53 protein-coding genes and 1 pseudogene (2 of these 54 only partly in view) are annotated in these 56,246 nt (G+C 67.0%); 33 read left to right on the top strand and 21 right to left on the bottom strand.

The window, feature by feature from the left end; all coding sequences use genetic code 11:
* The 12 genes and pseudogenes from uppS to ABB30_RS07660 all read left to right on the top strand — a co-directional run.
* On the top strand, positions 1-471 hold the 3' portion of the coding sequence (gene uppS / locus ABB30_RS07715) for a polyprenyl diphosphate synthase (protein WP_057637727.1). 276 nt of this gene lie to the left of the window's left edge; 471 of the gene's 747 nt are visible here — the last part of the coding sequence; its start codon lies beyond the left edge, outside the window; it ends in the stop codon at positions 469-471.
* Entirely contained in the window at positions 468-1,289 is an 822-nt protein-coding gene (locus tag ABB30_RS07710; protein WP_057637726.1) for a phosphatidate cytidylyltransferase, read from the top strand. The genes uppS and ABB30_RS07710 overlap by 4 nt, the downstream gene beginning before the upstream one ends.
* A 1-nt stretch (position 1,290) precedes the next feature.
* Entirely contained in the window at positions 1,291-2,484 is a 1,194-nt protein-coding gene (locus ABB30_RS07705) for a 1-deoxy-D-xylulose-5-phosphate reductoisomerase (RefSeq protein WP_057637725.1), read from the top strand.
* Positions 2,485-2,511: 27 nt separating this feature from the next.
* The gene (rseP, locus tag ABB30_RS07700) at positions 2,512-3,864 is read left to right on the top strand and encodes an RIP metalloprotease RseP (RefSeq protein WP_057637724.1); all 1,353 of its coding nucleotides are present in this window, start codon (positions 2,512-2,514) and stop codon (positions 3,862-3,864) included.
* An 80-nt stretch (positions 3,865-3,944) separates the two neighbouring features.
* Positions 3,945-6,371, top strand: a complete 2,427-nt coding sequence (gene bamA / locus ABB30_RS07695; protein WP_057637723.1) for an outer membrane protein assembly factor BamA — start codon at positions 3,945-3,947, stop codon at positions 6,369-6,371.
* Positions 6,372-6,480: 109 nt separating this feature from the next.
* Positions 6,481-7,503 carry a UDP-3-O-(3-hydroxymyristoyl)glucosamine N-acyltransferase gene (lpxD, locus tag ABB30_RS07690; protein WP_057637722.1) on the top strand — a complete coding sequence of 341 codons (1,023 nt, stop codon included), beginning with the start codon at positions 6,481-6,483 and terminating at the stop codon, positions 7,501-7,503.
* Between the two features lie 3 nt (positions 7,504-7,506).
* Positions 7,507-7,965 carry a 3-hydroxyacyl-ACP dehydratase FabZ gene (fabZ, locus tag ABB30_RS07685; protein WP_057637721.1) on the top strand — a complete coding sequence of 153 codons (459 nt, stop codon included), beginning with the start codon at positions 7,507-7,509 and terminating at the stop codon, positions 7,963-7,965.
* A 24-nt stretch (positions 7,966-7,989) separates the two neighbouring features.
* The gene (gene lpxA, locus ABB30_RS07680; RefSeq protein WP_057637720.1) at positions 7,990-8,781 is read left to right on the top strand and encodes an acyl-ACP--UDP-N-acetylglucosamine O-acyltransferase; all 792 of its coding nucleotides are present in this window, start codon (positions 7,990-7,992) and stop codon (positions 8,779-8,781) included.
* 5 nt (positions 8,782-8,786) lie between these two features.
* Positions 8,787-9,941, top strand: a pseudogene (lpxB, locus tag ABB30_RS07675) (lipid-A-disaccharide synthase); the annotation flags it as partial.
* Complete coding sequence (locus tag ABB30_RS07670; RefSeq protein ID WP_057637718.1) at positions 9,941-10,594, top strand: ribonuclease HII; 654 nt, start codon at positions 9,941-9,943, stop codon at positions 10,592-10,594. The pseudogene lpxB and the gene ABB30_RS07670, both read left to right, overlap by 1 nt.
* Before the next feature lie 114 nt (positions 10,595-10,708).
* A complete protein-coding gene (dnaE, locus tag ABB30_RS07665; RefSeq protein ID WP_057637717.1) occupies positions 10,709-14,302 on the top strand; it encodes a DNA polymerase III subunit alpha in 3,594 nt (1,197 codons plus the stop codon).
* Between the two features lie 78 nt (positions 14,303-14,380).
* Positions 14,381-15,340, top strand: coding sequence for an acetyl-CoA carboxylase carboxyltransferase subunit alpha (locus ABB30_RS07660; RefSeq protein WP_057637716.1), 960 nt, complete (start codon positions 14,381-14,383; stop codon positions 15,338-15,340).
* Between the two features lie 81 nt (positions 15,341-15,421).
* On the opposite strand, the gene ABB30_RS07655 is transcribed toward ABB30_RS07660, so the two are convergent.
* Complete coding sequence (locus ABB30_RS07655) at positions 15,422-15,877, bottom strand: CopD family protein (RefSeq protein WP_057637715.1); 456 nt, start codon at positions 15,875-15,877, stop codon at positions 15,422-15,424.
* Positions 15,878-15,941: 64 nt separating this feature from the next.
* On the opposite strand from ABB30_RS07655, the gene ABB30_RS07650 reads away from it, so the two are divergent.
* Together ABB30_RS07650 and ABB30_RS07645 are read left to right on the top strand one after the other, a co-directional pair.
* The gene (locus ABB30_RS07650; RefSeq protein WP_057637714.1) at positions 15,942-16,538 is read left to right on the top strand and encodes a class I SAM-dependent DNA methyltransferase; all 597 of its coding nucleotides are present in this window, start codon (positions 15,942-15,944) and stop codon (positions 16,536-16,538) included.
* Between the two features lie 66 nt (positions 16,539-16,604).
* On the top strand, positions 16,605-17,918 hold the full coding sequence (locus ABB30_RS07645; RefSeq protein WP_057637713.1) for a polyhydroxyalkanoate depolymerase: 1,314 nt from the start codon (positions 16,605-16,607) through the stop codon (positions 17,916-17,918).
* A gap of 70 nt (positions 17,919-17,988) precedes the next feature.
* Here the strand turns inward: ABB30_RS07645 and ABB30_RS07640 are convergent, their stop codons facing one another.
* Positions 17,989-18,987 (bottom strand): sensor domain-containing protein, encoded by a 999-nt coding sequence (locus ABB30_RS07640; RefSeq protein ID WP_057637712.1) that lies wholly within the window; start codon positions 18,985-18,987, stop codon positions 17,989-17,991.
* Position 18,988: 1 nt separating this feature from the next.
* Positions 18,989-19,351 (bottom strand): PadR family transcriptional regulator, encoded by a 363-nt coding sequence (locus ABB30_RS07635; RefSeq protein ID WP_057637711.1) that lies wholly within the window; start codon positions 19,349-19,351, stop codon positions 18,989-18,991.
* Between the two features lie 142 nt (positions 19,352-19,493).
* Between ABB30_RS07635 and ABB30_RS07630 the strand changes: the two genes are divergently transcribed.
* The 7 genes from ABB30_RS07630 to ABB30_RS07600 all read left to right on the top strand — a co-directional run bounded on the left by ABB30_RS07630 (position 19,494) and on the right by ABB30_RS07600 (position 24,988).
* A complete protein-coding gene (locus ABB30_RS07630; RefSeq protein ID WP_057637710.1) occupies positions 19,494-20,423 on the top strand; it encodes a peptidylprolyl isomerase in 930 nt (309 codons plus the stop codon).
* Positions 20,424-20,495: 72 nt separating this feature from the next.
* Entirely contained in the window at positions 20,496-20,789 is a 294-nt protein-coding gene (locus ABB30_RS07625; RefSeq protein WP_057637709.1) for a hypothetical protein, read from the top strand.
* Positions 20,790-20,866: 77 nt separating this feature from the next.
* Complete coding sequence (locus ABB30_RS07620; protein WP_057637708.1) at positions 20,867-22,666, top strand: DUF885 domain-containing protein; 1,800 nt, start codon at positions 20,867-20,869, stop codon at positions 22,664-22,666.
* A gap of 262 nt (positions 22,667-22,928) precedes the next feature.
* Positions 22,929-23,462, top strand: a complete 534-nt coding sequence (locus ABB30_RS07615) for a hypothetical protein (protein ID WP_152980630.1) — start codon at positions 22,929-22,931, stop codon at positions 23,460-23,462.
* Positions 23,463-23,471: 9 nt separating this feature from the next.
* The gene (locus ABB30_RS07610; protein ID WP_057637706.1) at positions 23,472-23,978 is read left to right on the top strand and encodes a hypothetical protein; all 507 of its coding nucleotides are present in this window, start codon (positions 23,472-23,474) and stop codon (positions 23,976-23,978) included.
* Between the two features lie 90 nt (positions 23,979-24,068).
* The gene (locus tag ABB30_RS07605; protein ID WP_152980629.1) at positions 24,069-24,476 is read left to right on the top strand and encodes an integron; all 408 of its coding nucleotides are present in this window, start codon (positions 24,069-24,071) and stop codon (positions 24,474-24,476) included.
* A gap of 134 nt (positions 24,477-24,610) precedes the next feature.
* Complete coding sequence (locus ABB30_RS07600) at positions 24,611-24,988, top strand: hypothetical protein (RefSeq protein WP_152980628.1); 378 nt, start codon at positions 24,611-24,613, stop codon at positions 24,986-24,988.
* A 21-nt stretch (positions 24,989-25,009) separates the two neighbouring features.
* On the opposite strand, the gene ABB30_RS07595 is transcribed toward ABB30_RS07600, so the two are convergent.
* Together ABB30_RS07595 and rraA are read right to left on the bottom strand one after the other, a co-directional pair.
* A complete protein-coding gene (locus tag ABB30_RS07595; protein WP_083489761.1) occupies positions 25,010-26,545 on the bottom strand; it encodes a serine hydrolase in 1,536 nt (511 codons plus the stop codon).
* Between the two features lie 54 nt (positions 26,546-26,599).
* Positions 26,600-27,094 carry a ribonuclease E activity regulator RraA gene (gene rraA, locus ABB30_RS07590; RefSeq protein ID WP_057637703.1) on the bottom strand — a complete coding sequence of 165 codons (495 nt, stop codon included), beginning with the start codon at positions 27,092-27,094 and terminating at the stop codon, positions 26,600-26,602.
* Positions 27,095-27,212: 118 nt separating this feature from the next.
* Between rraA and ABB30_RS07585 the strand changes: the two genes are divergently transcribed.
* Positions 27,213-28,109 carry a DMT family transporter gene (locus ABB30_RS07585; protein ID WP_245626451.1) on the top strand — a complete coding sequence of 299 codons (897 nt, stop codon included), beginning with the start codon at positions 27,213-27,215 and terminating at the stop codon, positions 28,107-28,109.
* A gap of 80 nt (positions 28,110-28,189) precedes the next feature.
* Here the strand turns inward: ABB30_RS07585 and ABB30_RS07580 are convergent, their stop codons facing one another.
* From ABB30_RS07580 to ABB30_RS07570, 3 genes are all read right to left on the bottom strand, one after another.
* Positions 28,190-28,912 carry a pseudouridine synthase gene (locus ABB30_RS07580; protein ID WP_057637701.1) on the bottom strand — a complete coding sequence of 241 codons (723 nt, stop codon included), beginning with the start codon at positions 28,910-28,912 and terminating at the stop codon, positions 28,190-28,192.
* A gap of 53 nt (positions 28,913-28,965) precedes the next feature.
* Positions 28,966-30,612 carry a sensor domain-containing diguanylate cyclase gene (locus tag ABB30_RS07575; RefSeq protein WP_083489755.1) on the bottom strand — a complete coding sequence of 549 codons (1,647 nt, stop codon included), beginning with the start codon at positions 30,610-30,612 and terminating at the stop codon, positions 28,966-28,968.
* 183 nt (positions 30,613-30,795) lie between these two features.
* A complete protein-coding gene (locus tag ABB30_RS07570) occupies positions 30,796-32,865 on the bottom strand; it encodes a DEAD/DEAH box helicase (protein ID WP_057637700.1) in 2,070 nt (689 codons plus the stop codon).
* A 201-nt stretch (positions 32,866-33,066) separates the two neighbouring features.
* Here ABB30_RS07570 and ABB30_RS07565 point away from each other — a divergent pair, with 201 nt between their 5' ends.
* Positions 33,067-33,285: an RNA-binding S4 domain-containing protein gene (locus tag ABB30_RS07565; protein ID WP_057637699.1), complete on the top strand. Its 219-nt coding sequence runs from the start codon at positions 33,067-33,069 to the stop codon at positions 33,283-33,285.
* Positions 33,286-33,331: 46 nt separating this feature from the next.
* Here ABB30_RS07565 and ubiM read toward each other — a convergent pair whose 3' ends face one another.
* Positions 33,332-34,495, bottom strand: coding sequence for a 5-demethoxyubiquinol-8 5-hydroxylase UbiM (gene ubiM, locus ABB30_RS07560; RefSeq protein ID WP_057637698.1), 1,164 nt, complete (start codon positions 34,493-34,495; stop codon positions 33,332-33,334).
* Between the two features lie 91 nt (positions 34,496-34,586).
* Positions 34,587-35,129 carry a DUF4019 domain-containing protein gene (locus ABB30_RS07555; RefSeq protein ID WP_057637784.1) on the bottom strand — a complete coding sequence of 181 codons (543 nt, stop codon included), beginning with the start codon at positions 35,127-35,129 and terminating at the stop codon, positions 34,587-34,589.
* 163 nt (positions 35,130-35,292) lie between these two features.
* On the opposite strand from ABB30_RS07555, the gene ABB30_RS07550 reads away from it, so the two are divergent.
* Positions 35,293-36,759, top strand: coding sequence for a DNA-3-methyladenine glycosylase 2 family protein (locus tag ABB30_RS07550; RefSeq protein WP_057637697.1), 1,467 nt, complete (start codon positions 35,293-35,295; stop codon positions 36,757-36,759).
* Entirely contained in the window at positions 36,756-37,265 is a 510-nt protein-coding gene (locus ABB30_RS07545) for a methylated-DNA--[protein]-cysteine S-methyltransferase (protein ID WP_057637696.1), read from the top strand. The genes ABB30_RS07550 and ABB30_RS07545 overlap by 4 nt, the downstream gene beginning before the upstream one ends.
* On the opposite strand, the gene ABB30_RS07540 is transcribed toward ABB30_RS07545, so the two are convergent.
* Positions 37,259-38,464, bottom strand: a complete 1,206-nt coding sequence (locus tag ABB30_RS07540) for a COG3904 family protein (RefSeq protein WP_425477383.1) — start codon at positions 38,462-38,464, stop codon at positions 37,259-37,261. The genes ABB30_RS07545 and ABB30_RS07540 overlap by 7 nt on opposite strands.
* Positions 38,465-38,581: 117 nt before the next feature.
* Between ABB30_RS07540 and ABB30_RS07535 the strand changes: the two genes are divergently transcribed.
* On the top strand, positions 38,582-39,808 hold the full coding sequence (locus tag ABB30_RS07535) for an alkaline phosphatase family protein (protein WP_057637694.1): 1,227 nt from the start codon (positions 38,582-38,584) through the stop codon (positions 39,806-39,808).
* 67 nt (positions 39,809-39,875) lie between these two features.
* Here ABB30_RS07535 and ABB30_RS07530 read toward each other — a convergent pair whose 3' ends face one another.
* Entirely contained in the window at positions 39,876-40,091 is a 216-nt protein-coding gene (locus ABB30_RS07530) for a 30S ribosomal protein THX (RefSeq protein WP_057637693.1), read from the bottom strand.
* Positions 40,092-40,190: 99 nt separating this feature from the next.
* Positions 40,191-40,604, bottom strand: a complete 414-nt coding sequence (locus ABB30_RS07525; RefSeq protein ID WP_057637692.1) for a MerC domain-containing protein — start codon at positions 40,602-40,604, stop codon at positions 40,191-40,193.
* Positions 40,605-40,717: 113 nt separating this feature from the next.
* On the opposite strand from ABB30_RS07525, the gene ABB30_RS07520 reads away from it, so the two are divergent.
* From ABB30_RS07520 to ABB30_RS07495, 6 genes are all read left to right on the top strand, one after another.
* The gene (locus tag ABB30_RS07520) at positions 40,718-42,934 is read left to right on the top strand and encodes a TonB-dependent receptor (RefSeq protein WP_057637691.1); all 2,217 of its coding nucleotides are present in this window, start codon (positions 40,718-40,720) and stop codon (positions 42,932-42,934) included.
* 154 nt (positions 42,935-43,088) lie between these two features.
* Positions 43,089-43,655 (top strand): TetR/AcrR family transcriptional regulator, encoded by a 567-nt coding sequence (locus ABB30_RS07515; RefSeq protein ID WP_057637690.1) that lies wholly within the window; start codon positions 43,089-43,091, stop codon positions 43,653-43,655.
* Positions 43,648-45,288: an MFS transporter gene (locus ABB30_RS07510; RefSeq protein ID WP_152980627.1), complete on the top strand. Its 1,641-nt coding sequence runs from the start codon at positions 43,648-43,650 to the stop codon at positions 45,286-45,288. The genes ABB30_RS07515 and ABB30_RS07510 overlap by 8 nt, the downstream gene beginning before the upstream one ends.
* A gap of 16 nt (positions 45,289-45,304) precedes the next feature.
* On the top strand, positions 45,305-46,411 hold the full coding sequence (locus ABB30_RS07505) for an HlyD family secretion protein (protein ID WP_057637689.1): 1,107 nt from the start codon (positions 45,305-45,307) through the stop codon (positions 46,409-46,411).
* A 345-nt stretch (positions 46,412-46,756) separates the two neighbouring features.
* A complete protein-coding gene (locus ABB30_RS07500; RefSeq protein ID WP_057637688.1) occupies positions 46,757-47,269 on the top strand; it encodes a DUF1993 domain-containing protein in 513 nt (170 codons plus the stop codon).
* Positions 47,270-47,533: 264 nt separating this feature from the next.
* Positions 47,534-48,766: an IS4 family transposase gene (locus ABB30_RS07495; RefSeq protein ID WP_057637687.1), complete on the top strand. Its 1,233-nt coding sequence runs from the start codon at positions 47,534-47,536 to the stop codon at positions 48,764-48,766.
* Here the strand turns inward: ABB30_RS07495 and ABB30_RS16180 are convergent.
* Both ABB30_RS16180 and ABB30_RS07490 read right to left on the bottom strand, forming a co-directional pair.
* Positions 48,699-49,460, bottom strand: a complete 762-nt coding sequence (locus tag ABB30_RS16180; protein ID WP_152980626.1) for a hypothetical protein — start codon at positions 49,458-49,460, stop codon at positions 48,699-48,701. The genes ABB30_RS07495 and ABB30_RS16180 overlap by 68 nt on opposite strands.
* A gap of 45 nt (positions 49,461-49,505) precedes the next feature.
* Positions 49,506-50,249: a hypothetical protein gene (locus tag ABB30_RS07490; protein WP_152980625.1), complete on the bottom strand. Its 744-nt coding sequence runs from the start codon at positions 50,247-50,249 to the stop codon at positions 49,506-49,508.
* 315 nt (positions 50,250-50,564) lie between these two features.
* Between ABB30_RS07490 and ABB30_RS16495 the strand changes: the two genes are divergently transcribed.
* Entirely contained in the window at positions 50,565-50,729 is a 165-nt protein-coding gene (locus ABB30_RS16495; RefSeq protein ID WP_161808845.1) for a hypothetical protein, read from the top strand.
* 17 nt (positions 50,730-50,746) lie between these two features.
* Here the strand turns inward: ABB30_RS16495 and ABB30_RS07485 are convergent, their stop codons facing one another.
* The 6 genes from ABB30_RS07485 to ABB30_RS07460 form a co-directional block, all read right to left on the bottom strand.
* Positions 50,747-51,232, bottom strand: coding sequence for a Fur family transcriptional regulator (locus tag ABB30_RS07485; protein WP_057637685.1), 486 nt, complete (start codon positions 51,230-51,232; stop codon positions 50,747-50,749).
* A gap of 17 nt (positions 51,233-51,249) precedes the next feature.
* A complete protein-coding gene (gltX, locus tag ABB30_RS07480; RefSeq protein WP_057637684.1) occupies positions 51,250-52,653 on the bottom strand; it encodes a glutamate--tRNA ligase in 1,404 nt (467 codons plus the stop codon).
* Positions 52,654-52,809: 156 nt separating this feature from the next.
* Positions 52,810-54,390: a M20/M25/M40 family metallo-hydrolase gene (locus ABB30_RS07475; protein ID WP_245626456.1), complete on the bottom strand. Its 1,581-nt coding sequence runs from the start codon at positions 54,388-54,390 to the stop codon at positions 52,810-52,812.
* 132 nt (positions 54,391-54,522) lie between these two features.
* Positions 54,523-55,401 carry a carbon-nitrogen hydrolase family protein gene (locus tag ABB30_RS07470; RefSeq protein ID WP_057637683.1) on the bottom strand — a complete coding sequence of 293 codons (879 nt, stop codon included), beginning with the start codon at positions 55,399-55,401 and terminating at the stop codon, positions 54,523-54,525.
* A gap of 3 nt (positions 55,402-55,404) precedes the next feature.
* The gene (locus ABB30_RS07465; RefSeq protein ID WP_057637682.1) at positions 55,405-56,037 is read right to left on the bottom strand and encodes a GNAT family acetyltransferase; all 633 of its coding nucleotides are present in this window, start codon (positions 56,035-56,037) and stop codon (positions 55,405-55,407) included.
* A 21-nt stretch (positions 56,038-56,058) separates the two neighbouring features.
* A protein-coding gene (locus ABB30_RS07460) for a hypothetical protein (protein ID WP_057637681.1) crosses the window boundary here: on the bottom strand, positions 56,059-56,246 show its 3' portion. Its footprint extends 85 nt past the window's final position; only the last 188 of its 273 coding nucleotides appear in the window; its start codon lies beyond the right edge, outside the window; it ends in the stop codon at positions 56,059-56,061.

The following is a 56,246-nucleotide window of genomic DNA, read 5'->3' as shown; positions in this document are numbered from 1 at the left end:
GTGTGCATCCGCTTCATCGGCGAGCGCGAGCGCTTTTCCCCGGCCATCGCCCAGCGCATGCACAATGCCGAGACCCTGACCGCCGGCAACCAGGTGCTGCAGCTGTCCATTGCCGCCAGTTATGGCGGGCGCCAGGACATCGCCATGGCCGCCCGCGCCCTGGCACGCGAAGTGGCCGCCGGCCGCCTGGACCCGGAAGCGATCGATGAAACCCTGCTCGGCGCCCACACCGCACTGAACGAACTACCCGCCCCGGACCTGTTCATCCGTACCGGTGGCGATGTCCGCATCAGCAATTTCCTGCTCTGGCAGCTGGCCTATACCGAGCTCTGGTTCACCGATGCCCTGTGGCCGGATTTTGACCGGGCAATGTTCCAGCAGGCGCTCGATGCCTATGCCCAGCGCGAACGCCGCTACGGCCTGACCAGCGCCCAGATCGCTGCCGGCCAACACGAGACCAACACACCATGACCAAGACCCGCGTCATCGCCGCCCTGATCATGGCGCCGGCGGCCATCGCCGCCATTTTGCTGCTGCCCACCAACTGGCTGGCCGCGGCCGCCGCACTGGTGTTCCTGATCGGCCTGTGGGAATGGCTGCGCCTGGCCGGTATCGATGGCCTGCCGCGCACCGTGCTGCTGACCCTGAACCTGCTGCTGATGGTGCTGCTGGTCTGGGCCGATGCCGGCAATGGCGCGCTGTATCCGCTGACTGCCCTGATCGGCGTGGCCGGCTGGGTGCTGGCGCTGGCCTGGCTGCGCTTTCCCAAGGCCGGCAGCGCCAACCAGAGCGCTGGCCGCATGGGCAAACTGCTGGCCGGCAGCTGGGCGGTGATTCCCGCCTGGGCGGCGCTGGTGTTGCTGCACATGCACGCCGACAACGGCCCGTTGTGGCTGCTCACTGCCTTGGCCACGGTCTGGGCCGCCGACTCCGGCGCCTATTTCGCCGGCCGCGCCCTGGGCAAGCACAAGCTGGCCCCGAGCATCAGCCCGAACAAGACCTGGGAAGGCCTGGCCGGCGGCGTCATCGCCGGCATCGTGGTCGCCGTGGGTTTTGGCCTGATCGCCGGTACCGGCGTGACCCAGTTGCCCGGCCTGGTGGCCGTGGCTCTGGTCACCACCCTGTTCTCGGTGGAGGGCGACCTGATTGAAAGCCTGCTCAAGCGTCAGGCCGGGGCCAAGGACTCGGGCACCCTGATCCCGGGCCACGGCGGTGTACTGGATCGTATCGATGGCGTGCTGGCAGCCCTGCCGGTGTTTGCCATCGGCAAGGAAATTGCAGGCTTCTGACATGCAACATGATCACTTCCAGCAAGTAGCGGTACTGGGCGCGACCGGTTCGATCGGCACCTCGGCACTGGATGTCATCGCCCGCCACCCGCAGCTGATGCGGGCCAGCGTGCTGGCCGCCGGCAACAATGTGGACGCGCTGGTGGCCCTGTGCGTGGCCCACCGCCCGGATCATGCGGTGATTGCCAACCCGGCCCAGTACGCCAACCTGCGCGACGGCCTGGCCGCCGCCGGCCTGGCCACCCAGGCCCATGCCGGTGATGCCGCCATTGCCGAGCTGGCCGCCTCCGATGCCTGTGACACCGTGGTGGCGGCGATCGTCGGTGCGGCCGGCCTGGCCTCGACCCTGGCCGCGGCCACGGCGGGCAAGCGCCTGCTGCTGGCCAACAAGGAATCGCTGGTGATGGCCGGCGACCTGGTGATGGCCGCCGCGCGCAGGGCCGGCTGCGAGATCATCCCGATCGACAGCGAACACAACGCCATCTTCCAATGCCTGCGCTCGCGTGACGCTTCGGCTGCGGCTGGCGTGCGCAAGATCATCCTGACCGCCTCCGGCGGCCCGTTCCGCGGCTGGAGCCCGGCCCAGCTGGCCGATGTGACCCCGGCCCAGGCCGTGGCCCACCCCAAATGGAGCATGGGCCCGAAGATTTCGGTGGACTCGGCCAGCCTGATGAACAAGGGCCTGGAAGTGATCGAGGCCCACCACCTGTTCGACATCCCCGGCAGCCAGATCGACGTGGTCGTGCATCCGCAGAGCCTGGTGCATTCGCTGGTGGAATTCGTTGATGGCTCGATGCTGGCCCAGCTCGGTCTGCCGGACATGCGCACCAGCCTGGCCGTCGGCCTGGGCTGGCCGCAGCGGATCGAATCGGGCGTCTCCGGCCTGGACCTGATCCAACACGGCCGCCTGGACTTCGAAGCGCCTGACCGCAGCGCCTTCCCCTGCCTGGACCTGGCCTGGCGCGCGATGGAGCGCGGCGGCATTGCACCGGCCGTGCTCAACGCCGCCAATGAAGTGGCCGTGGCCGCCTTCCTCGGCGGCAACATCGGCTTTGCCGGCATTCCGGCGGTGGTCGAGAACGCCCTGGCCGCGGTCAGCGATGGCCAGAGTGACAGCATCGAAGCCCTGCTCGATGCCGACCTGCGTGCCCGCCAGGCCGCCAGCAGCGCCATTTCCTGCCTGTACAACGACTGATCCCACGGCCACGAGGAACGCAGCCCAATGATCGACCTGATCGGTTCAATCTGGTGGATGGTGGTCAGCCTCGGCATCCTGGTCAGCTTCCATGAGTACGGCCATTATTGGGTCGCCCGCCGTTGCGGGGTGCATGTGCTGCGTTTTTCGGTGGGTTTCGGCAAGCCGCTGTGGATGCGCCGCAATGCCATCGGCACCGAGTTCGCCCTGGCCGCGATTCCGCTCGGCGGTTACGTCAAGATGCTCGACGAGCGCGAATATGACGTGCCCGCCGGCCAGCGCCAGATGGCCTTCAACAACAAGAGCGTGTGGCAGCGCATTGCCATCACCGCGGCCGGGCCGGCCGCCAACCTGCTGCTGTGCGTCGTGCTGTTGTGGGCGGTGTTCCTGATCGGACGCCAGGACTACTCGGCCACCCTGGGCGCCAGCACCGGCATGGCCGCCGAAGCCGGCCTGACTGCCGGCAGCCGGATCGAAAAGATCGACGGCCGCCAGATCAACACCTGGGCCGAAGCCACCATGGCTCTGACCATGGCCGCGATGGATGGCCGCGATGCCGAACTGGAGCTGCGTCAGGCCAATGGCCAGAGCAGCCGCCGCGACCTGCCGCTGTCCAACCTGCCGGCAGGCTTTGACGAACGCCAGGTCAGTGCCCTGGCCGGGCTGAACTGGGCCTTCATGGCCGTGCCGGCGCGGATTGGCGAGGTACCGCCCGGCGGCGCGGCCGAAGGCATCCTGCTGCCCGGCGACCTGATCCTGGCCGTGGACGGCCAGCGTGTGGACGATGCCAACCAGGTGCCCGGCCTGATCGAGCGCCTGGGCCAGGCAGGCCATCCCGGTCTGATCGAGGTGCAGCGCAACGGTGAACGCCTGGCCCTGGAACTGAGCCCGCGCCTGGACAGCAGCGATACGGCCGACCCGCGCTGGCTGCTGGGGGTGAAGTTTGCGCCGATGCAGATGCCCGCCCCGGATGCCAGCCAGCGTTATGGACTGCTGGCCGCTTTCCCGGCCGCGCTGCGCGAAACCGGCAAACTGACCGCCGACACCCTGGGCATGATGCGTCGTCTGGTCACCGGCAACGCCTCGCTGCAGAACATTTCCGGCCCGGTCACCATTGCTCGCGTGGCCAATGCCTCGGCCAAACGCGGGGCTGACTGGTTCCTGTATTTCCTGGCCCTGATGTCGCTGAGCCTGTGCATCATCAACCTGCTGCCGATTCCAGTCTTGGACGGCGGGCATTTGCTGTATTACCTTATTGAATTGGTCAAGGGCAGCCCGCTGAGCGAGAAGTCCATGGCCATGGGCCAAAGCATCGGTCTGGCGCTGTTGGCCGGGTTGATGGGACTGGCGTTCTACAACGACATCCTTGGCCTGTTCTGAACCCAGAACTTTTCCGGCGTGGCATGGTCTCAAGCCGTGGCAAGCCTGTACTACCGATAACGACTCCAACCGGACGTGACATGACGCGACTTCCTCATCGCCGCCTGCTAGCCCTCGCCCTCGCCGCCGGCCTGAGCGCCCCGGCACTGGCCTTGGCCGCCGAGCCCTTTACCGCGAGCGACATCCGCGTCGACGGCCTGCAGCGTATTGCTGCCGGTACCGTTTTCACCTATCTGCCGGTGGAGCGTGGCGACCGCATCGATGATGCCAAGATCGCCGACACCATCCGTGCGCTGTACCGCACCGGTTTCTTCGAGGACGTGCAGCTGGACCGCCAGGGCGACATCCTGGTGGTGACCGTGCGTGAGCGCCCGTCGATCAACAAGCTCACGGTGACCGGCAACAAGGACATCAAGACCGAGCAGCTGATGGCCGGCCTGAAGGACATCGGCCTGAGCGAGGGCGGCACCTTTGACCGCCTGAGTCTGGACCGCGTGACCCAGGAACTGCAGCGCCAGTACAACGACCGCGGCAAGTACACCGTCTCGATCACCCCGACCGCCAGCCCGCTGGACCGCAACCGCGTCGATGTGACCCTGGCCATCGAGGAAGGCAAGGCGGCCAAGATCCGCCACATCAACCTGGTTGGCGCGGAGAAGTTCGACTCCGCCGACATCCTGGAAAGGTGGGAATCCAAGCCCAGCAACTGGGCCTCGTGGTACCGCCGCGATGACCAGTACTCCAAGGAAAAGCTGTCCGGCGACCTGGAAAAGCTGAACTCGTGGTACCTGGACCGTGGTTATGTCGACTTCAATGTCGAGTCCACCCAGGTGGCGATCAGCCCGAACAAGCGCGACATGTTCATCTCCACCAGCGTCAGCGAAGGTGAGCAGTACAAGATTTCCGACATCCGCGTCACCGGCGACACCGTGCTGCCGCAGGAGGATGTCGAGCGCATGGTGATCCAGAAGAGCGATGACGTATTCTCGCGCGGCCTGCTGGAATGGAGCGCCGACGCGATCACCAACTCGCTGTCCAACATCGGCTATGCCTTTGCCAAGGTCAACCCGATCCCGACCCCGAACCGTGCCGAGCAGACCGTTGCGGTGAACATGCAGGTCGTGCCGGGCCCGCGCGTGCAGGTGCGCCGGATCGAGTTCCGTGGCAATTCGCGCACCTCCGATGAAGTGCTGCGCCGTGAAATGCGTCAGTTCGAAAACGCCTGGTATTCGCAGGCCGCGATCGACCGCTCCAAGATCCGCCTGCAGCGTCTGGGCTACTTCGAGTCGGTGGAAGTGGAAACCCCGGCCGTACCGGGCTCGGCCGACCAGGTCGACGTGGTCTATACGGTCAAGGAAACCACCTCCGGCCAGTTCACCTTCGGCCTGGGCTATTCCCAGTCCTACGGCATGACCACCTCGATCCAGCTGTCGCAGAACAACTTCCTGGGCGGCGGCAACCGGGTCAGCGTGGATGCTTCCAGCTCCAGCTACCAGAAGCGCTACGGCTTCTCCTACACCAACCCGTACTTCACCGACGACGGTGTCTCGCTGGGCTACAACCTGTCCTGGCGCGAGCTGGATTACTCGGACTTCAACACCGCCCAGTACAACAGCACCAACGGTGCGGCACAGGTCGTGTTCGGCGTACCGATCACCGAAAACGACACCGTCTCGGTGATGTTCGGCATCGACTCCAACCAGATCACCACCTACCAGGGTTCGACCCCGCAAAGCATCATCGATTACATCGATGCGGTGGGCAAACGCACCTTCAAGAGCTGGCGTGCCGAAGCCGGCTGGGCCCGCGACACCCGCAACGACTACTTCATGCCGACCCGCGGTACCTACCAGCGCATCGGCCTGGAAGCGACCCTGCCCGGCTCCACCGCCGAATACTTCAAGCTCAACTACCAGTTCTCCAAGTACTGGCACGTGCACCGTGCCCTGGTCCTGAACACCCGCGTGGACCTGGGTTACGGCGACAGCTATGGCAAGGACATCAGCCGCACCATCTGCTGGAACGATGTGGCGGCCACCAGCACCAGCTACGCCTATTCGGACGTGGTGGACTGCAGCCAGCCGCACGCCAACACCAAGACCGTGACCGCTACCGGCCTGCCGTTCTTCGAGAACTTCTACGCCGGCGGCACCAACTCGGTGCGCGGTTTCGAGGACAACACCCTGGGCCCGCGTTCGGAACCGACGGCCTACTACTACCAAGGCCAGCCGCTGGGTGGTTCGGTGAAGACGGTCGGCTCGATCGAAGCCTACTTCCCGACCCTGTTCGACAGCCCGTCGGCCCGCGTGTCGGCCTTCATCGACGTGGGCAACGTGTTCAATTCCACCAACGAAGCCAAGGCCAAGGAACTGCGCGCCTCGGCCGGCGTGGCCCTGCTCTGGCGCGCGCCGGTGGGCCCGATCTCGATCAGCTATGCCTTCCCGCTGAAGAAGGAAGACGGCGACGAAGTGGAACGCCTGCAGTTCAATTTCGGTGGCCAGTTCTGATCGGCAAACGCTGATCCGTACACCAACGCATTGATATGTAAGGCTTGCAAGGCCCGGCTCGTCCGGGCCTTGCCATGACTGCGGCCCCCTATCCGGCTACACTAACCTCGTGAATACCAACTCCTACACCGCATCCGAACTGGCCCAGCGCTTCGGCCTGGAACTCCATGGTGACGGCCAGACCGTGGTCACCGGCGTGGCCACCCTGGCCCAGGCCGGCCCCGGCCAGCTGGGTTTTCTGGCCAATCCGCGCTACCGCAGCCAGCTGGAGAGCAGCCAGGCCTCGGTGGTCGTGCTGCGCGCCGATGACGCTGCGCATGCACCCGGCACTGCCCTGATCGCACGCGATCCGTACACCACCTACGCCCGGATCAGTGCCCTGTTCGAGAAGCTGCCGGTGCGTGCCGCCGGCATCCATCCCAGTGCGGTGATCGACCCCGGTGCCACGGTCGCGGCCAACGTGCACATCGGCCCGTTCGTGTGCATCGGCGCCGGCTCGGTGATCGAGGAAGGCGCGATCATCGGTGCCGGCAGCATCATCGGCGAGGACTGCATGGTCGGCGCCGGCAGCGAGTTGATCGCCCGAGTCACCCTGGTCACCCGCGTGCAGGTGGGCAAGCGCGTGCGCATCCACCCCGGCGCGGTGCTCGGCGCCGCCGGCTTCGGCCTGGCCATGGATGCCGGGCGCTGGGTCAACGTGCCGCAGCTGGGCGGCGTGCGCATCGGCGATGACTGCGAGATCGGCGCCAACACCTGCATCGACCGCGGCGCCCTGGAAGACACCGTGCTCGACGACGATGTGCGCGTGGACAACCTGGTGCAGATCGCCCACAACGTGCAGATCGGCTCGCACACCGCCATCGCCGGCTCCACCGGCATTGCCGGCAGTGCCAAGATCGGCCGTTACTGCCTGCTCGGCGGCGCGGTCGGCGTGGTCGGGCACCTGGAGATCTGCGACAAGGTCGTGGTCACCGGCAAGTCCGTGGTACGCAACTCCATCACCGAACCGGGCGAGTACTCCTCAGGCACCCCGCTCACCGACAACCGTACGTGGCGCAAGAATGCCGCCCGTTTCAAACAGCTCGACACGATGGCCCGCAAGCTGGCTGCCGTGAGCAAGGACAAGGAATAAGCAATGAGTTCGCAGATTCAGTTGCCGATCGACGTCACCACCATCCAGACGCTGATCCCCCACCGCTATCCGTTCCTGCTGGTGGACAAGATCGTTGATCTGGACATCGAGGCCAAGAAGATTGTCGGGGTCAAGAACGTCACCAACAACGAGCCGTACTTCCAGGGCCATTTCCCGGGCAGCCCGATCATGCCGGGCGTGCTGATCATCGAGGCCCTGGCCCAGGCTGGCGGTGTGCTGACCCAGCTCTCGCTCGGCCGCGATGCCCAGTCCAAGCTGTTCTACCTGGTCAAGGTGGACAACGTGCGCTTCAACAAGCAGGTGGTGCCGGGCGACGTGCTCGAGCTTCACGTGGAAGTGAAGCGGATGATCCGCAACATGGCCGTGTATTACGGCGAGGCCAAGGTGGACGGCGAAGTGGTCGCCTGCGCCGAGGTCCTGTGCGCAGGCACCCGCGGCTAACACTGAGTATTACCGGAGTCATCGATGAGCCAAGCTTCTCCCCTGATCCACCCGTCCGCGGTGGTTGATCCCAGTGCACAACTGGGCAACAACGTGCGTGTCGGCCCCTTCAGCTACATCGGGCCGGACGTGGTGATCGGCGATGACACCGAAGTCGGTCCGCATTGCACCATCCACGGCCCGACCCGCATCGGCCGTGGCAACCGCTTCATCGGCCATGCCGCCATCGGTGGCGAGCCGCAGGACAAGAAGTTCAAGGGCGAGCGCACCACCCTGGAAATCGGCGACCGCAACGTGGTGCGTGAATTTGTCACCATCAACCGCGGTACCGCCACCGGCACCAGCATCACCCGGGTCGGCAACGACAACTGGCTGCTGGCCTATGTGCACGTGGCCCACGACTGTGTGGTCGGCGACAGCTGCGTGTTCTCCAACAACACCACCCTGGCCGGGCATGTCACTGTGGGCAACTGGGTGATCATTTCCGGCTTTGCCGGCGCCCACCAGTTCTGCCGCATCGGTGACCATGCCTTCCTCGGCATGGGCGCCCTGGTCAATGGCGATGTGCCGCCGTTCACCATGGTCGGCAGTGATTCGCTGGGCCGCCCGCGCGGGATCAACTCCGAGGGCCTGAAGCGCCGCGGTTTTGCCCCGGACCGGATCAGCACGATCAAGCGTGCCTACCGCACCCTGTACGTGGCGGGCCTGCCGTTGGCCGAAGCCAAGACCCAGCTGTCCATCCAGGCCGAGGCCAGTGATGACGTGCGCGAGATGCTCGAGTTCATCGAGCAGGCCGAGCGCCCGATCCTGCGATGAAGCCACAAGCACGACCGTTGCGCATCGCCCTGGTTGCCGGGGAAACCTCCGGCGACGGCCTGGGTGCCGGTTTGATCCAGGCCCTGCGCGCCGCCCATCCAGAGGCCGAATTTGCCGGCATCGGTGGCCCGGCGATGCAACAGGCAGGCTGCCGGACCTGGTATGACGCCTCCGAACTGGCGGTGATGGGCCTGGCCGAAGTGCTGCGTCACCTGCCGCGCCTGCTTTCCCTGCGCAAGGCGTTCCGCCAGCGCGTGCTGGACTGGCAGCCGGATGTGTTCATCGGCATCGACGCGCCGGATTTCAACCTGCCGGTGGAAGCCTGGCTCAAGGCCCGCGGGGTGACCTGCGTGCACTACGTCAGCCCTTCGGTCTGGGCCTGGCGCGAGAAGCGCGCACAGAAGATCGGTGCCAGCGCCGACCGCGTGCTGTGCCTGTTCCCGATGGAACCGGCCATCTATGCCAAGCACGGCATTGATGCGCGCTTTGTCGGCCACCCGATGGCCGATGCCATCGCCCTGGATACCCCGCAGGCTCCGGCCCGCGCCGAGCTGGGCCTAGCCGCCGATGCCACGGTCCTGGCCCTGCTGCCGGGCAGCCGCCATGGCGAGATTGCGCGCCTGGGCCAGCCCTTCCTGGCCGCCGCCGCGCAACTGCTGGCCGCCAACCCGCAGCTGCAGGTGGTGATCCCTGCGGCCAACCCGGCCTGCCGCGCCCAGTTGCAGCCGATGCTTGATGCCAGCGCCCTGCCCGCCGCACGCGTGCAGCTGCTCGATGGCCAGGCCCGCGCCTGCATGGAAGCGGCCGACGTGGTGATGCTGGCGTCGGGCACCGCCACCCTGGAGACCATGCTGGTCAAGCGGCCGATGGTGGTCGGTTACAAGGTGGCCCCGCTCACCGCCAACATTGTGCGCGCCCTGGGCCTGCTCAAGGTCAAGCGTTTTGCCCTGCCCAACGTGCTGGCCGACAAGGACCTGGCGCCGGAGCTGATGCAGGAAGACTGCACCCCCGAGGCCCTGGCCGCGGCGGTACAGCGCTGGCTCGATCACCCCGAGCGGGTACAGGCCCTGCAGGCTGACTACCTTGCCCTGCACCAGCAGCTGCGCCGCGATGCCTCGGCCAGTGCCGCCGCTGCCGTGCTCGATCTGGTCCAGCGCTGATGGGTCGTCGTCATGCTGCCGCAGCGACGCTGTTGCTGTTTGGCCAGGCCGCCGCCGATGACGGCCTGCCCACACCGGTGGCCGGCGTGGACGAGGCCGGCCGCGGCCCGCTGGCCGGCCCGGTCGCCGTGGCGGCGGTGGTGCTGGACCCGGCCCGTCCGATCGAGGGCCTGAACGATTCCAAGCAGCTTTCCGAAGCCCGCCGCGATGCGTTGTACCCACAGATCATCGAGCGCGCGGCCGCCTTCCACATCGTACTGGTCAGCGCGGCGCAGATCGACCGGCTCAACATCCTGCAGGCCACCTTCCACGGCATGCGCGAGGCGGTGGCCGGGGTTGCCCATGTGGCCCGCAGCGCCCGCATCGACGGCAACAAGGTGCCGCCGGGGCTGTGCCTGCCCGGGCAGTTCCTGATCGGCGGCGACGGCAAGGATGCGGCCATTGCCGCCGCCTCGATCCTGGCCAAGGTGACCCGCGACCGCTACATGCTCCAACTGCACCAGCGCCTGCCCCATTACGGCTTTGACCGCCACAAGGGTTATGGCACCGCCGCCCACCTGGCCGCCCTGGCCGCGCACGGGCCTTGCCCGGAACACCGCCACAGCTTTGCCCCGGTGCGCGTGGCCGCTGCCGCCCGCGCCGAAGTCGGCTGATGCTCAGCGCTTTGGCGCTACTCTAGACACCCTGCTTCCCGTGCCGCGCCTGCGCGCCGGGACACCGTTCACCGTGTGCCGCGGCCACCGCCGCCCACCCCATCGCGTACCGGCATGACCCACACCAACCGCTTCGTCCACCTGCACATCCACACCGAGTATTCGATGGTCGACTCGACCATCCGGGTGCCGGCCAAACCCGACCAGGCCGATCCGAAAAAGGCCAAGCAGGCCAACCTGCTGTCGCGTGCGGTGGAGATGGGCATGCCGGCGCTGGCGGTGACCGACCTGTCCAACCTGTGCGCCTTGGTCAAGTTCTACAAGGGTGCCCAGGGCGTGGGCATCAAGCCGATTGCCGGTGCCGATGTGATGGTCACCGAAGAAGGCCAGGCCCCCTGGCGCATCACCCTGCTGTGCCGCAACCGCGATGGCTACCTGAGCCTGTCGCGCCTGCTCAGCCGTGGCTGGCTGGAAGGCCACCACAATGACGGCGGCATTGCCGTGCACCCGGACTGGCTGCGCGAGCACAACGGTGACCTGTTCGCCCTGATGGGCCGGCAGTCACTGGCCGGGCGTCTGGCCCTGAGCGGGCGCACCGACCTGGCCGGGCAGCACCTGGCCGACTGGCAGGGTGTGTTCGGCGACCGCCTGCACCTGGAGCTGGTCCGCACCGGCCGCGATGGCGAGGAAGCGTTCATCGGCTTTGCCCTGGCCACCTCGGCCGAGCGTGGCATCCCGGTGGTGGCCAGCAATGACGTGCGTTTCCTCTCCCCCGATGACTTCGAGGCCCACGAAGCGCGTGCCTGCATTTCCTCCGGCCGTGTGCTCGATGACCCCAAGCGCCCGCGTGAGTACAGCCGCGAGCAGTACCTGAAGTCCACCGAGGCGATGTGCGAGCTGTTTGCCGACATCCCCGACGCGCTGGAAAACACCGTATTGCTGGCCCAGCGCTGCAACGTGGAAATGCGCCTGGGCACCTACTTCCTGCCCGATTACCCGGTGCCGGAAGGCGAGAACCTGGACAGCTGGATCCAGTCCGAGGCACGCAAGGGCCTGGAAGAGCGCCTGCTGAAAAATCCGCTGGCCCCGGGCAAGAGCCGCGAGGAGTACTTCGAGCGCCTGGAATTCGAGCTCAACACCATCATCAAGATGGGCTTTCCCGGCTACTTCCTGATCGTTGCCGACTTCATCCAGTGGGGCAAGAACCAGGACATCCCGATCGGCCCGGGCCGTGGTTCGGGTGCCGGCTCGCTGGTGGCCTGGGCGCTGAAGATCACCGATCTGGACCCGCTGCCCTACAACCTGCTGTTCGAGCGCTTTCTGAACCCCGAGCGCGTGTCGATGCCCGACTTCGACATCGACTTCTGCATGGACCGCCGCGAAGAGGTCATCGACTACGTCGCGCGCAAGTACGGGCGCGAGAAGGTCGGCCAGATCATCACCTACGGCACCATGGCCGCCAAGGCGGTGGTGCGCGACTCCGGCCGTGTGCTCGGCTTCCCCTATGGCCTGGTCGATGGCGTCTCCAAGCTGATCCCCAACATCCTGGGCATCGGCCTGAAGGATGCACTGGGCAAGGGCAAGGAGGGCGTGGACTCGGAAATGGCCAGCGCCGACCTGATCGCCCGCTACAACAGCGAGGACGATGTCCGCGACCTGATCGACCTGGCCCTGCAGCTGGAAGACCTGACCCGCAACGCCGGCAAGCACGCCGGTGGCGTGGTGATCGGGCCCGAACCGCTGCACGAGTTCTGCCCGCTGTACGCCGAACATGACGAAGGCAGCCGCGGCAAGAACCCGGTCACCCAGTTCGACAAGAACGACGTGGAGGAAGTGGGCTTGGTGAAGTTCGACTTCCTCGGCCTGCGCACGCTGACCATCATCGACTGGGCGGTCAAGGCGATCAACAAGCGCCGCGCCGGCGAGGGTCTGGAGCCGGTGGACATCAGCCAGATTCCGCTGGATGACGCGGTCACCTACAAGACCATCTTTGCCAACGGCAACACCGGCGCGGTGTTCCAGTTCGAATCCTCGGGCATGCGCCGCCTGCTCAAGGACGCCCGCCCTGACCGTTTCGAAGACCTGATCGCCCTGGTCTCGCTGTACCGCCCCGGCCCGATGGACCTGATCCCCTCTTTCAACGCGCGCAAGCACGGCGATGAGGAAATCATCTACCCCGATCCGCGCACCGAGGGCATCCTCAAGGACACCTACGGCATCATGGTGTACCAGGAGCAGGTGATGCAGATGGCGCAGATCGTCGGCGGCTACTCGCTGGGCGGCGCCGACCTGTTGCGCCGTGCGATGGGCAAGAAGGTGCCGGCGGAAATGGCCAAGCACCGCGAGATCTTCCGCGAGGGTGCGGCCAAGGGCGGTGTGGACGGGCCCAAGGCCGATGAAATCTTCGACTTGATGGAAAAGTTCGCCGGCTACGGCTTCAACAAGTCGCACGCGGCCGCCTACGCCCTGGTCTCCTACCAGACGGCCTGGCTCAAATGCCATTACCCGGCCGAGTTCATGGCCGCCACCCTGTCCTCGGACATGGACAACACCGACAAGGTGGTCGGCTTCCTGGCCGAGGTCGAGCATCTGGGCCTGACCGTGCTGCCGCCCAAGGTCAATGCCTCGGCCTTCATGTTCCAGGCCAGCGATGCACGCACCATCCGTTACGGCCTGGGCGCGATCAAGGGCGTCGGCCAGGGTGCCTGCGAAGCGGTGGTGGCCGAGCGCGAACAGGGCGGCCAGTACGCTTCCCTGCTGGATTTCTGTACCCGTTGCGCCTCGGCCAAGCTCAACCGCCGCACCCTGGAAGCGATGATCAATGCCGGTGCGCTGGATGACCTGGGCCGCAACCGCGCCTCGCTGACCCTGCAGCTGCCCGAGGTGCTCAAGGCCACCGAGCAGATGGCGCGCGAACGTGCCTCCGGCCAGGTCTCGCTGTTCGGTGCACCGGACCCGGTCAGCGCGGCGGCCCAGCTGGACCTGCCCGAGTGCGCCGAATGGCCGTTGGGCCAGCTGCTGCAGGCCGAGCGCGACACCCTGGGCTTCTACCTGTCCGGCCATCCCTTTGATACCCATGCGGCCGACGTGCGCGACATGGTGGCCGCCGACCTGGGCCAGCTGGAAAGCATGATTGCCCCGGCCCGGCCCGCGCGCGATGGCGAAAAGCGCGCCTGGCGCGCCGAATCGCAGGTGGTGCTGGCCGGCCTGGTGGTCGGGGTGCGGCGCAAGGGTGACAGCCAGGTCTTCGTCACCTTGGAAGATGGCCGCGGCAAGGTCGAATGCAGCACCTTCTCCGACGGCATCGCCGAGTTCGGCCATCTGCTGGTCAAGGACCGCGTGCTGGTGGTCAAGGGCGGCCTGCGCGAGGACGAATTCAATGGTGGCTACGCCCTGCGCCTGCGCCAGTGCTGGGACTTCGAACAGGTCTGCCGTGACTACGCCGCACGCATGCAGTTGCGCGCCGACCTGCGCCAGGCCGGCAGCTGGCAGCGCCTGACCAGCCTGCTCGAGAGCGCCCGCCCCGGCCGTACGCCACTGCGCCTGGACCTGATCCTGGACGCGGCCAGCGGCCCGGTGGCCGGCATGCTCGACCTTTCCGGCGCCGGCGCACTGAAGGTGTCTCCGGACCTGCTGCAGCAGCTGCGTGCCGATCCGGCCATCCTCAAGCTGCAGGTGCGCTACAGCCCACCGTGGCAGCAACACTGAGGGCGTGACCGCACGCCCTCGTACGGGGTGTCTTCACACCATCAGCTACACTCCCTTTTTTGAACCGGTTGATTGCCGATGAATCCGAACTACCTCGACTTCGAGCAGCCCATTGCCGACCTGGAAGCCAAGATCCAGGAACTGCGCAGCGCCTCAACCGGCCCGGCGGTAAACGTGGAAGCCGAAGTCAACGCCCTGCGCGACAAGCTGCGCAAGCGCACCGCGCTGATCTTCCGCGACCTGACCCCGTGGCAGGTATCCCAGCTGGCCCGTCACCCGCAGCGCCCCTACACCCTGGACTACATCAAGATGTTCTGCGATGAGTTCCAGGAGCTGGCCGGCGACCGCGCCTATGCCGATGACAAGGCCATCGTCGGCGGCCTGGGCCGCATCAACGGCCGCTCGGTGATGATCATCGGCCACCAGAAGGCACGCGACACCAAGGGCAAGGTCATGCGCAACTTCGGCATGCCGCGTCCGGAGGGCTACCGCAAGGCCCTGCGCCTGATGAAGATGGCCGAACGCTTCAACATCCCGCTGCTGACCTTCATCGACACCCCCGGCGCCTACCCGGGCATTGGTGCCGAAGAGCGCGGCCAGTCCGAAGCGATCGCCCGCAACCTTATGGAAATGGCCGAGCTGAAGATCCCGGTGATCTGCACCGTGGTCGGCGAAGGCGGCTCCGGTGGCGCGCTGGCCATCGGCGTGGGCGACCGCACCCTGATGCTGGAATACGGCACCTACTCGGTGATCAGCCCGGAAGGCTGCGCCTCGATCCTGTGGAAGGACGCCGGCCGGGCCAAGGATGCGGCCGAGCAGCTGGGCCTGACCGCCCCGCGCCTGAAGGCCCTGGGTCTGGTGGACAAGGTGGTGCGTGAGCCCACCGGTGGCGCCCACCGCAACCCCAAGCAGATGGGCAAGCGCCTGAAGGCGGTGATCCTCAACGAGCTTGAAGCACTGGAACAGCTGCCGCTGGAACAGCTGCTGGAGCGCCGCTATGCGCGCCTGCGCAGCTACGGCGCCTACGAAGCCGCCTGAGTCATCGCGCATAGCGACCCACTGCATGCGCACAGCAAAAAGGCCGGCAATGCCGGCCTTTTTGTTTGCTGGCAGAACGCCTCAGAACGGCTTGGCCAGCACCAGGTAGACCACGCCGATGAAGGCGATCAGCGGCAGTTCGTTGAACCAGCGCAGGCTGCGCGAGGACGGCAGTGCGCCGCCGGCGGCAGCCCGCTTCACCCAGCGCCCGCTGACGATGTAATACACCAGCAGCGCCACCACCAGGCCCAGCTTGGCGTGCAGCCAGCCGGCCGCGCCGCTGGCCACCATGGTCGGGAAATCCGGGATCACGTGGTAACCCAGCCACAGCACCAGGCCGAAGATGAAGGCCAGGCCGAACATGACATGGCCGAAGCGGTACAGGCGCTTTCCCATCAGGCCCAGACGCGCCTGCACTGCCGGCTCGCCCGCCGCCTCGGCCTGGTTGACCAGGATGCGCGGCAGGTAGAAAACGGCCGCCATCCAGGCGGTCATCATCACGATGTGCAGGGTCTTGACCCAGAAATAGGCTTGCATGCGCGCACTCCGGTGGCTGGCGTAGGATGGGGTCCATTTTCACCGATTGGCAGCACACACGCACATGGACAAGCAGTACGACCAGGCCTATTTCCAACGCTGGTACCGCGATTCGGGCCTGGACAACCCCCGCCAGCTGGCCCGCAAGGTGGCCCTGGCCGTCAGCACGGCCGAGTACTACCTGCAGCGTGAGGTGCGCAGCGTGCTGGACATCGGCTGTGGCGAGGGTGCCTGGCGGGCGCCGCTGCGCAAGCTGCGGCCCAAGGCCAGCTATCTGGGCTTTGACCCCAGCACCTATGCGGTGAGCCGCTATGGCCGCAGCCGCAACATCCATCTGGCCAACTTCGGTGACTTTGCCTGGCTGCGCCCGTGTGCGCCGGTGGACCTGGTGATCTGTTCGGACGTGCTGCACTACGTGCCCAGCCGCGAGCTGCGCGCCGGTCTGCCCGGCCTGGCCGAGATGTGCGGCGGCGTGGCCTGGCTGGAGACCTTCACCGCGGCCGATGCCTTTGAAGGCGACCAGGAAGGCTTCCAGGCCCGCGATGCGGCCTGGTACCGGCGCAATTTCCGCGCCGTCGGTTTCCAGCCACTGGGCAGCCACCTGTGGCTGGGCCCGCAGTGGGCCGGGCAGACCAGCGCCCTGGAGACCCCCGTACGCTGACGGACAGACGGCGCTCAGGTTCCGGTGTTATGCTGCACGGCAACAATAAGTACAGACATACCCGGCATGCTCTACCAGTGGCACGAAATTACCCGCAACCTGTTGGCCCCCTGGGTCCATCAGGCACAGGCCAATGCGGCGTTCTTCGCCAATTCCGGCCACTGGTGGTCGGCCATGCCCGGCGCCGACCGCATGGCGGCGATGAACGAGCTGTTCCACCGCATCGGCAAGGACTACCAGAAGCCGGCCTGGGACCTGCATGAAGTGCTCATCGACGGCCAGCCGGTGCCGGTGGCAGAGCGCGAGGAGCTGTCGCTGCCGTTCTGCCGGCTGATCAACTTCAAGCGTCACAGCAACGATGCCGCCCAGGTGGCCGCGTTCAAGCAGCAGCCGGTGGTGCTGGTGGTGGCGCCGCTGTCCGGCCACCATGCCACCTTGCTGCGCGACACCGTGCGCACCCTGCTGCGCGACCACCGCGTGTATGTGACCGACTGGGTCGATGCGCGCATGGTGGCGCAGGGCGAAGGCCGTTTCGGCCTGGATGACTACATCGCCTACGTGCGCCGCTTCATCACCCACCTGGGCGCCGCCGACCTGCACGTGGTCAGCGTCTGCCAGCCCACCGTGCCGGTACTGGCGGCTGTGTCGCTGATGGCCAGCGCCGGTGAAACCACCCCGCGCTCGCTGGTGATGATGGGCGGGCCGATCGACGCGCGGCGCAGCCCGACCGCGGTCAACAACCTGGCCACGCGCAATCCGCTGTCCTGGTTCCAGACCAACCTGATCCACCCGGTGCCCGGCAATTACCCCGGTGCCGGCCGCCAGGTCTACCCGGGCTTCCTGCAGCACGCCGGCTTCCTGGCCATGAACCCCAGCCGCCACCTGATGTCGCACTGGGATTTCTACACCTCGCTGGTGCAGGGCGACCTGGACGATGCCGCGGCCCATCGCTCGTTCTATGACGAGTACAACGCGGTGCTGGACATGCCGGCCGAGTACTACCTGGACACCATCAAGGTGGTATTCCAGCAATTCCTGCTTCCGCGTGGGCAGTGGTTCGTCGATGGCCAGCGGGTGGACCCGGCGGCGATCACCAGCACCGCCCTGCTGAGCATCGAAGGCGAGCTGGATGACATCGCCGGCCTGGGCCAGACCGAAGCGGTGCATGACCTGTGCACCGGGGTGCCGGCCGGCCGCCGTCAGCACATCGTGGTGGACGATGCCGGCCACTACGGCATTTTCTCCGGGCGCCGCTGGCGCGACCAGGTCTATCCGCAGGTGCGCGACTTCATCGCCGCCCACCATGCCGACCAGATCGCCCCGCGCAAGCGCCGGGCCAGTGCCAGCGTCACCGCCCTGCGCCCGCGCAAGGCCGGCTGAGCCCCGGCCAACCCGCCAGACACACAAAAGGCCGCTGCCCGTGCAGCGGCCTTTTGCTTTGCATCACCCCTCAGCGGTGATGCACCAGCAGGTGCTTGGCCAGATGGCCATGGCCACGGCCGAGCAGGCGGGCCAGATGCAGGGTGGCGGTCAGCATCACGGCACCGGCCAGCATCAACAACGGCCAGGTCCATGGGTGCTCGATCAGGTCCATGCCACCGATGTACACCCCGCCGTTGCCGAGCAGGCCCAGCAGCGGTGCGGCCAGGGTGCTCAGCGACAGGCTCAGGCCGACCACCGCCACGCTGAAGTAGGCAATGCCCAGCGGCAGCATCAGCAGGAAATAGGCCAGCGTTGCCCAGGTCCGCGGGTCGGTGAACATCGCGCCGATGCGCTTCAGCCACGGGGTGCTGGGGTCCTGCCAGTTGGGCCGGCGCGGCATGCGCACCCCGAGCAGGGTTTCCACCGCACGCCCCTCGATGAAGGCCAGCGCGCGGATCGAGCCCAGGAACAGCACCAACAGCGGCACCCCGATGATCAGGATCAGCATCGACAACGACAGGCTGGCCCCGACCACCGCCCAGGTGAAATAGAACACGCCGGTCAGCAGGGACAGCAGCAGGTAAAACAGCGCGCCATAGGTGGTCGGATCGGTGTAGACGCCGAAGACGCGGCGCAGCCACCCTGGCTGCCGCTTGGCCGGGGTTGCCGCCGGGGCAGCGCCACTGGCGGCGTCGTGGCCCTCGGCCAGCACACTGACCGGCGTGGGCGGCTGATAGGGATTGACCAGGGCCGGCAGGCGCAGCGCACGGTTCACCGTGACCTCGGTCTGCAGGTAGATCTGGGCCACCTCGTCCGGCGCACCATAGCTGCCGGCGACTTCGGCGACCACCTGCGCTTCGTCGCGGCCGGCCTGTTCGGCCAGCTCGCTGCGCAGGTACTCCTCGGCGTCATACAACGCATCCTGGATCAACGCCGGATCGGCACCGGCCAGGGCCTGGCGCAGCTGGGCCAGGTACTGCTCGACACTGCGCGGCAGCGGTTGCGGGTTGTGGGCAGGCTGGCTCATCTCAATTCACTCCTTGCAGAAGGGTTTGCACGCTGTCGCGGGTGGTGTTCCACGCCGCCGTCCACTGCGCCAGCACCTGGCGGCCGTCGTCATTGATGCGGTAGTAGCGCCGCGGTGGCCCGGCCACCGATGGCTCGACATGGCTGTCCAGCAGGCCGGCCGCCTCCAGGTTGCGCAGCACCGGGTACAGCGCGCTCTGCTTGCCGGCCAGCACTCCCCCGCCCTGCTGCTCCAGCGCCTTGGCAATCTGGTAGCCGTACAGGGGTTCGGTGGCCCGGCCCATCACCGCCAGCAGCACCAACGACACGGTGCCGCTGGCCAGCTCCTTTTCAAACTTGCGTTGCAGGCCTTCGATATCGGCCATGACTGCACTCCACCACTAGGTTGAAGTGGATACTAGTGCGAACTTCGCTATAGCCAACGTGCCAGTAGTCATGGTCACCACCTCCACCGCAGGTGCCGGCAATGACGCACAATCAAGCCCCTTGTTCAGCGTCAGGCCTGCCATGTCCACCACCCGTCCGCGTCTGTCCATCCTGTCCCTGGCTGCTGCCCTGCTGCTGGCACATCCGCTCGCCGCCTCTGCCAATGAGGAGCAACCCGCTGCGCGCAGCGCGGCCGAGATCATCGCTGCCGCCCCGGACAGCGACTGGCGCACCCCGGACCCGGACAACCTGCTCTACATGACCCTGCCCACTGGCCTGGTGGTGTTCGAGCTGGCGCCGCAGTTCGCCCCGCGCCATGTGGCCAACATCCGCCAGCTGGCCCGTCAGGGCTTCTGGGACAACACCAGCGTGTACCGGGTGCAGGACAACTTCGTGGCCCAGTTCGGCGACATCCACGGCGAGGATGCCGACAAGCGCAAACCGCTGGGCGCGGCCGATGTGGCCCTGCCGGCCGAATTTGAAGTGCCCTCGGCCAGCGTGCAGTTTTCCGCCCTGCCCGATGCCGATGGCTGGAGCGATGCAGCCGGTTTTGTCGATGGCTTTGCCGCCGCCCGTGACAACCGCAGCGCAACCATCTGGATGGCGCACTGCTACGGCATGCTCGGCGCCGGCCGCAACAACGCACCCGATTCCAGCCAGGCCGCCGAGCTGTACGTGGTCACCGGCCAGGCCCCGCGCAACCTGGACCGCAACATGAGTTCGGTGGGTCGGGTGATCCATGGCATCGAACGGCTCTCCGCGCTGCCGCGTGGGCCCGAGCCGATGGGCTTCTACGAAGACCGCGGCCAGGACACGCCGATCCTCAAGGTGCGTCTGGGCAGTGATGTGCCGGCTGACGAACGCCTGCCGCTGCAGCTGCTGCGCACCGATTCGGCCAGTTTTGCTGCCGCCACCGAGGCCCGCCGCAACCGTCGCGATGCCTTCTACGTACGCCCGGCCGGGCATATTGACCTGTGCAACGTGCCGTTGCCGGTGCGCTTGAAGAGCTGACAAGGCAGCTCACCCAACCTTGCATGCGGATCGGTGAGGATGTGGGCTCCCCCATCTGACAGGAGACGCCTCATGGCCGGACTCAACCTGCGCATCACCGGCAGCGACGACGATGCGCGTCTGGTCGCCAATCTGCTGACCAGCGTGGAAGGTATCGAGCATGTGGAACATATCAATGACCTGATGCCACAGATGGATGACCCGGATTCCAGCTCGGCCGGCCTCTCAGACCTGACCCAGAGCCCGGGCAGCCATGTCCTGGAGGTGCAGGCGAGCAACCCCGCCAGTGCCGCCCGAGCCAGGCAGCTGGTGCAGGAGCTGGCCTTCCAGCGTGACCTGCTGGTGGAATTGGAGGATATGCCCTGACCCAACCGATGGCAGGGGTCGGCGCCCGCCGTCCCTGCCATGCTCGACGCTTCGTTGCATTTTTCGAGTGCTGTCCGATGCGTACCACACTGCTCAGTTCCGCTCTGATCCTCGCCCTGGCCGGTTGCCAGCCCAGCACCGCGCCGGACACGGACGCCGCCACCACGGCACAGGTCCAATCGCAGGCCGATGCACAGTTTGCCGCGCTGGCCGACAAGACCCTGCAGCAGTGGATGGCACTGTCGCCGGTGGCCGCCACCCAGATCGGCGAACACCGCTACGACAACCGCATCGACGATGTCAGCGCCGCCGGGATCAAGGCCGGCGCCGAGCAGACCCAGGCCCTGCTCGATGCCCTCAACGCCATCGATGCCGCATCGCTGAGCCGGGAAAACCAGGTCGATGCGGCGATCCTGCGCAACCAGCTGGAAGGTGACCTGTTCCGGGTCAACACCCTGGCCGACTGGCAGTGGGACCCGCAGTTCTATTCCGGCCTGGCCGGCAGTGCGATCTATGGCCTGATGGCGCGCGAGTTCGCCCCCCTGCCCGACCGCCTGCGCTCGGCCACCGAGCGCATGGAGCAGATCCCGCAGATCTTCGCCGCCGCCCGCGCCAACCTGGACCCGGCGCGGGTGCCGAAGATCCACGCCGAGACCGTGGCCAAGCAGAACCGCGGCCTGCTCAGCCTGGTGGCCACCTTCATCACCCCCAACCTGGACCAGCTCAGCGGTGCCCACCGCGAGCGCCTGCAGGCGGCCATCACCGGCCTGGAAAGCGCGGTCAACGAGCACCAGCAGTGGCTGGACAACGAGCTGGTGCCCAAGGCCGCCGGCGACTTCCGCATCGGCGCGGACATGTATGACGCCAAGCTGCGCTTTGCCCTGAATTCGGAACTGAGCCGGGCGCAGATCGGCCAGCGTGCCCAGGCCGAGCTGGACCGCGTGCGCGCGCAGATGTACGGCATTGCCCAGCGCGTGCTGGCCGGCCGCGACGCCGCCCCGGCCACCCCGGACAACCCCACCGCCCAGCAGCAGCAGGCCGCCATCGAGGCCGCACTGGAACTGGCCTACGCGCAGAAGCCGGCCCGGGATGCGGTGGTGCCCGATGCCAAGGCCGCGCTGGATGTGGCCACCGCCTTCGTGGCCGAGCACGACCTGATGACCCTGCCCGATGCGCCGGTGGAGATCATCCTGATGCCCGAGTTCCAGCGCGGCGTGGCCGTGGCCTATTGCGACTCGCCCGGCCCGCTGGACAAGCACCTGAAGACCTTCTACGCGGTCAGCCCGATTCCCGAGGACTGGAACGAAGGCCAGGTCGATTCGTTCCTGCGTGAGTACAACAGCCGGATGATCCACCTGCTGTCCATCCACGAAGGCACCCCGGGCCATTACCTGGAAGGCTGGCACTCGGCCAAGCACCCCTCCACCCTGCGCGCGGTGCTGCGTTCGGGCCTGTTTGCCGAAGGCTGGGCGGTGTACACCGAGCGCATGATGCAGCAGGCTGGCTACATGGACAGCGACCCGCTGTTCCAGCTGGTGCAGCTGAAGTTCTACCTGCGCACCATCGCCAACGCGATCCTGGACCAGGGCGTGCATGTGGAAGGCTGGGACCGCGAGCGCGCCATGCAGCTGATGGTGCGCGACAGCTTCCAGCAGGAAAGCGAAGCCTCGGGCAAGTGGATCCGTGCCCAGCTCACCAGTGCCCAGCTGCCGACCTATTTTGTCGGCGCGCAGGAGCACTTTGATACCCGCGCCGCGGCCGAAGCGGCCTGGGGCAAGGACTTCAACCTGAAGACCTACCACGACCGCATGCTCTCCTTCGGTGCCCCGCCGGTGCGCTATGCCCGTCAGCTGCTGCTGGAGCAGCCGATCCAGTAAGCCTGCACCGCCCGCTGCCGGATCGCGCAGCGGGCAGCGGACGCCGCACTGCCCTGGCCAGACCGGCCGGGGCATTTTTTTGCCTGGAATACTGGGCTGGATCCATTGCGCCGGGCAGTCCCGGTGCCGGCACCACCAGCATGCGGCCCGCCCCCTCCCCCCAACGGAGGAGCGTCAGCCACGCTAGCGGCCCGCTAGTCTGCGGCGGTTCTCGCCCCCGTGGCGAGCTGAGACCCGCCCACGCGCTGCAAGGAATGCCGCCATGTCGCTGACGTCGACCAGAACCTGTGCCATGGCCCTGGGCCTGAGCCTGCTCTCCGGCTGCAATCCTGTGGCCGGCAGCCATGCCAGTACCGCCGCATCACCGTTTCTGGCCCAGGCCAGCAACACCAGGACTGCAGCAGCAGCGCCCTCCAGCGCGCCAGGCCCACTGCGTCAACCCGTCACCCTGGACAACCCGTCTGGCGCTGTGCGCTGCCACTACAGCCAGACCGTCGCCCACCCGCAGGGGCTGGACGTGCGTGCCGCACCGGATGCAGGCGCCGCCGTGCTTGCCCACCTGCCGCAGGACTGGACCGTGTTCGGCTGCACGGTCAGCACCGACCAGATGTGGCTGGGCATCGTCCACGAGCACGGCCTGCCCGCCATCGAAGACTGCCCCGCCGACGACGCGCACTGCGCGTTGTCCTGGCAATGCGCCCTCACCGTTGCCCAGACAGTGGCCGGGCAAGCCTATGCCGGGCCCTGCCACAGCGGCTGGATTGCGGTGGGGCACACCTTTTCACTGAGCGACTGAGGACACACCATGACCTGCAAGATTCCTCTGCTTTCTGTTTCCCTGCTGCTGACCCTTGGCCTGGCCGGCTGCGGCCCGGCGGGCACCGGCGCCGATACCGCCCCGGTGGCCGAGGCCCCGGCGGCGGCCCCGGCCTCCCCGCCGGCTGACAGCGCGCCGGCCGCCAGCACCAGCGGCGAAGCTCCGGCCGCCGCTGGCGGCGCGGCCGTGCCGGTGATGGTCGGCGGCGAGCCGGAACTCGATGCCTGCTCCACCGCCGCCATCCAGAGCGAAGGCAAGACCGCCGTGCTGGCCGGCCCGGGCACCGAACACGCCACCGTGGCCGAACTGGCCAATGACCAGCTGGTGTATGTCTGCGACCCGGGTGAAGCCCATTGGTATGTCGGCATCGTCTGGAGCACCGATACCAGCGTGGATTGCGGCCTGAGCAGCCCGATTGCCCAGCGCCAGGCCTACAACGGCAGCTGCCAGAGCGGCTGGGTCAGCCTGGCCGCGTTGAAGCAGCTGGCCGGCTGACAACCGCGCCCCAGGGCCGTGGCACTGCCGCGGCCCCCGCCACCACTGCAGCCAGCCCTGGCCACAGCGCCCCTACAGAGCATCCCTGCCATGCCCCTGCGCCCCACGTCCTACACGCTTGCCTTGACCTGCGCCTTGACCCTGCTGGCCGCCTGCAGCAGCCCGGCCGCCGCCGCGCCGGAAGCGCAACCGGTGTGGGTCGGCGAGCAGCCCGATCTGGATGCCTGCGGCGGCCTGGGTCAGATCAGCGGCAACGGCCCGCAGGCCGTGCACGCCGGCCCCGGCAACCAGCACGCGGTGATTGCCCGACTGCAACCCGGCACCCCGGCATGGCTGTGCGACAGCGCCGGCGACGGCCAATGGATCGGCATCGTGCATGCCGATGATCCTGATCAGGACTGCGGCGTCAGCGTGGCCGTGCCTACCCACCAACCCTATCGTGGCCCCTGCCGCAGTGGCTGGGTGCGTGCAACGGCAGTGCAGCTGCTGGCCGGCTGAGTGCCCGGCGAGCCATCCGGCAGCCAGGTCCAGGCGGCCGTTGCCGCAGGCAGTGCAATCGGCGCAACAACAGGCAAAAACCCGGCCACGGTGATCGATCAGGCTGGCTGCACCGTTCATCCGAGCCGCCCAGCATGGACCCGCAAACACCCCTGCAGGCACCTGCACGCCCAACGGCTGCCGACAATGGCCGCGCACCGCACCCGCCATTGCCTGCCCTGCTCAGCATCGCCGGCCTGCGCCTGCGCAGCCAGGCCGCACCGCGCCTGTTCAATGCCGCTTTGCGCCGCCGTTACCGTTACCAGGGCGTGGACACGGCACTGCTCAGCGCCACGGCCGTGTTCTATGCCCTGCATCCGGACGACGCCCTGCACCACCTGCTGCAGCATCTGGGCGTGGGCGACGACCTGTTCATGCTCGGCCTGGCCGGGCGCTGGATCAACAATGACCTGGAGGATTTCCTGCACTGGGAGCGCGATCAGGCCGCGCTGCCGGCCCAGCCCCGGTCATGAGCCCCGGGGCTGGACACGGGCTCAAGGCTGCTGCCGGCGCAGGTCCAGGTCCTGGAAGTCAAAGCTGAAGTCCGTCAGCGAAGACACCGCCTGCATGCGCGCACTGCTGACCTTGCCATCCACGTCCAGGGCAAAGTTGACGAAGGCATCGGCGTTGAGCGAGCGGTCGTCCCAGCGCACGATGAAGGTGTCGTGCTGCCAGTGTTCCAGCGTGCCCACCAGCATCGGCGTGCGCGAGAAGCGCAGGCGCAGCGCATCGCCCTGCTGCTGGACGATGACATCGCCATACCAACGGTCGCGGTAAGTGGCCGCATAGCCGGCCAGCGCCAGCGACGGCGTGCTGCCGGCCACGCGCGCGGCGACATGCTTGTCCCACTGCTCATCGGCATTGCTGCGGCCCTTGGCCACCGCCTTGGCATAGGCATCCACCCAGTCATGCGCCGGTGCGCCCAGCATCGCGTCCAGCACGCTGTAGGTGATCGCATTGAAGGCCGCGCCCACTTCCTGGTTGGTCAGCACCACGATGCCCAGCTTCTGCTCCGGCACCAGGGTCACCCGCGAGACCATGCCCGGCCAGCCACCGGTATGCCAGACCAGCTTCTGCCCGCGGTAATCGCTCAGGCTCCAGCCCTCGCCATAGCCGGCGAAATTCGGCTTCATCGGTGCCAGTTCCGGCACCGCCGGCTCGGCCACGGCCTGCGGCGTGACCACCGACCACATCTGCTGCTGGCGCTTGTCATCGAACAGGCGGGCATCCCCGCCCGGCAGGCGGCCGCCGGCGAGCTGCACGTTCATCCAGCGCGCCATGTCGTTGACCGAGGAGTACACCCCGCCGGCGGCCGAGTTGTTGTGCCAGGTCAGCGGCGCCACCGTGCGCAGATCCTTCCAGTCATACAGCGCATGGCCGACGGCAGCCTTGTCGCCACGCTGGAGGTGGTCGGCATTGAAGCGGGTACCGGCCATGCCGGCCGGGGTGAAGATGCGCTGCTGCAGGAAGTCGGCAAACGATTGCCCGGACACCTCCTCGATCACCAGCTGGGCCACCCCGTAGAGGATGTTGTCGTAGGCATAGCGCTCACGGAAGCCACCGCTGAGCGGCACGTTGGCCAGGCGCTGCACCACCTCGCGCGTGCTGTAGTCGGTGGTCGGCCAGAACAGCAGGTCGCCCGCCCCCAGGCCCAGGCCGGAGCGGTGCACCAGCAGGTCGCGCAGGGTCATTTCGCGGGTGACATAGGCATCGCCCATGCGGAACCACGGCAGGTGGTCGATGACCTTGTCATCCAGGCTCAACTTGCCCTCCTGGGCCAGCACCGACAGCGCGGTGGCCGTCATCGCCTTGGTGTTGGAGGCAATGGCAAACAAGGTGTCGGCATCCACCGGCGCCGGCTTGCCCTGCTCGCGCACGCCCCAGCCGCGGGCCATCACCACCTGTCCGTCCTTGACCACGGCCACGGCAATGCCGGGCACCTGGAACTGCCCACGCACCTGTTCCACCGTGGCATCCAGAGCCTGCAGCCCGGCCGGCAGGGCCTGCGCCATCACATTGCCCATGGCCATCGACGCCAGCACCGCCACGGTGCCTCGCAACCACTTTTCCACTTGCTTCTCCTGTTATTGCGCATCAACGCAGGCCGCCTGGGCCGCATCCAACACCAGCACTCCGCTGGCATCCACATAAACCACATCACCCGGGGCGATGCGCACACCGCCCACGCCGATTTCCACGTCCACCTGCCCGGCTCCGCGCTTGTCGGTCTTGCGCGGGCAGGCACCCAGCGCCGCCACGCCCAGATCCATCGCTGCCAGTGCCGGCACATCACGCACGCAGCCGTTGATCAGAAAACCGCTCCAGCCATTGGCCAGCGCCGCAGCGGCAATCAGGTCACCGAGCAGGGCGTGCCGGCGGTCACCGCCACCATCGACCACCAGCACCCGGCCATGCCCCGGGGTGTTGGCCAGCTCGCGCACGCGCGAGTTGTCGGCCACACAGTGCACGGTCACGGCCGGCCCGCTGAAATGCTGGCGCCCACCGTAGTGGCGCCAGTGCTCCACGGCAATGCGTGCATCGGCGAACTGGTCACTCAGGTCCGGGGTGGTCCACGTCATGGCAGCGCTCCAGTGGCAGTCCCTGATGGTAACTGCCACCTGCATTGCTGACGAGGATGACCACCGGCACCCTCGGCAGCGGCGGCGCAAACAGCGACAATGGGCAATGAGTCAACAATTGCGTACTGCGCACCTGCAGATCCATCTGTGCGTGCTGCTCTGGGGTGTCACGGCCATCCTGGGCAAACTGATCAGCCTGGATGCCCTGCCGTTGGTGTGGTGGCGGATGCTGATCGTGGTGGCCGCCCTGGCCGTGTTGCCGCGGGTCTGGCGCGGCCTGCGGGCCATGTCCGGCAAGGACCTGGCCGGTTACAGCCTGATCGGCGCCCTGGTCGCCCTGCACTGGCTCACCTTCTACGGCGCGGTCAAGCTGGCCAATGCCTCGGTGGCGGCCACCTGCATTGCCTTGGCGCCGGCCTTTACCGCGGTGGTCGAACCCTGGCTGGCCAAGCGCCCGTTCAAGGCACGCGAACTGGCCCTGGGGGTGGCGGTGCTGCCCGGCGTGGCCCTGGTGGTGGGCGGGGTCCCCGACGGCATGCGCCTGGGCGTGGCGGTAGGCGCCGCCTCGGCCTTCCTGGTGGCGGTGTTTGGCTCGCTCAACAAGCGCATGGCCGGGCGTGGTGATGCGCTGACCGTGACCGCGCTGGAACTGGGCGCCGGTACCGTGCTGCTGACCCTGATCGCGCCGCTGCTGCCCAGCCTGTTCCCGGCCCTGGCCAGCAACCTGTGGGTAGTGCCGGACCTGCGCGATGGTGCCCTGTTGCTGCTGCTGTCCATCGTCTGCACCCTGCTGCCGTTCGCCCTGTGCCTGGTCGCGCTGAAGCAGCTGTCGGCCTACACCGTGCAGCTGGTGACCAACCTGGAACCGATCTACGCCATCGTGCTGGCGATGATCCTGCTGGGCGAACAGCGCGAACTGACCAGCGCCTTCTATGTCGGTGTCGGCCTGATCCTGGCCGTGGTCTTCTACGACCCGCTGCGCGGGGCCCTGGCAAGGCGTCGGCTGGCGCTCTGAGCGCGGATGCTACAAGCGTGGATGCAACAAGGGCGCCGTGATGGCGCCCTTGTTGGTTTGTGACGCGGCCTGCGGCCGCCTCAGAACTGCACGTTGCCCGGCAACAGCCCGCGCAGTTCCTGGTCGGTCAGGTTGCGCCACTGGCCCAGCTTGAGCGGGGCCAGCTTGACGTTGTCGATGCGCACCCGGCGCAGCTGGGTCACGCGGTAACCGAACTCGGCGGCCATCAGGCGGATCTGCCGGTTCAGGCCCTGCTCCAGGGTGATGCGGAAACCGTACTTGGCAATGCGCGAGGTACGGCACGGCAGGGTCATCTGGTCATGGATGCGTACCCCGCGGGCCATGCCACGCAGGAACTCGTCGGTGACCGGCTTGTTGACCTCGACCAGGTATTCCTTCTGCTTCTTGTTTTCCGAGCGCAGGATCTGGTTGACGATGTCGCCGTTGCTGGTGAGCAGGATCAGGCCTTCCGAATCCTTGTCCAGGCGGCCGATCGGGAAGATGCGCTGCTCATGGCCGACAAAGTCCACGATGTTGCCCTTGACCTCGCTCTCGGTGGTGCAGGTGATGCCCACCGGCTTGTTCAGGGCGATGTAGACATGGCGCCGGCCGGTGGCCTTGACCACGGCGCGCGCACGCAGCGGCTGGCCATCCACCAGCACGGTGTCGCCTTCGTCCACCTGGGCGCTCATCGTCGCCGGCTTGCCGTTGACGGTGACGCGGCGTGCGCTGATCAGGCGATCAGCCTCGCGGCGCGAGCAGTAGCCGGTTTCGGCGATGTGTTTGTTGAGTCGGTTGGTCATCTCTGCATTATCACTGATGCACCGGTCATCGGACCAATGCCGGAGGTGCGGATTCAGGCCGCAAACACCTGGTTGCGGCCCTGCTGCTTGGCCGCGTACATGGCCTGGTCGGCACGCCGCAGCAGCGCGGTCATGTCCACATCACCGGGGTGGTACTGGGCCACGCCGATGCTGGCGGTGACCAGCAGCCCCGGTGCAGTGGAGCGCAGCTGGATATGCGCCAGCTGCTCGCCGATCTGCTGCATGCGCGCCTGCGCCCCAGCCAGGTCCACCCCGGGCAGCATGACCAGGAATTCCTCCCCGCCCATGCGCACCACGTCATCACTGCGCACCGATTCGGACATCACCCGTGCCACTTCCACCAGCACCTTGTCACCGACGTCATGACCGTAGGTATCGTTGATGGCCTTGAAGTGGTCCACATCGACAAAGCCCACCGAGAGCAGGCCACGGTCACCGGCCTGGCCGATCAGCAGGCCCAGCCGCTGCAGGCCCACGCGCCGGTTGGGCAGGCCGGTCAGGCCATCGGTATCGGCCAGACGCTGCATCTGGTCGCGCTGCTCGCGCAGCAGGCCCAGGCGGCGATTGAAGGCAAAGGCGGTGATCAGCAGCAACCAGGTGGCCACCAGCTGCAACGCCTCGATCCGGTACAGCACCAGCCAGCGCGCACCGAGCAGCTCGCCCGCCACCAGCACCAGGAACGGTGCCAGCCCCAGCCAGCCAAGCAGGCCATCACGCATGCCACGCAGCTGTGCCAGCAAGGCCATGCCCACCACCAGCACCGCGCCCAGGGTCATCAGCACCTGCGGTGCGATGGCAAACATGGAGAACGCCGCTTCCGGCAACAGCATCGCCCCCAGGCTGAGCAGCAGCACCAGCTGCAACAGACGCCCCACCACCTTGCCCGAGCCGGGCAACAGTCGCAGGCCGCCGCACAGCCACCACAGGCCAGCCAGCATCAGGGCGGTGGTCATCAGGCTGGTGGCCGCCTGCCACTGCACCGCCCAGTCGCCCACCGGCAGCCACGGATAGGGGTAGCCGAACAGGCCTGTGATCAGGGCCTGCCAGATGAAAAACACCACACAACTGGCGGTGTAGAGCAGGAACATGCGGTCACGGCTGGCCATCCAGCCCAGCAGGGCGCTCAGGGCCAGGGCCAGGGTGACGGCCATGCACGCCGCCCGCACCAGCAGGCGCGCGGTGTCCTGCTGCTGCAGCGGGCTGGGCCCGCCGAGCATGATGGTGGGTATCCACTCCGGCCGTATCGGTGATTGCCAGGCCACCACGATCGGCTCCAGGTTGCCGGCGGCCGGCACCACGACCTGGCCGACACTGCTGCGGAAGCGCGAATCGCGCGTGCGCGCATCGGACATCAGCCCGCAGGTGACGCGTTGCCCATGGGCAATCATCACCTCGCCGGCAAACACGTTGGCCACCAGTACCGCCTGTGGCGAACCGGGCCAGCCACCGGGTGGCGGCATCAGCTGGGCCTGGTGGTCAAGCCGGCCGATGACATCCGGATCGCAGCCGCGCTGCGGGTCCAGGTGGTCACTGGCCTGGCCTTCGAGCACGTAACCGCGCTCGAAGGAGGCCGTGGACCAGCCCTGGGCCAGCAGCGTGGACGGCAGCAGGCAGGCCAGCAAGGCCAGCAACAGGGCACAGGCCCAGCGCTGCCGGCAAGTTCCGTCAGAAACACACATTCCGTCCGTTGATCTCAACCCCAGCCCCCTGCACCACATGGTCAATTCCGGCCGCAGCAACCATGACATCGGCCCCTGCCCGCGCGCCTTGAGTGGCGCTGCACAGCAGTGTCGTGCATGGGCACGCATGCCGGAATGAAAACGGCGCCATCCGGCGCCGTTTTCATTACCTCAGCTCAATGCTCAGAACTCACGCGGGCCACGGCCGCGCGGGCCACGCGGACCGGCACCCGGGCCACGCTCGAAACCACCTTCGCGACGCGGCGGACGGGCATCAAAGCCACCTTCGCGCGGGGCACGCGGGCCACGCTCGAAACCACCTTCACGCGGGGCACGCGGACCACGCTCGAAACCACCCTCACGCGGGGCACGCGGGCCGCGTTCGAAGCCACCCTCGCGCGGGCCACGCTCGAAGCTCGGACGCGGTGCACGCGCCTTGGCTTCGGCATCGGCACGTGCCTGTTCGGCATCGATGCGCTGCATCTTCAGCTGCTGGCCGGCAACCCAGACCTTCTGCAGGTGGCCGAGCACGTCAGACGGCATGTCCGCCGGCAGGTCCAGCACCGAGTGTTCGTCATGGATGTCGATACGGCCGATGAAACGGCTTTCCAGACCGGCTTCGTTGGCAATGGCGCCGACGATGTTGCCCGGCTTCACACCGTGGCGGTAACCGACCTCGATACGGAAGGTTTCCATGCCGTTTTCCGGGTTGCCACGCGGTGCCGGCTCGCGGCGCGGACGCTCTTCCTGGCCGCCGAAGCGATCTTCACGCGGGCCGCGTTCAAAACGCTCACCGCGCTCGGGACGGTCAAAACGGCCCTGGCTGCGCTCATGGCGCTCACCACGGTCGAAACGGTCGGCAGCACGGGTGAAACCGCCTTCGCGCGGGGCACGTTCCGGACGCTCGCTGCGCGGCTGGCGCACCGGCGGGGTCAGCAGGAACGGGGTATCACCCTGCAGCTGGCGGGCCAGCGCGGCGGCCACGTCCAGCGGATTGGCCTGGTTTTCGTTGCAATAGGTCTCCAGCATTTCGCGGAAGAACTTCAGGCCGTGCTCGTTCTCCAGCTCGGTGCTGATGCGGCCCAGGAACTTGTTGACGCGGTTCTCGTTGACCGCTTCAACCGTCGGCAGCTGCATTTCCTCGATCGGCTGACGGGTGGCGCGCTCGATCGAACGCAGCATGCCCTTCTCGCGCGGGGTCACGAACAGGATGGCCTCGCCACTGCGGCCGGCACGACCGGTACGGCCGATACGGTGCACGTAGCTTTCGGTGTCGTACGGGATGTCGTAGTTCAGCACGTGGGTGATGCGCTCCACGTCCAGACCACGGGCAGCCACGTCGGTGGCGACCAGGATGTCCAGCTTGCCTTCCTTGAGCTGGCCGACGGCGCGCTCGCGCTGGGCCTGCTGCATGTCACCGTTGATGGCGGCAGCAGCCAGGCCACGGGCCTGCAGCTTCTCTGCCAGTTCTTCGGTGCCTGCCTTGGTACGGGCGAAGATGATCATCGCATCGTAGGTTTCCACTTCCAGGATGCGGGTCAGCGCATCGAGCTTGTGCATGCCGGCCACCCACCAGTAACGCTGGCGGATGTTGGCACTGGTGGTGGTCTTGGAGGCGATGGTCACTTCCACCGGCTCGCGCAGGTAGGTCTGGGCGATGCGACGGATGGCCGAGGGCATGGTGGCCGAGAACAGGGCCACCTGACGCTGCTCCGGCAGCTTCTTCAGCACGGCTTCGACGTCGTCGATGAAGCCCATGCGCAGCATTTCGTCGGCTTCGTCCAGGACCAGGGTCTTCAGCTCGGACAGGTCCAGGGTGCCACGGTCCAGATGGTCGATCACGCGGCCCGGGGTACCGACCACCACGTGCACGCCACGGCGCAGGGCCGACAGCTGCAGGCCATAGGGCTGGCCGCCGTAGACCGGCAGCACGCGGAAGCCCGGCATCGAAGCGGAGTAGCTCTGGAAGGCTTCGGCGACCTGGATGGCCAGCTCACGGGTCGGGGCCAGCACCAGCACCTGCGGCTTGTGCGCGTTCATGTCGATGTTGGACAGCACCGGCAGGGCGAAGGCGCCGGTCTTGCCGGTACCGGTCTGGGCCTGGCCCAGCACGTCACGGCCTTCGAGCATGGCCGGAATGGTGGCAGCCTGGATCGGCGACGGGGTTTCGTAGCCAATGGTGGCCACGGCCTGCATCACAGCATCGGACAGGCCAAGATCTGCAAAACGCAGGGAGGGGGTTTCTTGCGACATGGGGGTAACTCCGGGATGCACCATTGCCGGAAGCGGCAACGGGCGGGATAAGGCGCATAAGAGCGCCCTGCGCGGTATCGGTCAGGAACTCGGTCAGGGCAGTTGTGGAATCAGGCCCTACCGCTGCACGCCGGAAGTACGGTTAGACCCTAAGGTTTGAGAGGATAATGCATTTCTCCCAACCGCAGCGTTAACGACAGCATGATCACCCTCGCATTCGCCCTTGATGGCGACTACATCGAACTCAAGTCCCTGCTCAAGCTCACCGACCTGGTCAGCAGCGGCGGTGAAGCCAAGGTCGTCATCGACGAGGGCCTGGTCACCGTGGACGGCCAGGTGGAGACCCGCAAGGCCTGCAAGATCCGTCTGGGCCAGGTGGTGCAGTTCGGCGAGACCCGGATCCTGATCGAAGCAGCCTGAACCCAGGCCGCGCCGACGCATCGACGCGGCGCCCGGCCGGCGGCGTTCAGCCGGTCAAGTGGCTGCGCAGCAGCTGCCGGAACGGCGGCATCGACGAGGCCAGGGCCATCGCCCCGCCCCGGGCCAGCCGCGCCGGCCAGCGTGAATCGGCAAACAGGCCGGCCACCACGCCGGTGGCAGTGAACAGCGGCGCCGTGGCCAGGCGGTGCTCGCGTGCATAGCGCGCCAGCGCCGCATCGCGCGCGGCCGGGCCTCCGCTGCCGCGCAGGGCCCGGGCCAGCACACCGGCGCTGCGCAGGCCGAAGTTGAAGCCATGCGCGGTGACCGGATGCATGCCCACGGCCGCATCACCGGCCAAGGCAAAACCCGGCCCGGCGAAACGGTCGGCATACACGGTCACCATCGGATACAGATGCGCGCTGGAGCAGGCCTGCATGCCCCCCCAGCGTGACTGGAACAGCGCCTGCACCTGCTTGCCGAAGGCCTGCTCATCCAGGCCGGCCAGGGCCTGGGCCCGGGCCATCGGCAATGTCACCACGGCCGAGGCCACACCCGGCTGCAACGGCAGCAGCGCACGCGTGCAGCCATCGCCAAACCATTCCCAGGCCACCTGCTGGTGGTCTTTTTCGATGCGCATGTTGCATACCACCATGGCCGTGCCATGGTCGCGGCTGCGCGCCCCCACCCCGAGCAGGCGGCGGCTGGACGAGAAGCGGCTGTCCGCCGCAATCACCGTTGCCGCGTGCAGTTGCCGGCCATCGGCGAGCCGCAGCAGCCAGCCATCGGCCTGCCGCTGCAACCCTTCCAGGCCAACGCCTGCATGCAGCTGCCAGCCTTCATGCTGGCTGGCCGCCTCCCAGGCGGCCTGGCGGATGCGCCAGTTGGACACCAGCCAGCCCAGCGGCGCGCCGGCCGGATCACGCTGGTTGTCCACATCCAGCGCGAACGGCAGATGGCGGTCGCGTACGCTGGCCTGGCGCAACGGCCAGATCGCCGCCGGGTCCAGCTGCTGCCAGATCCCGGCCTGCTCCAGCCAGCTGCGCGAGGCATGGGTCAAGGCGATCTCGCGGCCATCGAAGGCCGGGCTGGACAATCGCCCGGTGGGTTGCTGCTCGATCACCGCCAGCGCCAGGCCGCTGCCGGCCAACAGGTTGACCAGGCTCAAACCGACCGGGCCGGCACCGATGATTGCCACATCCACCTTGTCCACACACCACTCCTTGCACCACGACAGCGCACCACGTTAAGTGCGCTTGGCCCCGCCGGCCTTGATCTGGATCAGGGCCGGCCCGGGCCAGCGGTCACTGCCCGACCGGGCGCACGCTGTAGCCGGAAACACGCCAGGTACGGTCCTCATCCAGACGGAAGGACACCAGCTCGCGCACCGGCTGTGCACTGTTGGCAAAACGGGTGGCAAAACTCACATTCAGATACAGCCCCTGCGGCACCGCACCGCCGGCCGTGTACTGGACCCGGGTCACGCTGGGCTGGGCACGCTGGGCCAACGCCCCCAGACGCTGCCGGTCAGCGCCCATGGCCTGGATGAAATCGGCGCGGCTGGCCGCCTTGCGCATCACCTCCGACGCCCCGTCCCAGACCTCGCCGGCACGCCCGGCATCGATCAGGCTGGCCACCTGGGTCGCTGCAGCCGACATCTGGGCATCCTGACGGACCAGAGCCTCGCGCTGCTGTGCGCTGGCCGCGCTGGCTGCAGGGCTTGCGGTGGTTACAGCCGGCGTCGGCGCCGGGGCCGGAGTCCGCGGGGCGGCCGTCTGGCCCCAGGCCAGCAAGGGCGTGGCCACCAGGGCGGCAGAGAACACGACAGACAGCATCGAACGCATCATCAACTCCGTGATCATCCTCAAGGCGCCACTACCGACGGTAATCGCGGCCGGCACAACCCGGCGCTGGCAGCATAGAACACCGCAACCGGGTCTGTGTGCGGCCGTCGGCATTGCTGTCTGAAAACGGCCAGCGGCGGTGCCGGCCGGCCCTTACACTGCCCCCATGCACGCTGCCGCCCTGCCCAGCCCGACCCAATGCGAACAGGCCCGACGGGCCCGTGATGCGCGTTTTGACGGCCTGTTCTACACCGCCGTGCGCACCACCGGCATCTACTGCCGCCCGGTCTGCCCGGCACCACCGGCGCAGCCGCGCAACGTTGCGTACTACCCCAGTGCGGCAGCGGCCGCGGCGGCCGGTTACCGGCCTTGCCTGCGCTGCCGGCCGGAGCTGTCCCCGGCCAATGCAGGCCGGCAGCACGACCAGACCCTGCAACGCGCCCTGGCCCTGGTCAATGACGGTTTCCTGCAGCATCAGTCCAGCGACGCGCTGGCCCGTGCCGTTGGCCTGGGGCCACGTCAGCTGCAACGCATTTTCGTCCAGCAACTCGGCGCCACTGCGCACCAACTGCACCGCAACAACCGCTTGCTGCTGGCCAAGCAGCTGCTCAGCGAAACCGGCCTGGGCATCACCGAGATTGCCGAGGCGGCCGGCTTCAACAGCCTGCGGCGTTTCAATGCCGCCTTCGCCGCGGCCTGCCACATGCCGCCATCGGCGCTGCGCCGGCAGTCCACGGCGATCAACAGCGGCCAACCGGTGCTGCGCCTGGCCTGGCGGCCGCCACTGGATTTTGCGGCCATGCTGGCCTTCCTGGACAAGCGCAGCGTGCCCGGGATCGAACTGATAGAGGCGCAGCATTACCGCCGGGTGATCGTGGTGGACGGCAAGCCCAGCATCATCGGCGTACGTGCCAGCAGCCAGCAGCACGAACTGCTGCTGGAACTGGGCGACACCGCGGCGGCGGCCATCCCCGGCGTGGTGGCACGGGTCCGGCAGATGTTCGACCTGGAGGCCGACCTGGACACGGTGCATGCCTGCCTGCAACGCGACCCCTTGCTGGCCCAAGGCATTGCCGCCCGTCCGGGGCTGCGCATCCCCGGTGGCTGGGACGGCTTCGAAGTGGCGGTGCGCGCGGTGTTGGGGCAACAGGTCAGCGTGAGCGCGGCCACCACCCTGGCCCGGCGCCTGCTGGACCAGTACGGCACCCATCTGCCGGGGATGCCGGCCGGGCTGGATCGGCGCTTTCCCGACCCGGCGCAACTGGCCAACGCCCCCCTGGAACAGATCGGCCTGCCGCGCAGCCGCGCTGCCACCCTGCGCAGCCTGGCCCGGGCCTGCCTGGACGGCCAGCTGGATTTCAGCCGGGGCCAGTCCCTGCCCGGGTTCATCGCACGCGCCACTGCCCTGCCCGGCATCGGCGCCTGGACCGCGCACTACATCGCCCTGCGCGCACTCGGCCAGCCCGATGCCTTCCCTGCCGGCGACCTGGTGCTGCAGCAGGTCATCGGCCAGGGCCAACGGCTGAGCCAGGCCCGCACCGAGCAACATTCCCAGGCCTGGCGCCCATGGCGCGCCTATGCCGTCCTGCACCTGTGGCACCTGGCCGCCACCCGGACCCGTGAACCGATATGAGCACTGCAACAAACAGCACCGTGTACTACGACCGTTTTGACAGCCCGATCGGGCCACTGACCATTGCCGCCGATGCTCACGGCCTGCGCCATGTGCTGTTTGCCGAGCATTGCCGGCCAGCTCCGGGCCAGGCGCAGTGGCTCTATGCCCCCGAGGCCGAGGCGCTGGCTGCGCCGCGTCAACAGCTGCTGGAATTCCTGCACGGCCAGCGGCGCCACTTCACGTTGCCGCTGGCACCGGTCGGCACCGCCTTCCAGTGCCAGGTATGGCAGGCACTGGCGCAGATTCCCTACGCGCAGACCTGGAGCTACCGCCAGCTGGCGGTGCATGTCGGCCGGCCCACAGCAACCCGTGCGGTGGGTGCGGCCAATGGGCGCAACCCATTGCCGATCATCCTGCCCTGCCATCGGGTGGTCGGCAGCAACGGCAGCCTGACCGGCTTTGCCGGTGGGCTGGCGGTCAAGCAGGCCCTGCTGGCGCTGGAGGCGCAGGCCCGGGATTACTGACGGCGCGCCCCCGACGCGGCCTTGTCCTTGCCCTTGTCTGCCGCAGGTTCGGCGGCAGCGGTCCCGGCCTGCGGCGCTGCCGGCGCAGCGTCGGCATCCGCGGTCCGCGCCTCATCGCCGCCCTCGGCCTCCGGTTCCGGGGTGGCTGCCGGCGGCACCAGCTCGCCGTGGCCGTTGTCGATTTCGGCCAGCGGGCTTTCATCCGGGCAGGTCGCATCGGGGAAGCCGAAGCGCTCCTTCAGGCCCTGGCCGCAACTGGTCAATGCTTCCAGATCATTGCGACCGTTCTTGCAGCGCTGGTCGAAGGAGACCAGGAAGGCATCCTTGCGGCGGACGAAATCGGCCCCGCACTTGCGCATCTGGCGGATCCGCTCCAGGTCGTCCTGCACCGCATTGGTGCCGTCCAGCCCGTACTGGCGCAACTCCTCGCTGGTGAGCAGGCGCAGGCTGCGGTTGGGCACGGTCATCATCAGGTCGGCCACACCCACGGCCACGCCGTTGCGCTGCAGGTAATCCTTGACCTTGCCGTAGACCTGCTGCAGCTCGTCATTGAGCTCGGCACGCGAGGTGGCCTTGGAGGAGATGCGCATCATGCGGTGGATGCCGACCTTGCCGGCCAGCAGGCGGTTGTCACCGGCGGCCAGCACGAACACGCATGCGCTGTGGCAGACCGAGCCCTCACGGACCCAGATGGTCCAGCCCGAGGCGCCGATCTGGTCACCCACGCGAATGGCCGCCTCGACCTGGCCGCCGCTGGAATCCAGGTCCAGCACGCGCCGGCTGATGGCCAGCGCATCGGCGACCTGGGTGATGCGCCACATCGCCTCGACGAACACGCCGGTGATCTTGCCCTGGTAGCGGACCCGCAGCAGGCCACGCTCCTGGCAGGCCGAGAGCACCTGTTCGATATCCGGGCGCGACAGCGCTTCCAGCGCCTGGCCATCACCGCCGCCGGCGTAATCCACATCACAGCTGACAAAGATGCGGTTGCCTTCCAGGTCCACATCCGGCCACTGGTCGGTCTGCGGGCGCGGCGGCAACGGCGGCGCATCGGCACTGTTGATCGAGACCATGTGTTCGCCATCGGCTGCCTGCGCACCAAGCCCGGCATCGCCGGCGGTGTCGGTGTGTTTGTCCGGCACGGTGCAACCGGCAAGCATCAACAAGGGCAGAAGGCAGCGCACAACACGGTTCATCACGATCCATCCATCACGCAAGAGCAGTAGCGCAGTCTAGGCGTTGCCATGTGACCGTGACGAACACAGACTGAACCATCGACACATGCCTGCCGCAGCCACGCTGGGTATGCTGTTTGCATGAAAGCGCATTACCTGTTGATCAGCCTGGCTGCCGGCCTGCTTGCCGCCTGCAGCAGCCTTCCTGCCACCACCGACACTGCCCCGGTAAACAGCGTGGTGCTGTTGTCCATCGATGGCCTGAACCACAGTGCCCTGGGCAAGGGCCACAGCCCGACCCTGGACCAGCTGGCCGCCGAAGGCGTGCAGGCACGCTGGATGACGCCGTCCTATCCGTCGATCACCTTCCCCAACCACTACAGCATGGTCACCGGCCTGCGCCCGGACCATCACGGCATCATCCACAACCAGATGGAGGACGCCCAGCTCGGCCGCTTCGAGCTGCATAACCTGCAGGCCCTGCGCAAGCCCGGCTGGTGGGCCGATGCGCTGCCGATCTGGCTGCAGGCCAGCCGTGCCGGTCTGCGCAGTGCCACCCTGAGCTATCCCGGTGGCGAGGTGGCCATCGATGGACAGCATGCCGACCTGTGGCATCCCTATGACGAAAGCCTGGACCCGCAGCACCGCGCCGAGCTGATGCTGCAGTGGCTGGACCGCAGTGACCGGCCCGACCTGCTGGTGGCCTATTTCGAGCATGTGGACAAGGCTGGCCATGCGTACGGGCCGAACTCACCGCAGTATGCGCAGGCCATCGGCCTGATCGACCGTGCCGTGGGCACCCTGGTGCAGGGCCTGCGTGATCGTGGCCAGCTGCAGCACACCAACCTGATCATCGTGTCCGACCATGGCATGAGCGAAGTGCCCGACGGCAACACCGTGGCGGTGGAGGACATGGTCGCGCCGGAGCTGGCCCGCGCGGTCAGTGTCGGCCAGGTGATCGGTTTTGCCCCCACCCCCGGCAACCAGGATGCCGCCCTGAAGCAGCTGGTGGGCGCCCATGCCAATTACGACTGCTGGCCGCGCGGGCAGCTGCCGGCACGCTGGCATTTCGGCCAGCACCGCCGGGTGCCGGCGATCATCTGCCAGATGCATGAAGGCTGGGACGCCAACACCCGCCAGGTACTGGCCAAGCGCCGCCCCGGCGTGCGCGGCTCGCACGGCTATGACAATGCCCTGCCCTCGATGCGCTCGCCGTTCATCGCCATCGGCCCGGATTTCCGCCGCCACGCGGTGATCGAGCCGATCAACAACGTGGACATCTACCCGCTGCTGGGCCGCCTGCTGCACATCGCACTGCCGCACAGCGACGGCAACCCCGATGCCACCGTGGAAGCAATGGCGCCCTGAACCGGCGCGGCAGGCAAAAAAAAGCGCGACGCCCAGCGTCGCGCTTTCCATGCAAGCCCCGGCGCCGTTATTCGGCTGCCGCTGACTTCTTCACCGCCGCCTTCTTGGCCACGGCCTTCTTGACCACCGCCTTCTTGGCCACCGGCGCGGCAGCCGCAGCCGCCGGCTTCACCTGGGCAGCAGCACCGGCATGGTCTGCGATCGGCAGCACATGGCGGCGGGCATTGCCGTAGCTGGAATTGAAACGCTTGCCCTTGGCAGTCTTGCGGTCACCCTTACCCATCTTTCTTCACTCCTGGAAAATAGTGGTATCCAACCGGCCTGCGCGGCAGCGCTGCAACAGCACCGGCCAGCAGCAGGTCACTGCAGACTAGCACGCCGATCAGTGGGCACACTGCGGGCCATGGACGTGGCCGCGGTTCAAGCGCAGGTTGGTCAGATGGGCCAGGCCGACCAGCACCCCGCCGCAGGCCATGGCCAGGGCATGGGCAGGCACGGACTGGTGCACCGCCGGTATCAGCAGGGCCGACCACATCAGCAGCAGCCCTGGCACCATCAGCGCCAGCGCACTCCAGCCGCGATGGCGCAGATGTCCCAGGCCCAGCGACAGGGTGACCACCACGCTGACCACGATCACCGTGATCCGCTCGACCTGGTCATCCCACCACACCCCCAGGGCAAAACTGGGCGCCAGCACCAGCACCAGCGGCAACACCGCGCAGTGGACCGCACACAGCAAGGACCACAACGCGCCGAAACGGTCGATCAAGGTGCGCAGGGCGGAATCTGTGGACATGACTTTTGGCTGGTGGAAGCTGGAATTGGAATACTATAACATTTCCATCCAGCCGGCAGACCACCGGTTTTTCTCTGCCATCCTATTGATACAAAGTAACAACAGGAACAACCATGACCTCCAGCCCCCTGCCCCGCCACCTGCTTGCCCTGAGCATCAGCAGCCTGCTCGCCCCGATGGCCCTGGCCCAGTCCACTACCTCCGGGCACGACCATGGCGACCACCTGACCGAGCTCAATGCGGTCAAGGTCACCGCCTCGCCGCTGGCCGGTGATGCCGAGTCGCTGGCACGCCCGGTCAATGTGCTGGCCGGCGAAGCACTGGATGCGGCCAAGGGGGCCACCCTGGGCGAGACCATCGGCCGCCTGCCCGGCGTGCACAGCGCCAGCTTTGGCGCCGGCGTCGGCCGGCCGATCATCCGTGGCCAGGACGGCCCGCGCGTGCAGGTGCTCAACAACGGCCTTGCCAACCTGGATGCGGCCAGCCTGAGCGCGGACCATGCCGGCAGCGTGGAGCCGTTCCTGGCCGACCAGATCGAGGTGCTCAAGGGCCCGGCTACCCTGCTGTTCGGCAGCGGCGCGATGGGCGGGGCAGTGAACCTGGCCGATGGCCGCATCGCCCGCGAGCTGCCCGAGCGCGCGCTGTCCGGCCGTGCCGAGTTGCGCGGCGGCAGTGTCAATGACGAGCGCAGCGGCATGTTCCGCCTGGACGGGGTGGCCAACGGCAACTGGGTAGTGCATGTCGATGGCCTGGTGCGCAACACCAGCGATGTGCGTATCCCCGGCCCGGCCCAACGGGCTGAAGCCGGCCACGACGACCATGACGACCATGACGACCACGATACGCATGCCGATCATGACCACGCGCAAGCGTTCAACGGCCGGCTCGGCAACAGCGCCCTGTCCACCCGCGCCGGCGGCGTCGGTGCCACCTGGTTCGGCGACAGCGGCTATGCCGGCCTGGCCCTGAGCACCTACCGCAGCGATTACGGCATCCCGCCCGGTGCCCATGTGCATGGCGAGGAAGGTCATGACCATGGCCACGATGCCCATGATGACCACGACCACCACGATGAGCACGAGCCCCGCGTGCGCGTGGACATGGTCAGCAACCGTGCCGAATTGCGGGCCGGCCTGACCGATCCGGTGGGCTGGCTCAAGGGGGTGCACCTGCGCACGGCCTGGACCGATTACGAACACCACGAGCTGGAAGACGGCCAGGCCGTCACCCGCTTTGCCAACCAGGGCATCGAAACCCGGCTGGAAGCCGTGCAGCAGACCATCAACGGCTGGGACGGCGCCTTCGGCCTGCAGGCCAGCAATACCCGTTTCCGCGCCGACGGGGCCGAAGCCTTCGTCCCCGGCACCGATACCCGCAGCGCCGGGCTGTTCGTGCTGCAGGAGAAGCGCTTTGGCCAGTTGAAGCTGGAACTGGGCGCGCGCTATGACCACAGCAAGCTGCGTCCGCACGATGCGCAACCGGCGCGTGATTTCGATGCGTTCAGCGCCTCGCTGGGTGGCATCTGGACGGTGAGCCCGCAGCTTGACCTGCGTTTTGGCCTGGACCATACCGAGCGCGCACCGGCCCATGAAGAGCTGTATGCGGCCGGCGAGCACATTGCCACCGGCAGCATCGAGATCGGCAACAACCAGCTGGGCAGCGAACGCGGCCAGCGGGTGGAACTGGGCCTGCACGCGCACAGCGACCGGGTCGAGTTCAGCGCCGCGCTCTACCACACCCGTTTTGCCGACTACATCTACCTGGCCCAGACCGGGCTGGCCTCCCACGGCACCCCGGTGCGGGCGTGGACCCAGAACGATGCCACCTTCAGCGGTGCCGAAGCCGAGGCCACCTTCCACCTGGCCCACGGCCACAGCGGCGACTGGGACCTGCGCCTGTTCGGCGACATCGTCAACGCCAAGCTGGACGGGCATGGTGTGCGCGAGGTGGACCTGGATGTGCCGCATGGCGATCACGCCCACCAGCATCATGCCGAGCTGGCCAACAGCGGCTACCTGCCGCGCATTGCCCCGGCCCGTGTGGGGGCGGACCTGCGCTGGAACCTGGGCAACTGGCGGGCAAGTGTGGGTGCCACCCACCACAGCCGTCAGGACAAGGTGGCCGCCAACGAGGAGGCGACCGCCGGCTACACCCTGGTCAACGCCCAACTGGCCTGGCGCAAGGACGGCAGCGACGGCAAGGCCTGGGAGGTGTTTGTCGATGGCCGCAACCTGACCGACCGCCTGGCCCGCGAGCACACCTCGCAGCTGCGCGACTACAGCGTACTGCCCGGCCGCGGCGTGGCCTTCGGCATCCGCGCCTGGTTCTGAGCCGCGCGGCGTAAAACCTGACCAACCATCAAGGGGCCTGCGGGCCCCTTGATCACTTCCGGTTGCCACGTGCAGCTGAATCCCTGAAAACAACGGGCAGATGCCACGCATCGTGCCGTTGTAAGCGGACACTTTTGTCCGCAAACTGTGCGCCATGACTTCCCAGCGCTCCGATGCCGCCGCCCGCCGTGCCAGCCTGCTCGATGCGGCCGACGCGGTGTTCACTGCCCACGGCATCACCGCGCCGCTGGAGCTGATCATCGAACACGCCGGGGTTGGCCGGGCCACCCTGTACCGCAACTTCCCTGACCGCGCCGCGCTGATCCAGGCGCTGCTGCTGCGCACGGTCGATCGCATCGAACAGCACACCGCCGAGCTGGGCGAACGTGACGACGCCCTGTTCGAGCTGCTTGATGCGATGGCCGCGCGCATCGTGCATTCGCCGGCCCTGGCCGATTACTGGCGCGCCGTGGACCCGGATGAGCCGGCCATCGCCGCTGCACGCAAACGCATCCTGGCGGCAATGACCCCGGCCCTGCAGCGTGCCGTTGCCGCCGGCCTGTGCCGGGCCGACCTGCAACCGGCAGACATCAGCCTGTATGCCAGCATGCTTGGCGCGGCCCTGCGCGGGCGCAACGCCGCCCAGCGGCGCCAGCTCGCCGCCCGCGCCCTGCAACTGCTGATGCCCGGCCTGCGCGGGCCCGGCCACGGACATGGCTGAGCTGCTCAAACCCCTGCCGGACTGGGAAGAACACGAAAAGCCCGCCCTGCCCGGCACCGCCTCCTATCCCTGGCATCCACTGCGCCGGCGCCTGGCCTATGCGGCCATTGCGGTGCTGGTGGCATTGACCGGCGGCCTGGGCAATGCCCTGGTCAGCGTCAACCTGGCCCAGATCCAGGCCCAGCTCGGGCTGGATCCGGCCCAGGGCAACTGGCTGCTGGCGGCCTGGCTGATGTCCAATATCTCGGCCAACCTGCTGCTGTTCAAGGCCCGCCAGCAATTCGGCCTGCGTCTTTTCACCGAGGTCGGGCTGGGCCTGTATGCGCTGCTGGCCATCGCCCACCTGTGCAGCGGCAGCCTGCTGACCACCGTGCTGCTGCGCATCGCCAGCGGCTTTGCCGGTGCGGCCTGTACCGCGCTGGGCACCATCTACATGCTGCAGGCCTTCCCGCGCCGGCATGTGGGGCGGGCGCTGATCATCGGTGCCGGCCTGCCGCAGCTGGCCGTGCCGCTGGCCTGGATGCTTTCCCCGGCCCTGCTGGAGCTGGGCAACTGGCACCAGCTGTACCTGTTCGAGGCCGGCCTGGCCCTGTGTGCGTTTGCCGCGGTAAGCCTGCTCAAGCTGCCGCCGGGCATCCAGACCCGGGTCTTCGCGCGTGCCGACCTGCTCACCTTTGCCCTGCTTGCCCCGGCCCTGGCCCTGCTGGTGGCCGTGCTCAGCCAGGGCCAGCTGCGCTGGTGGTTCGATACGCCCTGGCTGGGCTGGGCCCTGGCGGCGGCCTGGCTGCTGGGCCTGCTCGGGCTGGCGCTGGAGCACCACCGCCACAGCCCCCTGCTGCAGGTGCGCTGGCTGCTGAGCCCGCTGATGCTGCGCTTCATCGCCGGCGCCTTCATCATCCGCCTGCTCACCAACGAGCAGAGCTTTGGCATGGTCAGCCTGCTGCGTCTGCTGGGCATGGGCCCGGAGCAGATGGCCCCGCTGTTTGCCGTGATCGCCCTGGGCATGGTCTGCGGCATCGCGCTCAGCGCCCTGACCTTCGGCCCACGCGCCCTGCCCTGGCAGCTGGCCGGCTCGATCCTGCTGTTTGCCGTGGCCGCCGGCCTGGACATGCAGCGCAGCAGCGTGGTGGTACCGATGGACCTGGCCTGGAGCCAGTTCCTCGCCGCCGTGGCCACCGGCATCTTTTTCGGCCCGCTGATGCTGATCGGCTTCCGCCTGACCCTGGCCCGCGGCACAGACCATGTGGTGTCCTTCATCGTGGTGCTGTCGCTGACCCAGACCTTCGGCGGCCTGGCCGGCTCGGCCCTGCTGGGCAGCTGGCAGGTCCACCGCGAACATGTGCACTCGGCCGCATTGAGCGCCCAGCACACCCCCGCCAACGCGGCCCGCCGCCAACAACTGGCGCAGTACCTGCCCGCCTTTTCGCGCACCCAGACCGACCCGGCACGGGTGCAGGCCCTGGCCGCCGCCCAGCTCGCCCAGGCCACCCGCATCCAGGCCAATGTGCGCGCCTTCAACGATGTGTTCGCCCTGAGCGGGCTGATCGCAGTACTCACCCTGGGCGGCGGCCTGCTGCTGCCCTGGCTGCAGTCCCTGCACCAGCGCCGCCAGGCCCCACCTGCCCTGCATTGATCTCCGGAGCCTTGCCATGACCTCCCCCACCCCGGCAGCGCCTGCCGCACCGCCCAAATACCTGCTGCCGAGCCGGCGCAGCGTCCTGCTCATGGGCCTGACCGGCCTGGCTGGCCTGGCGCTGATCCTCTACGCCTGGCAGCTGGGCCCGTTTGCCAGCGCCATCAAGCAGACCGACGATGCCCATGTGCGTGGCCAGGTCACCGTGCTCTCGGCCAAGGTTGCCGGCCACATCACCGAGGTGCTGGTGGATGACTTTGCCCAGGTAGAAGCCGGCCAGCCGCTGCTGCGCATCGACCCGCGCCCGTTTGAACAGAAATTGGCACAAGCGCGCGCCGAGCTGGCCCAGGCCCGGGCCGGGCTGGCCGCCTCGCAGCAGACCCTGGCCGAGGATGCCGCGCGCATCGACGAGGCCAGCGCCGCCCTTGCCGTGCAGCGCAGCGAGCGCGAACAGGCCCAGCGCGAACTGGTGCGCTACCGCGCCCTGGGCAGCCAGCAGCTGGTTGCCCGCAACGATGTGGAGCGGCTGGACAGCAGCGCCCACAATGCCGATGCCCGGGTGGCCCAGGCCCAGGCGCAGATCCGCATTGCCCAGCAGAGCCAGGCCGGCACCCGCACCGGCCAGCAAGGCCTGGCCGCGCGTGTGGCCACCGCCGAGGCCGCCGTGGCCATGGCCGAGCTGGACCTGGAGCAGACCCTGGTGCGTGCACCGCGCGCCGGCCAGCTGTCTGAAACGGGGGTGCATGTGGGCCAATACGTGGCCAGCGGCAGCCAGCTGCTGTATCTGGTGCCCGACCAGGTCTGGGTGGTGGCCAACTTCAAGGAAACCCAGGCCGGGGCCATGGCCCCCGGGCAGCCGGCCGAGCTGGCCGTGGATGCATTTGGCGGGCAGGTCCTGCGCGGCCATGTGCAGTCACTGGCCCCGGCCACCGGCTCCGAATTTGCCCTGCTCAAGCCGGACAACGCCAGCGGCAACTTCACCAAGGTGGTGCAGCGCCTGCCGGTGCGCATCAGCATCGATCCCGGCCAGCCGCTGGCCAGCCGCCTGCGCCCGGGCATGTCGGTGGCCGCGCGGGTGGATACATCCGCCCCCGCCGCCGGCTTGCAGGCCAGCGCCCGCTGATCCGGCAGAAAAAAACGCTCGCTTGCCCGGAGCAGGCCGTTGTGTGGCGGCTACATCGGCAGGGTCATGTCTCCCTGCCTGGCGGCTCATCAGCGGGCAAGGCCACTTGGCCCGGCTGGCGTCATCACCACATTCCCGTAAACCAGCCGCCTCCCTGCGCACGCACGGCAGCGAGGAGCCTTCGCATCCCCCATCCAATTGAGGCAGGCCTGATCCTGTCATCGGCCAGGGCTTGGACGCCTGCCATGCAGGCGACGTGGCAGGCAGCAACGGCCTATGCTGTTCCGGTTTCACCCGGTGTGCGGCCTCGGCCGCGCCAGCTTCCTCTTTACACGGAGTTCCACCATGTCCCTTTCGATGTACAGCGCCTCGGTCCCGGTTCTCAAGCAGATGCTCACCGCCCTGTCCGAGGTGCTGGCCAAGGCCGAGGCACACGCCAGCGAGAAGAAGATCGACCCGAATGCACTGCTCGGTGCACGCCTGTTTCCGGACATGTTCCCGCTGCTGCGCCAGGTACAGATCGCGGCGGATTTCGCCAAGGGCATCAGCTCGCGCCTGAGCAATACCGAGGTGCCGTCCTGGCCGGACAACCCGCAAGCCGGCTTCGCCGAGCTGCAGGAACTGCTCGCCAAGGCACTGGCCCACGTGGACAGCTTCAGCGCCGAACAATTTGAGGGCAGCGAATCGCGCGAAATCGTGCTGCGCCCCGGCACGCTGAAGGAAAAGAAGCTGCCGGGCAACGTCTACCTGCTGCAGTACGGCCTGCCGCAGTTCTTCTTCCACGTGACCACCAGCTACGCCATCCTGCGCCACAACGGCGTGGAAATCGGCAAACGCGATTACATGGGCAGCTACTGAGCCCATCGGCGACGCCCGGTTGTTGGATAAAAGCCTCCGTCAGCACCGCTGGCGGAGGCTTTTTGCATTTTGGAGCGCTGGCGCGCACTGCCCCGCCGCAACGCGGGCGCTGAGCCCTCGACACTCACTATGGAAGCCAACCTGACCCTGAGGTTTCCCCGCGTTTCTGCCATTGATATCAACAACTTGTGATCATCACAGCAGAAACAGACGCGCGCATGACGCAGCCTTGGAGGTGACTAAACCAAAAAAGGACTGACGATCATGCGCGCCAGCCAAGTATTGCAGAAGTGTCTGCGCAACTCACTACCCGGCATGCACGCGCTGCGGCGGCGGGCGCTGCTGCAAGCCGTTGAGGCATTGATCCAGGGCCGCCGATTGACCCTGAGTGACATTGCGCGATCCTGGCCTGGCGCCCTGCGCGTGCGAGCTCCGCTCAAGGCCTTTGACCGCCTGCTCGGCAACCGGCACCTGCATGGTGAACGCCATGGCATCGAGCAGGACATGGCCCGCTGGCTGCTGCGTGGGCCACAACCGGTCATCCTTATCGACTGGTCGGATTTGAAGCCCGACAAGAGCTGGTGCCTGCTGCGTGCGGCCATACCCGTCGGTGGCCGTACATTGACCCTGCTGGACATGGTTTTCCCCGGCCGTGAGCAAGGTTCACCGGGCGCTGAGAAACGCTTTTTACAGCAGCTGCACAAGCTTGTGCCGGCGCAGGCAACGCCGATCCTGGTCACCGATGCCGGCTTCCGTAGCCCTTGGTTCCGGGCTGTTTCAGCGCTGGGTTGGCATTGGGTGGGGCGATTGCGTGGCACCACCTTCATCAAGCCACAGACTGTTCCCGATCACCCACAGCAATGGGCCGACAGCAGGCACCTGCATGCGATGGCCACTGCAACGCCGCACGAGTTGCCATTGATGCTGATCAACCGCAGCGCCCCACTTGCCTGCCGGTTGGTGGTCTATGCCAAAGCACGAAAAGGCAGGGAAAAAGCCAACCGGCGTACGCCAAGCAAGGTGTCGCGTTCCTCGTCGAGCCTGAAAGCCGCCGCCCGCGAGCGTGAGCCGTGGTTGATCGTGGCCTCGCCGGAACTGAGCAATGCCAGCCCCCGGCAATTGGTGAAACTCTATGCCCGCCGGATGCAGATCGAACTGGCGTTTCGTGACCTGAAATCACACCGCTATGGCCAAGCATTGGAAGACAGCCTGACCCGCCAAGGTGGTCGGCTGCAGATCCTGCTACTGGTCAGCACCCTGGCCAGCTTCGTCAGCTGGCTTGCCGGCATGGCCTGCGAAGCAACGGATATCGCCCACTGGTTGTGGCCGGTCAAAAGCACCCGAAAGCTGTATTCCACCCTGCGTATCGGCCGCGAAGCATTGGCCAGAGGCTGGCCACTGGGACCAGCATCGCGCTGCCTTGAACATCTCAGATCACCGCCACAGGCCGTCTTGGAGCAGATGTCTCTACGCCCGTCAAAACGTGGGGAAACCTAAGAACCTGACCCCGTTGTTCGACTGATGCGGCGGCATGTTGCACGTCGTTGCTGGAAGGAGCGCGTTGAGAGTCGCCCTCACTGATCAGGTGCTGCCACCACTTCCTGTCTGGTAGGTCGTTGGTTTGTTCGCGGTTGTACGGGCTTCCTGGCACAGGGTCCGGGATGCTCTTGAAATCCCTGATGTTGTTCAAGGGTTTGAGCGCACCCTCATATCCCCTGTTCTCGAACGTGATCGGAGTATCGAAATCTTCCCTGGGCTGCAAGGTAATGCGTGCATGTATCCCTGCGTGTCTCAGCCCACCCCAGGTGAAGTCGATGCAACTATTGGTAGCGCCATTGTATTGAAGATTGAAGTATTGCTGATTCCTTTCCAATCCTTTTTCACCATAGTCCTTGAGCGCGTTGTATTGCGCCTCATCGATTTCCATGGTTCGCGAGTAGGCAGGGGCCTTGTAGACTTCAAATTCATTGCGAACAACATGGCCAGGCCCGGTCATGCCACTTTCGATTGGGGAAAATCCGTAGCCGCGCTCGTTTTGCCCATCGTTGATACTATAGTACACATGCCCTACCCGGGAACTACCGATGGCATTGCCTTCCCTGTCAAGCAATGGCGTTCCCGCTGCGGCAACATAAACTGTTAGCGTATATATTTTTTGTGTCGATCCGGATTCGGATTGTGGAGTGGTCATGACAGAATTTCTTTTTTGTGTCATTGCAGGCAGGACAAGAGATTGCTACTCAATACCACGCTGGTAGTAGTGTGACACCAACAATTCATAGTGCAAGACAGGAAGTTCGCGTTTCAGATCGATCAGGATTGGATGCGACTCCAGACTTTCAACTTCCAGTCGGTAACGGCCCGGGGTAGGCGGGATGATCCGGGCGAACCCATGAATGTAGTAGGCCCTGTCCAAATCGTAGTGTCCGAAATCAACCAATGGGCGGTTGTCCGTACTTGCGGCACTGTGATGGGTAAACGTCGCATCTGGGTGAAGATGCCATGAGGCGCGTTTGGCCGGCACATCCCAGTGCATGTCGCTGAGCACGATGGGCTTGGGTTCTCCTTCATCAATTCGCCAGAGCTTCAGTCTCACCGGCATGGGGGCTTCATGCAGGTAGTCCATGACTTTTTGAGAGTTACGGAACTTTTCTTCGGTTCCGCCCGCTGCATTGACCGCTCGGAATCCGATGAATACCGGGCGCAGGATGCCGTTGTCGCGCGCATCCGGAAGTTCGAAGATCACGGAGTGCTTGCTCCCCCCCTGATCTATGGCGAATGGTTCGACGACGGGGAAGTTCCCGGAGCGAAGCGATGGTTCCGGAGGGGAAATCCGGCTGTTTTCCCCGCATGCGGTCATGAGAAGTATTCCTGTGAGCGTAACGAGAGTGGTCAGGAACGTCCGGACATAGCTGACCACATGGCGTCGCGTGCGCATTTTTCGGTTGTTTTTACTATCAGCGATCTGGATCGGGAGCATGGGGGACTCCATGTTGGTCGTGATGCGGCATCTGCGTGTACCCTTCCGGCGTTGGGCTTGCCTTGAAAAAGTGGGCACCAGCTGACCAGGCGCATGCACGCAAAAACCGAACGGGCGATTGGTGATTAAGTGCCGATTTTAGGAATTGGTGGCTATAGAATCCATATTGCTGCGCAAGAAAGAACGCAGTCTGTGATCAGTGTTGAAGAATGGCGGTTTCAGAAGGGCGAATTCAACTCGGCGAAGCAACACCCTCAACGGTGAAACGGCCCTGACGACTTGTAATGGGCAACCACACCGCCAAGTGGAGTTGTCATGACATCAGCCCGCCTGAACCCCAAGGTCAGGTTCACTTCTCTTGCTCCCGGCCCCCTCAACGTCGATGCAACACTTGCCGATGACCAGTTCTCGCTGGCGGAAGCGTTACCGCGCACGATTGTGGAAAAACAAAGGCCGCACAATGTGCGGCCTTTGCAGTAACCACCCGATATCAGGGCTCAACCAGCGCAGTTGGCACACAACCCGTGCACTTCCAGGGTCTGGGCCTGGGGCTTGAAGCCCAGCGCGCGGGCGCGGGCTTCGAGCTGGCTGACGATCTCGCTGTCTTCCAGCTCCACCGCGTTGTGGCAGCTGTTGCAGATCAGAAACGGTACCGAGTGCTGGTGGCTGGACGGGTGGTGGCAGGCCACGAACGAGTTGACCGAGGCCAGCTTGTGCACGAAGCCGTTGGCCATCAGAAAATCCAGCGCACGGTACACGGTGGGCGGGGCATCGGCGCCCACGCCCTTGCCGGCGCGTACCCATTCCAGCAGCTCGTACGCCTTGACCGGCTTGCCGGCCTCGGCAATCAGACGCAGCACATTGGCCCGGATCGGGGTCAGGCGCAGGCCGCGCTCATGACAGACCCGCTCCACCACCCTCAAGAAGGCGGCAGCATCGTCCACATGGTGATGCGGGGCGGTGCAGGTATGCGGGTCGGTCATGAAGGCTCCTTGCTGGCTCAGGCAGCCGGCACCATGGCGATGGCGGCGTTGATGCGGGCAATGGCCTGCTCGCGGCCGGCCAGGTAGACGGTGTGGGAGATGTCCGGGCTGACCTGGGTGCCGGTAATGGCCACGCGCAGCGGCTGGGCCACCTTGCCCATGCCGATTTCCAGCGCGGCAGCGGCGTCGTGCAGGGCCACGCCCACGGCTTCAGCGCTCCATTGCGGGGCTGCAGCGAGCAGCTCGGCCGCCTTGGCCAGTGCCACATCGGCGCCCGGTTTGAAGTGCTTGGCCACGGCCGCCTCGTCGTAGGTGGTCAGCGGGGTGTACCAGACCACGGCCTTCTCGGCCATTTCCTTCAGCGTCTGCACGCGCTCGCGCAGGGCAATCACCACGTCCAGCGGGGCCGGGCCGCCGGCCAAGTCCAGGCCCAGCTTTTCCAGCTGGTAGACCAGGTGCGGGACGATCGATGCCGGCTCGTCGGACTTCAGGTAATGGGCGTTGACCCAGCCCAGCTTGGCCATGTCCAGGCGCGAGGCCTTGGAGTTGCAGTTGGTCACATCGAACAGGTCGATCAGCTCGGCGCGGCTGAAGATTTCCTGGTCACCGTGCGACCAGCCCAGGCGGGCCAGGTAGTTGAGCAGGGCGTGCGGCAGGTAGCCGGCGTCCTTGTACTGCATGACATCGGCCGCGCCGGTGCGCTTGGACAGCTTGGCCCCCTGCTCGTCCAGGATCATCGGCATGTGGCCGAAGGCCGGCACTTCCACCCCCAGCGCCTTGTAGATGTTGATCTGGCGCGGGGTGTTGTTGATGTGGTCATCGCCACGGATGACCTGGTTGATGCGCATGTCCATGTCATCGACCACAACGGCGAAGTTGTAGGTCGGGAAACCGTCCGGGCGGAAGATCACCATGTCGTCCAGCTCGCTGTTGGCGATCTCGATGCGGCCCTTGATCAGGTCATCGAACACCACCGTGCCATCGAGCGGGTTCTTGAAACGGATGACCCGGTTCGGGTCATCTTTCTTGGGCAGGTTGAGCTCGCGCGCGGCGCCGTTGTAGCGGGGCTTTTCCTGCTTGGCCATGGCGGCCTCGCGCATCGCGTCCAGCTCCTCGCGGGTCTCGTAGGCGTAGTAGGCCTTGCCCTCGGCAAGCAGCTGCTCGGCCACTTCCAGGTAGCGCGCCACGCGCGCGGTCTGGTAGATCGGGCCTTCGTCGTAGTTCAGGTCCAGCCAGTCCATCGCCTCCAGGATCGCGTCGATCGCGCCCTGGGTGCTGCGTTCACGGTCGGTATCCTCGATGCGCAGCACGAACTCGCCAGCGTTGTGGCGGGCCTGCAGCCAGCAATACAGCGCAGTGCGCGCACCACCGATGTGCAGATAGCCGGTGGGACTGGGGGCGAAACGGGTACGGACGGTCATGTGAATGGGTCTGGGAAACAGGTATGCGCCGATTTTACCCCGCCCGGCGCGCGGTTGCCTGACCTGTTGCCCTGCCCGGCCGCCGCTGCCCACCGGCCGCACCAACGACAAGGGCCGGCATTGCCGGCCCTTGAGACTGATCCACACACGCGCCGGTCAGGGAGCCGGCTGCGGCTCCGGCTTGCGCGGCATTTTCTCTTCACGCATGGCGGCGTGATAGGCAAAGCTGGCCATCACCGCCGCAGCCTGTTTCAGGTCCTCGGCCTCGATGTGGTCCCAGGTGTCCAGGTGGGTGTGGTGGACGTTGGAGAAGTAGTCCAGACGGTCCTGGATGAACTGGAAGCCCGGCAGGCCGACGCGGTCAAAGGCGATGTGGTCGGTGGAGCCGGTGTTGCGGGTGACCACGGTGGTGGCGCCGACATCGTTGAACGGCTTCAGCCAGGCCTCGAAGATCGGCATCGCGGCCAGGTTTTCCTGGGCGTAGATGCCACGGAAGCGGCCCGAGCCGTTGTCCATGTTGAAGTAGGCCGAGAAACGGTCGTAGTCACGCAGCTTCTGCAACGGGCCGGTCGGCTCGCGCAGCGAGGCCGGCAGGGCCAGCTGGGCCGGGTCGGTCGGCTCCGGGAAACGGGCAAAGTTGCGTGCCACGTAATCCTGCGAGCCGATCAGGCCCTGCTCCTCGCCACTCCACAAGGCCACGCGGATGGTGCGCTTGGGCTTGGCCCCGATCGCCTTGAGGATGCGCATGGCTTCCATCGCCACGGCCACGCCGGCGCCGTTGTCGGCCGCACCGGTACCGGTGTGCCAGGAGTCCATATGGGCGCCGATCATCACGATCTCGCCGGCCTTGGCACCGTTGCCGGGGATTTCGGCCAGGGTGTTGTAGCCGGGCTGGTCGCCCTCGTCGGTGAAGCGGGCATCCACGCGGATGCGCAGCTTGACCGTCTCGCCGCCTTCCAGCGCGCGCACCAGCGGGTTGAAGTGCTCGGTGATCATGGTCAGTTCGGGGATGCCGGCCGATTCACCGGCCTTGCGCGAACCACCACCGGCCACACGGATGATGCCGTTGTCCCAGCTGGACAACGAAATGGCTGCCAGCGCGCCTTCGGCGGCGAAGAATTCGTTGGTCTTGGCCACCAGCTCCTGGCGCTCGTGGTACTCGCGCAGGCGCTTGGCGCGGTCGGCCGCTGCCGTGGCCGGGATGGTGAACTGCTGCAGGCCTTCCAGCGAGGTGGCGTCGTGGCGATGGCTGTCGGCCTCGGTGCCGCGCTTGTAGGCGCGCGAGTCGCCCAGCAGCAACACCTTGCCGGCCAGCTTGCCCTTGTACTTGTCCAGGTCGGCCAGCTTCTTGATTTCCACCCGCACCAGCTCGCCTTCGACGATGCCGTCGGTGCCCGGGGTCCAGGCCTTGGGCAGGGCGTGCAACGGCAGCTCGCGGTCGCCGATCATGGTCACGCTGGCATGGGTGAACTCCCAGCCACGGCCGAAGGCCGGGAAGGCGTCGTCGTGCACATTGCGCAGGCCCCACTGGTTGAACTGGCCACGTGCCCAGGCATTGGCGGCGGCCATCTGCGGCGAGTTGGTCAGACGCGGGCCGATGTTCTCGGTCAGGTGGGTGAGGTGTTCCATCACCTTGGAGTTGTGGAAGGCTTCGGCACGGATGCGGGTGACCACATCCAGATCCACCGGTTCAACCGCCTGCGCAGCGGCAAAGGAAACGGGCAGCGGGGCAGCCACGGTGATGGCCAGGGCCAGCAGGCAACGTTTGAACACGTGCACGACTCCAACAGGACAGGAAAGATGACAGCTTAATGAACTGCCCCCAGGCCCGGAACGGGCCACAGGTCATGGCCCGGTGTCCGTTCTGGCTCAGCCGGACAGCTGGGCCTGGGCCAGGGCCGGCCGGCACTGGGCGGGCCAGTCCCGGTCGTTGGCCACCTGGGCCCGGGCGCGGCTGCCATCCAGCGCCGCAATGTCCAGCTCGGCCAGGGCCCAGACCTGCCCGCCCTGGGTCTGGGCGACCACGCCGTCATCAGGGAAACCCACATCCATCGGCGCAAACACCGCCGCCTCGCCGGTGTTCACATCCAGCGCCGGGCTCCAGGCGGCCAGCCCGGCAGTGACCGACTGCGCCACGAACAGGCGGTTTTCCAATGCCCGGGCCAGGCAGCCGACCCGCACCCGGGTGGCACCGGCCGCGGTATCGGTGCAGCTGGGCACCACCAGCAGGCGGGCACCGGCCTCGTACTGGGCCCGCACCGGCAGCGGGAACTCGCTGTCATAGCAAATCGCCACGCCCACCCGCAGGCCGTCGATGTCGAACACCTTCAGCGTGTCGCCCGCATCAATCACCCCGGTCTTTTTCTCGAAACCGGTCAGCTGCAGCTTGTCCTGCCACAGGGCCCGGCCATCGGGGGTGAACCAGTCGCAGCGGTTGCGGTAGCGCCCGGGCACGTGCTCGAGCAGGAAGCTGCCGGCGGCGATGTGCATGTCCAGCCCGGCGGCCAGGCCGGTGAACAGTTCCAGCCATGCCTGGCGATAGCGCTGGATCCCGGCCAGCGAGGCCGGCAGGTCGGCAAACACCGGCGCGCCGAGGCTGGCGGCCAGCTCCAGTGACAGGTATTCGGGCAGCACCGCAATGCGCGCGCCCGCCTCGCGCGCCTGGCCCAGCAGCTGGGTCAGGCGCTCGGCGAAGGCGGTAAAGTCGGCCGGGGCCTGGATCGGGTATTTGGCGACGGCAATCTTCATGGCTTACTCGCGTTGCGGCGCGCCGGGCTCCAGCGCGCGGGTCCAGAAGGTCAGATCGTGGCGCAGGTTGCCCTGCCCCAGCTCCTCCCACTGCAGTTGCAGGGTCATCCCGGGCTGGCGCACATAGCCGCGCTTGGCCCAGAACAGGTCGTTGTCACGGTGGCCGGGCGGGCGGCGCGGGTCATCGGCGCGGCGGTCCACCGCACAGAAGGCGGTCATCGCAAAGCCCCCAAGCGTGCGTGCATGGGCCTGCCGCGCATCGAAGAAGGCGTGGCCCACGCCCTGCCCGCGCCAGGCCGGCAGCAGCACCGATTCGCCGAAATAAAACACGCCTGCCGGGTCGATCCCGGCGGCGGCGAACGGGGCGGCAAACGCCGGGCCGTCATCAAGCAGCGGCAAGCCGGTGGAAGCGCCGACCACCTCGCCGGCCGGCGTGCGCGCCAGCACGAACACACTGCCGGGCGAGGCCGCGTAGGCGGCCAGGTAGTCGCGCTCGTAGCCGGCATCACCGACATACAGGTAAGGCCACTGGGCAAACACGGCCATGCGCAGGGCGGCCACGGCGTCCAGCTGCGGCAGCACCTGCGGCCCGCGCAGTACATCGATGGTCAGGGCGGTGGTGGTCATGCCCGGCATTATTCCACCACCGCCCCACTTTCAACGCTGGCGGCAGGCGTACAGCCGGCAGCCATCGGCCGACAACCACCAGCACCAACCGGCGTGCTGCCGCCGCCAATGCCGGCCCTGCTGCTGCCAGCCCGCACCGGCATCAGCAGCCCGTGGCTGCCAGGGCCGGGCCAGCTGCAGGCACAGGCGCTGCGCACACCACAGCCGTGGCCAGCGCC

Source organism: Stenotrophomonas ginsengisoli, assembly GCF_001431485.1.
GTDB lineage: Bacteria > Pseudomonadota > Gammaproteobacteria > Xanthomonadales > Xanthomonadaceae > Stenotrophomonas > Stenotrophomonas ginsengisoli.
The sequence above is the reverse complement of the archived record's forward strand: the minus strand, read 5'-3'. Positions and strand labels throughout refer to the sequence as shown.

Bases quoted from the DNA above. Each gene is read 5' to 3' on its own strand.
- ABB30_RS07530 (WP_057637693.1), bottom strand. From the start codon at position 40,091: ATGGGTAAGGGTGACCGCAAGACTGCCAAGGGCAAGCGTTTCAATTCC.
- ABB30_RS07640 (WP_057637712.1), bottom strand. From the start codon at position 18,987: ATGAGCCAGCCTGCCCACAACCCGCAACCGCTGCCGCGCAGTGTCGAG.
- ABB30_RS07565 (WP_057637699.1), top strand. From the start codon at position 33,067: ATGATCACCCTCGCATTCGCCCTTGATGGCGACTACATCGAACTCAAG.
- ABB30_RS07570 (WP_057637700.1), bottom strand. From the start codon at position 32,865: ATGTCGCAAGAAACCCCCTCCCTGCGTTTTGCAGATCTTGGCCTGTCC.
- ABB30_RS07515 (WP_057637690.1), top strand. From the start codon at position 43,089: ATGACTTCCCAGCGCTCCGATGCCGCCGCCCGCCGTGCCAGCCTGCTC.
- ABB30_RS07610 (WP_057637706.1), top strand. From the start codon at position 23,472: ATGACCTGCAAGATTCCTCTGCTTTCTGTTTCCCTGCTGCTGACCCTT.
- ABB30_RS07485 (WP_057637685.1), bottom strand. From the start codon at position 51,232: ATGACCGACCCGCATACCTGCACCGCCCCGCATCACCATGTGGACGAT.
- ABB30_RS07705 (WP_057637725.1), top strand. From the start codon at position 1,291: ATGCAACATGATCACTTCCAGCAAGTAGCGGTACTGGGCGCGACCGGT.
- ABB30_RS07620 (WP_057637708.1), top strand. From the start codon at position 20,867: ATGCGTACCACACTGCTCAGTTCCGCTCTGATCCTCGCCCTGGCCGGT.
- ABB30_RS07645 (WP_057637713.1), top strand. From the start codon at position 16,605: ATGCTCTACCAGTGGCACGAAATTACCCGCAACCTGTTGGCCCCCTGG.
- ABB30_RS07615 (WP_152980630.1), top strand. From the start codon at position 22,929: ATGTCGCTGACGTCGACCAGAACCTGTGCCATGGCCCTGGGCCTGAGC.
- ABB30_RS16495 (WP_161808845.1), top strand. From the start codon at position 50,565: ATGACATCAGCCCGCCTGAACCCCAAGGTCAGGTTCACTTCTCTTGCT.
- ABB30_RS07710 (WP_057637726.1), top strand. From the start codon at position 468: ATGACCAAGACCCGCGTCATCGCCGCCCTGATCATGGCGCCGGCGGCC.
- ABB30_RS07535 (WP_057637694.1), top strand. From the start codon at position 38,582: ATGAAAGCGCATTACCTGTTGATCAGCCTGGCTGCCGGCCTGCTTGCC.
- lpxA (WP_057637720.1), top strand. From the start codon at position 7,990: ATGAGCCAAGCTTCTCCCCTGATCCACCCGTCCGCGGTGGTTGATCCC.
- ABB30_RS07495 (WP_057637687.1), top strand. From the start codon at position 47,534: ATGCGCGCCAGCCAAGTATTGCAGAAGTGTCTGCGCAACTCACTACCC.
- rraA (WP_057637703.1), bottom strand. From the start codon at position 27,094: ATGACGTGGACCACCCCGGACCTGAGTGACCAGTTCGCCGATGCACGC.
- ABB30_RS07625 (WP_057637709.1), top strand. From the start codon at position 20,496: ATGGCCGGACTCAACCTGCGCATCACCGGCAGCGACGACGATGCGCGT.
- ABB30_RS07650 (WP_057637714.1), top strand. From the start codon at position 15,942: ATGGACAAGCAGTACGACCAGGCCTATTTCCAACGCTGGTACCGCGAT.
- bamA (WP_057637723.1), top strand. From the start codon at position 3,945: ATGACGCGACTTCCTCATCGCCGCCTGCTAGCCCTCGCCCTCGCCGCC.
- ABB30_RS07600 (WP_152980628.1), top strand. From the start codon at position 24,611: ATGGACCCGCAAACACCCCTGCAGGCACCTGCACGCCCAACGGCTGCC.
- ABB30_RS07595 (WP_083489761.1), bottom strand. From the start codon at position 26,545: ATGGCCATGGGCAATGTGATGGCGCAGGCCCTGCCGGCCGGGCTGCAG.
- rseP (WP_057637724.1), top strand. From the start codon at position 2,512: ATGATCGACCTGATCGGTTCAATCTGGTGGATGGTGGTCAGCCTCGGC.
- ABB30_RS07605 (WP_152980629.1), top strand. From the start codon at position 24,069: ATGCCCCTGCGCCCCACGTCCTACACGCTTGCCTTGACCTGCGCCTTG.
- ABB30_RS07490 (WP_152980625.1), bottom strand. From the start codon at position 50,249: ATGCTCCCGATCCAGATCGCTGATAGTAAAAACAACCGAAAAATGCGC.
- ABB30_RS07545 (WP_057637696.1), top strand. From the start codon at position 36,756: ATGAGCACTGCAACAAACAGCACCGTGTACTACGACCGTTTTGACAGC.
- ABB30_RS07635 (WP_057637711.1), bottom strand. From the start codon at position 19,351: ATGGCCGATATCGAAGGCCTGCAACGCAAGTTTGAAAAGGAGCTGGCC.
- ABB30_RS07470 (WP_057637683.1), bottom strand. From the start codon at position 55,401: ATGAAGATTGCCGTCGCCAAATACCCGATCCAGGCCCCGGCCGACTTT.
- ABB30_RS07575 (WP_083489755.1), bottom strand. From the start codon at position 30,612: ATGTGTGTTTCTGACGGAACTTGCCGGCAGCGCTGGGCCTGTGCCCTG.
- ABB30_RS07550 (WP_057637697.1), top strand. From the start codon at position 35,293: ATGCACGCTGCCGCCCTGCCCAGCCCGACCCAATGCGAACAGGCCCGA.
- ABB30_RS07500 (WP_057637688.1), top strand. From the start codon at position 46,757: ATGTCCCTTTCGATGTACAGCGCCTCGGTCCCGGTTCTCAAGCAGATG.
- ABB30_RS07465 (WP_057637682.1), bottom strand. From the start codon at position 56,037: ATGCCGGGCATGACCACCACCGCCCTGACCATCGATGTACTGCGCGGG.
- ABB30_RS07510 (WP_152980627.1), top strand. From the start codon at position 43,648: ATGGCTGAGCTGCTCAAACCCCTGCCGGACTGGGAAGAACACGAAAAG.
- dnaE (WP_057637717.1), top strand. From the start codon at position 10,709: ATGACCCACACCAACCGCTTCGTCCACCTGCACATCCACACCGAGTAT.
- ABB30_RS07525 (WP_057637692.1), bottom strand. From the start codon at position 40,604: ATGTCCACAGATTCCGCCCTGCGCACCTTGATCGACCGTTTCGGCGCG.
- ABB30_RS07520 (WP_057637691.1), top strand. From the start codon at position 40,718: ATGACCTCCAGCCCCCTGCCCCGCCACCTGCTTGCCCTGAGCATCAGC.
- ABB30_RS07555 (WP_057637784.1), bottom strand. From the start codon at position 35,129: ATGATGCGTTCGATGCTGTCTGTCGTGTTCTCTGCCGCCCTGGTGGCC.
- ABB30_RS07580 (WP_057637701.1), bottom strand. From the start codon at position 28,912: ATGACCAACCGACTCAACAAACACATCGCCGAAACCGGCTACTGCTCG.
- ABB30_RS07670 (WP_057637718.1), top strand. From the start codon at position 9,941: ATGGGTCGTCGTCATGCTGCCGCAGCGACGCTGTTGCTGTTTGGCCAG.
- ABB30_RS07655 (WP_057637715.1), bottom strand. From the start codon at position 15,877: ATGCAAGCCTATTTCTGGGTCAAGACCCTGCACATCGTGATGATGACC.
- ABB30_RS07660 (WP_057637716.1), top strand. From the start codon at position 14,381: ATGAATCCGAACTACCTCGACTTCGAGCAGCCCATTGCCGACCTGGAA.
- ABB30_RS07630 (WP_057637710.1), top strand. From the start codon at position 19,494: ATGTCCACCACCCGTCCGCGTCTGTCCATCCTGTCCCTGGCTGCTGCC.
- fabZ (WP_057637721.1), top strand. From the start codon at position 7,507: ATGAGTTCGCAGATTCAGTTGCCGATCGACGTCACCACCATCCAGACG.
- gltX (WP_057637684.1), bottom strand. From the start codon at position 52,653: ATGACCGTCCGTACCCGTTTCGCCCCCAGTCCCACCGGCTATCTGCAC.
- ABB30_RS16180 (WP_152980626.1), bottom strand. From the start codon at position 49,460: ATGACCACTCCACAATCCGAATCCGGATCGACACAAAAAATATATACG.
- ABB30_RS07505 (WP_057637689.1), top strand. From the start codon at position 45,305: ATGACCTCCCCCACCCCGGCAGCGCCTGCCGCACCGCCCAAATACCTG.